Origin of the sequence: Stenotrophomonas sp. CFBP 13718, assembly GCF_014842145.1 — a bacterium.
Lineage (GTDB): Bacteria > Pseudomonadota > Gammaproteobacteria > Xanthomonadales > Xanthomonadaceae > Stenotrophomonas.
Map to the genome: position 1 here is coordinate 515,496 of NZ_JACYVC010000002.1, position 57,671 is coordinate 573,166.

Sequence of the window (57,671 nt, forward strand, 5' to 3'; positions counted from 1 at the left end):
CGCCATGCAGCTCGCCGCCACGCGGCGAGCCCGGCGGGTAAATGCTGCGGCTGGACGTTTTGAAGGAAGTGGCGGAGCCGGCCGATAAGCCGGGTTTTGTCGTGGACAGTCATTCCTCTAGGCGCCGCGTCACCACGGCGCTCAAGCAACCTACCCGGACCCGACGCGGGCCGCGCCATGAGGTCCCTATTTGGTCTTGCTCCAGGTGGGGTTTGCCGTACCGGTCTGTTGCCAGACTCGCGGTGCGCTCTTACCGCACCATTTCACCCTTACCGGCCTTCCGAAGAAGACGTAGGCGGTATCTTTCTGTTGCACTTTCCGTCGGCTCACGCCGCCCAGGCATTACCTGGCACCTTGCCCTATGGAGCCCGGACTTTCCTCGGCATCCGCAAGGGATGACGCGACTGTCTGGCCGACTCCGCCGCGCGCATTGTCCCACAGATGCGGCATGGGTAGCGCGGGCGTGGTCAGCGAGAGGTCAACGACGAGTTCAGCGGCGCTGCGAGCTCAAGGGTAGAATCCACCGGTGTACTTGGCCACGGCCGCCGACCTCCCTGCATGGACTCGATCATGAACAAGCCTGTCGTCCGGATCTCCGCCCTGTCACTGTCTTTGCTGCTGCTGGCCGGTTGCGCCACCACCAGCCTGACCAGTGCGCCGGAGTCGCCCGCCCAGAGCCAGGCACTGCTGCTGATCGAGCAAGGTCGCCCGCGTGATGCCGCCCTGCAACTGGAAAGCCTGGCCGGCACGCTGCGCGGCGCCGCGCGCAGCAATGCACTGGCGGACGCCGCGTTCGCCTGGCACGAGGCAGGCGATGCGACGCGCGCGCGCAGTCTGCTGGCACAGGTGCAGCCGCGCCAGCTGGCCGCGCCCAGCCGCCAGCGCTACCTGCTGGTGACCGCGGAACTGGCCTTGGCCGACAAACAACCGGCCGCCGCCCTCGCTGCGCTGTCCGAGCCCGGCACGGAGGTACTGCCCGCCTTGGCAGCGCGCTGGCAGTTGGCACGCGCCGCCGCGCTGCAGGCCAGCGGCGACAGCTTTGGTGCCGCACAGGAACGTGCACGTGCGAACGCCGGCTTGACCGGGCAGCCCCGCAGTGACAACCAGGCCGCCATTACCGCGCTGCTGGGCAGTCTGGATGACGCGACGCTGCGCTCACGTGCCGGCGCGCTGCCGGCCAATGAGCCGCTGTACAACTTCGCCGGTCGCGCCCTGCTGGCACGTGGCCTGCCGTTGCCACGCCCGTTCGATCGGGATGCGGCCGCGGTGCAGTTCGATACCAGCAAGCGGCCGCCAGCGATGAGCGATGGCTACCGGCCGCCGGTGAAACTGGCGGTGCTGCTGCCGTTGACCGGGCGCTTGGCCACTGCCGCACAACCCGTGCGTGATGGCCTGCTGACGGGTTACTACGGTGAGAGCCGACGCCGGCCGGAAATAGATTTCATCGACACCGCAGGCACGCCCGCCGGAGCGCTGTCCGCCTACGACAAGGCGGTGAGCAGCGGCGCTGATTTCATCGTCGGCCCGCTGGGGCGCGACGAAGTGGACGCCGTGTATGGCCGCGCGCAGTTGCCGGTGCCGGTGCTCGCGTTGAATCGCGGCAAGGGTGCACCGCCGGCCGGCAGCGCGGGTTTCTCGCTGGCACCGGAAGACGACGGCGTCATGGCCGCCGAGTACCTGCGCGGTCGCGAGCGCTCCAAAGTGATCGTCGTTCACAGCAGTGACGACACCGGTCGCCGCACCGCCGCCGCCTTCGCCGAGCGCTTCACCCAGCGCGGCGGCCAGGTACTGGCGACGGTCGCAGTGGCTGATACGGTGGGCGACATCAGCGCGCGCCTGCGTACGGCAGAACCGGCCGATGGCGTGCTGCTGGCGGTGCGTGCACCGCAGGCGCGGCAGCTGGCTCCGCAACTGGCACTGGCCGGTGTGGGCGGCGGCACGCGCGTGGGCACTTCGCAGCTGACCGTCGGCAGTGGCAAGCCGGAAGAGGATGTTGCCCTGGACGGCATCATCTATCCCAACGAAGCGTGGAACGTGCGCGGCGTGGCAGGACTGCCCAGCGCCAGCAGTGCCGGTCAGCTGCTGCCCAGCGCGCGCGGTGCTGCCGGGCGTCTGTTCGCCTTCGGCTTTGACGCCTGGAAGATCAGCGCCTACATGGAATCGCTGGCAGCCCAGGGCGGCCTGGCCGGCGCAACAGGCACGCTGTACCTGGACGGCGGTGGCAACATCCTGCGCGTTCCTGCCTGGTCCACGTTCAATGGCGGGCGGCCCATGCCGATCGCCAATGCCAACTGACAGAGCCCGTCGCGGGGCCGCGGTCGAGGCGGCCGCCGAACGCCTGCTGTGTGACGCGGGCCTGCAGGTGTTGGACCGCAATGTGAGCTACCGCGGCGGCGAGCTGGATCGCGTGATGGACCACGACGGCACGGTGGTGTTCGTCGAAGTCCGCTACCGGGCGCGCTCGGATTTCGGCGGCGCAGCGGGGTCGGTGGATGGCCGCAAGCAGCAGCGCTTGATCCTCGCCGCACAGCTTTACCTGCAGTCCCACCCGACGCTCTGCGAGCGACCGTGCCGCTTCGATGTCGTGCAGGCGAGCGGCGAACCACCGCGACTGCACTGGCTGCGCGATGCGTTCCGGCTGGACGGCTGAGCCCATCATTCCTTTGCCTCTGCTGGAATCGCGATGAACACCGAACTGCCCGCCCCCCTGGTTGCCGAACTGTCCCTGCTGCTCGGCGCCGACGGCTGGCGCACCGACACCGCCGCGCTGGATGCGAACGCGCAGGACAATTCCTGGCGTCGCCAGTTGCCCTTGGCGGTCGCGCTGCCGTCCACCCCAGAGCAGGTGCAGGCCATCGTCAGGGCCTGCCGCGCGCATCGGGTGGCAGTGGTGGCGCGCGGTGCGGGCACCGGCACAACCGGTGCCGCCGTCCCGCTGCAGGGCAGCATCGTGCTGTCGTTCGCGCGCATGGCGCAGATCCTGGCGGTGCGCCCTGGCGACCGCTGCGCCATCGTGCAGCCGGGCGTGCTCAACGGCGATCTGCAGCACGCACTGGCACCCCACGGACTGTTCTGGGCACCGGACCCGTCCAGCGCAGACATCTGCAGTATCGGCGGCAACCTGGCCTGCAACGCGGGCGGACCGCGCGCGGTGAAGTACGGCAGCAGCCGCGACAACGTGCTGGGCGTGGTCGCGGTGACCGGCACTGGCGATCTCATCCGCTGCGGCGGTGCCTACACCAAGGACGCCACGGGCTACGACCTGACGCATCTGCTGATCGGCAGCGAGGGCACGCTGGCCTTGATCGTGGAAGCCACGCTGAAACTCACGCCACTGCCGGTGGCGCAGGCCGGGTTGCGCGTGCTGTACCGCGATGCCGACGCGGCAGCGCAGGCGGTGTCACGGGTGATGGCACAACCGGTCACGCCCACGCGCCTGGAGTTCATGGACGCGCGCAGCCTGCAGTTGTTGCGCGGAAATGGCGCGGACGTGCCCGAGGCCGGTGCCATGCTGCTGATCGAGGCGGACGGCGACCACGACACCCTGCCCTATCTGCTGCAGGCCCTGGCCAGCGCAGCCGAAGGCGATGGCATGCTGTCGCTGGACGTTGCGATGGAAGGTGCCGCGCGCGAAAAGCTGTGGGCTGCACGCAAGGCGCTGTCACCTGCGTTGCGCAGCATCGCACCGGGCAAGATCAACGAGGACGTGGTGGTGCCCGTGTCACGCATCCCGGCCCTGGTCGCCGGCGTGCAGGCCTTGGCACGCGAGTTCGACCTGACCATCGTGACGTTCGGCCATGCGGGCAATGGCAACCTGCACGTCAACATCCTGTATCACCCGGACGACGCCGACGAAAACGCCCGTGCGCACGCGGCCCTGCCGCGTATCTTCGCCTTGACGCTGGCATTGGAAGGGACGCTGTCCGGCGAACACGGGATTGGCTTGGCGAAGCGTGACTTCATGGCGCAGGCCTTCACCGCGGAAACCTTAACCGCGATGCACGCGATCAAGGCCGCCTTGGATCCGGACGGCATTCTCAATCCGGGCAAGGTGCTGCCGCCGCCGTAGGAGAGGGGCACACCTCCAGTCCTACTACCGATAAGTGCGGTCGCGCGACCGGTTGCACCATTGAGATTCTCCACACCAGGCTGCCAGCAGCAGGGCAGCAGGGCAGCAGGGCAGCGTTGATGCTTACGTCCAAATCACGCGTCGCGGCGGTCTGCCCCGCCCGTGCAAGCTCGCCTGCTGCTTCGCGTACTGAACGACGGCGTCGACGGCGTCGACGGTGACTACACAATATTCGGCTGGAGTTCATTCCTCGGATACCCAGTTACCGCCCAAACATAATGTCCGCGCAATGTGTTGCATTCCGATGCCGCCCCGCTCAGTGCCAGCAGGACTTCGACCGAAACCTCCGCCACGCCCCCCCTTCGGAACATCCTCCGCGCAGCGCCCCGCTCGCTGCTACCCCGTCATTTGTACTCTGCCGTGATCGTGACTTCCGTGCTGACTGAACCTGCAGAAACGCCAGCCGCCACCGCAAGGTAGTAGCCACTGCGGATATCCAGCTTCGCGCTCGTTCCCGTTACCGTCACCGGAATCCTGTCGCCCCTCTTGAGGTACGTCGTCCCTGCGGTGCCGGACAGCAGCGACACGGCGAGGCCACTGGCAGGCCCGTGTACCGCGGTGTTCTTCCAGCGTTGCGCATCGCGATCCGCTTCCGTGCCGTCAAAGCTGAGCGTGGCCGTCGTCACCCCAACACAGTTGTTGAGCTGCAACGTACTGGCTTTGAGCGCGTTGTCGCCTTGCCGGAGCTGGTCCACACGGATGGGATCGAGCACGACCGCGCTCGCCACCAAGGTGCAGGTTCCGGGATCCACCCGGCCGGAAATCGTCAACGTAGCGCTGTCAGCCCGGCTGATTGGTGAAACGCCGAACAGAGCAGCGGCAAGCAGCATGCACGATGGAAATCGAGAGGTCAGGTTCACGAGAAAATCCTTACAGGAAGTGCGCACAGGGAGGGGATCATTGCGGAGCATCTACGCTGCGCAAGGGCAGCGGTAGGGGCGGAGATAATTCATCGGATGAAAGCGGGACGCACTGCGCAACGTGCCACCACAGGCCGTGGACGTCGGCTGCGTTCGGGATGCGATAGTCCAGGCGACAGCGTCGTGACCCCTGCGGATCGACAATCAACACACCCTTATCCAGTGCACCGCGAAGCTGAATCACGCCACCTTGACCCACCGCCCCCATTGCTTGCCCCTCTTCGTCCTCCAGCAGCGCAGCAAAGGGCAGCGGGTCACCGTGAACATCCGTTGCATCAATGAAGAGCGTGCGCTGAGCACGGGCGTCGAAGACCACGCGCACGATGCTGCCGGCAGTAGGCGCCACGCGCTGCGAGGTCTGCTGAAGTTCGATTTCGAGCGGCAGCCCGGCGGGATCCAGATCGATCTGGTTCCAGCGATAGGGGCTGACATGCGGCAACACGGCATACCCATTGCGAGCCACACGGATCGGATCCCCGCTTCCCACGTGCGCACCCACGGCACCGGCGGCCTGGATCAATGCGAACCCATCGCCAAGTGGCACGCCCGGGTTGATGCCCCCGGCATGAAATACAACGCTGCCTGCCGCGCCGAGGTTTAGACTGTCATACCCTGCGCCACCGCCGTAGCCGGCAGTCAGCGTGCCAAGGCCGCTGCGATAGGCCACGTTGCTGTTGTAGTTCGCAGCACGGCCGTGCGTACTCGCCGCGGACACGTTGTAGCTGACGTCATCGGCCTCACCCGACGTTCCGCTCAGGCCGAGCTGCAACCTGCCCTCCCGCTGCGCGGGGCTGAGCAGAGCGTGCAGCCGCGATGCACCTGCGTTACCGCCCAATGGCAGGCTGAAGGTCAGCGCGTAACGGGTGTCGTGCTGCGCCTGCATGCCATTCCGATAACGCGTCACCGATGCACCGTAGTTGGCACGACCAAGCGTGCTCTGGAGGCCAAACTGCACGTCATTCTGCCGCTGCGCACCATCGCGATACGACGCATGCCCCCCACTGATGTACAGCGAACTTCGCTCACCAAGGCGCTGGGACAGGTTCACCTGATAGCGCTGGCGTGGCTGCGGCGCTACGTCGTTTCCCCGGCTAGGCGCGTGCACGGCGTCGGCCAGCGCAAGGAATCCGCCGGTGCTGTAGTGATAGGCCGCCACCCCCACGTGGGTCCCTGTGCGCTCGACGTAGCGCTGATAGTTCACCCGCAGACTGTTTCCCGCGATGGCAGCAGTGTTCCGCCTGAACAGCTGCGACCGGGTCATGTCCAGGCCGAACGCGCCGAGCGGGGTGTTGACCGCTGCACCCACCACGGCCGCCCGGTAATACTCTGCCAACTGCAAGCCCCCGACCAAAGTCAGCGGATTGCCGATGCCCCGTGCATACGTGGCCTCGGTAAAGCGCCAGGCATCCAATGCGCGCCCCGTGCTGCGCAGCGTGCCTGCAGTAGCGCTGAAGCGCGTTGCACCTGCGCGCAAAGCCTGCGGAACGGCCGAGAAGCCCACAAGGAACTGCTGCTCGCGACCATCGGCCTCGATCACGCTGACCTCCAGGTCGCCACCGAAGCTGGTCGGATACAGGTCGTCGATAAGGAAAGGACCAGGCGAAACGGCGACCTCGTGAATGACCACGCCGTTCTGGCGGATCCGCACTACGGCGTTGCTGTCAGCGACGCCTCGCACCACAGGCGCATAGCCACGCAACGAATCCGGCAACATGCGCTCATCGGTAGCGACGCGCACGCCGGTAAAAGCTATGCCCGGGAAAAGATCACCACCCGTATAGGCCTGGCCAATTACCAACTGGCTGTTCCACGCCGGCAGATCGCGCTGCAGAGTGCTGCCGAGCACGTTGTATCGCATCGCGCGGTGATCCTGGCTGAGAGATGCGCGGTGGCGCAGCCGCCAAGCCCCCAGATTAAGCCCCGACCGTAGGCTGAGATAGCGCGCGCTGCCGCCGTTGCTCCGGTTTTCGTTGAAGGTGTAGTCGATGAAACCGGCGGAAATGCCCTGGTCACGCTGGGCCGCAGCTACTTCGCCACGCGCACCCGACGCCAAGGCCGCCTGTGGAATACCGATCTGCAACTGCAGCGCGGCACCGTCCACCTCCACGGTCGCCCCTGGAATCAACGTCGGAAGGGGCACACATGCAGCAGGGTAGGCAGCGAGCGTCTCGTGATACGCAACCTTCAAATGCAGTCGTTGCACCATCCCGACGGTGAGGCAGGCAGCGCCATCGCGGAAAGCGACCTCAGCCGATTCATGCCACTTGCCGTTGATCACGATATCCAGCGGGTACGATCCATCCTGGAATCGATCCTGATCGAGATAATGCTGCAGATCGAAAGACGTGCCGCCCGCGAGAAATCCATCGCTGAACTGAAGTGGGGAGGCGGTCTCCGCCTGTGCAGTCCATGTGCTCAGGGCTATGGTGATAGCGAGGGTGAGGGAGCCGACGGAGTTAATCGAAACGGTGGAATTGATAGGCATCGCAATAGGCGCAACGTGCACGACACGCGCTGCCTCCAGATCAGAAGAAGTGCGACGTTAGAGTTGAGGCTGCAGCGTTTCCATCCGAAAAACTGCAATCCTCTCGCCGCGCAAGAGTAATAGCGCTGCAAAACAAAATTACATTTCTCCGCATGGTGCTGGCGGCGAAAAGCGGAAACACTTTGCGTCCCGGGCATCGTTGCCCTTGGCCAAACTTTTGCTTCAGGAATTCACCTATGAAAGCCCCCACTCAGTTATTGCTCGCCACTGCCCTGTTCACTGCAGGCACCTCCGTCGCACTGGCGGAACGCTTGGAGATAACCGGCAAGCTGGAGACCTCCACCTGCAAGGTGCAAGCCAGTGGAGGCGCCATATCCGTTCAGATGGGCACGGTCGATCTGGCCTCAGTCAATGCTGATACGCGCGCTGGCCAGAAGAACTTCAGCATCAACTTGGACTGCACCGGTTCGGGGGCAGCGCAGACGGTCGCCGTGCGCTTCGGCGGGGCCGAGCATGGCAGCACCGGCAATCTGGCCCTCACGCCGACATCGGCCGCAAAGAACGTGGGCGTAGCGCTCTACGACGCCAATGGCGCCCATCAGAAACTGGGCGATGAGCCGACCACTAGCATCACCATTGCGGCCAATGCCAAGGGCAAGCTGGACTACAGCGCGTGGTATGCCTCGCCGGGCAAGAACGCAACCGCAGGCACGGCCGATGCCACCGGCAATTTCGTGGTGCTGTACAAGTAAGCCGGGGCTTCGCGGGTGCGGCGCCCGCGTCCGCCGCACCCTGCAGTCTGATCAACGGGAGTATGCAATGAACTTTCAGTCTCTACGCTGCAGCGTGCTGCTGTTGTCCGCTCTGGCGTCCCAGCCGGCGGCGGCGGCGGTGACCTTGCAGGGCACACGCATCGTGCACGATGCCGCCAGCACCCGCGATGTCACGCTACGCGCGCGCAATACCGGCGAGCAGGCCGCACTGACTCAAGTCTGGATCGACGACGGTGACAGCCACGCGCGCCCGGAAAATATCCGCACGCCGTTTCGGTTGACCCCGGCCGACCCGCGCCTGCTTCAGCCGCATCAGGGTCAGGCCTATCGCATCACGTATGCACCCCGCCCTTCAGATGCGGCGCTGCCCGCGGACCGTGAGTCGGTGTTTTACTTCAACCTGCTGGATATCCCCCCCAGGCCTGAGACGTCGGACACGGCGAATCTGCTGCAGTTCGCCATCCGCACACGCATCAAGCTGTTCCATCGTCCCGCCGGATTGGCAGGCAAGGCAGCCGACGCGGCGGCCGCCCTGAAGTGGACGGCCAGTGAGGGCCCGAGCCCCCAGCTCACGATCAATAATCCTTCTGCGTATCACGTCACGCTGGCGAGCGTGACCTTGGCGGACGGCCGCAAACTCGCCGCCGACATGGTGCCCCCCTTCGGAAAACTGCGTATCCCGCTCGACCGCGCTTTGCCCGTACCTGCCCCTGTCTCGATCGCATGGCTAGACGATTACGGTGCTCAACGCCAGCACACCACCTCCATCAACGCTTCAGATGCTGCGGCGGACACTCGTACCGCACGAAAAGGTCGCTGAGATGCGCATGGGCCCGCCGATCACCTTAATCACTGGCGCATTGTTGGCTTCGGCCAGCGCCGTAGTATCGGCGTGCACCGTAGTGAGCGCCAACGATACGTTCGATGCAGGCGAGGTCATCCTTGCCGACGAAACACGCCCGGACATCCTGCTTTTCCAAGGTGGCAACAGCTCAGACGAAAGTGGACTTCAGTTCAGCGACTGCCCATCGAACGTATGGCTCGATTTCGACAGCACCCCCAGCATGGCTGGGCTGACCTACGTGCGCGACGTGCCCTTGCGCGGCAGAATGTATCCCGCTTACGGCTGGGGTCCACGATCCCCGCTGATCGCCCTCGTTTTCTTCCAGCGCGCGCAGCTCGCGCCGGGTGGCGGTGTCGAGTATCCCTTCAATCCCACCACCTCGAACTCCTTCCGCGTATCGACCGGGATCGGAAAGCGGATGGGGGCGGTGCTCCGGTTCTTCATCTACTCGCGTGGCGGGCAGATGACGGATGTGGCGCCGGGATCACTGATGTCGTCCAGTCGATTGCCCGCTTACCCTGCTGACGGCAGCATGCTGCATGCGCTGTCCTTCAGTTTGAAGATCCCTGCACCGACCTGCACTTTGTCGAACACGTCGCTGGACCTCGCCCCGATCACTGCCACCGAACTGGCGCGCGTCGGGGATGCGGCGGGAGCGCGCGACCTCAGGATCGGAATGAACTGCCCCCGCGATGGCGCCACGGTCGAGCTGACGCTTCGCGATGCGCTGGACCCTGCTAATCGGGGCAGTACGCTGACGCCGGTTGCGGGCACGTCCAGCCAAGGCGCAGCCATCCAACTCATGCGCAGCGGCCTACCGGTCCGGTTCGGCGCCAGCTGGGTGCATGGCACGGCACACGCTGGGGACCAGACCATCGATCTTGCGGCCCGATACCTGCGAACAGGCACGGCGATCGAGCCCGGCACGCTTCAGGGTCAAGCGACACTGACGGCGACCTACCGCTGATATCGCTTCGCACAGAACGTGCAAAGGGCTGGGTCAGAGAAAATGCGCGTACCCTTGCCGCGCGTGTGAACCTGGGCAGTGAACGCCCGCGCCACTGGCAACGTGCCCTATGCGCGTGATATCGAGGGAAAGCCTGTACGCAATCTCAGCCAGCGCCGCGCGGCATGATGGGGACGCGGTAAAACACAGCTCGTAGTCGTCGCCACCGCTCAGCGCGCACTGCCGTGCGGCTTCACGCCCGATGACCCGCTCTGTAGACGCGGAGCAAGGCACCAATTCCGCATTGAGATGGACCGCCACTCCGCTGACTGCTGCAATATGGCCAAGATCGGCGAGCAGCCCGTCTGAGATGTCCACTGCCGCTGTGGCAATCCCGCGCAACGCCGTTCCCAGTGCCACACGCGGCGTCGGACGCAACAGGCGCTGGCGCAGGAACTCCATGTCTGCATCCGCAGCCGGATGGGTCACCTGCAGCGTCCCGCGCTGCCACAGCTGCAACGCACCTGCCGCGTCGCCCAGCGTGCCGCTGACCCAGACATCGTCGCCCGCCTGCGCGCCATCGCGGCGCAGTGCCTGGCCCTGTGGCACGTGACCGAACGCAGTGACCGAGAGCGAAAGTGGCCCGCGCGTGGTATCGCCGCCGATCAGCCGCCAATCGTGCGCGTCCGCCAGCGCGAAGAAGCCGTCGGCGAACGCATCGATCCACTCCGCTTCCGCGCTTGGCAGCGACAACGCCAATGTGCCCCATGCCGGTGTGGCGCCCATGGCGGCCAGATCGGAGAGATTGACCGCCAGCGTCTTCCAACCGATGTCGGCCGGCCGCGTTTCAGCGGGAAAGTGCACGCCACTGTTGAGCGTATCGGCGGTTACCGCCAGCCAGTGTCCCGCCAGCGGCTGCAGCAGCGCCGCATCGTCGCCGATGCCGAGCACGATGTCTTCGCGCCCCTTGCTGCGGGCGCGGATACGTTCAATCAGGGCGAATTCGGCGAGTGACATGGGGCTCCGAGGGTGCGGCCCCATGACCGGCTGGGCTGGCGAGCCGTGCTGAAGGATTGCCGCCGAGCGTGGCTCGGCGCTACCACATCGGTCAGTGACCGCTTTCGGTCTTGCGCCACTCGATCGCGGCGCGATCCAGTACACCGTTGACGAAGGTGTGGCCGTGTTCGGAACCGAAGCGCTTGGCCGACTCGATGGCTTCGTTGATCACCACGCGGTACGGAATGTCGGCGCGGAAACGCAGCTCGTACGCCGACAGGCGCAGCACCGCGCGTTCGATCGCATCCACTTCCTCGACACTACGATCCAGGAACAGGGACAACGCCTCATCCAGATCCCGACGGTTGTCCAGCACGCCATGCACCAGCGCCTCGAAGTAAGCCAGATCGGCCACCTCGCGCGCCTGTTCGTGGGCGAACTGGGCGACCAGCGACTGGCCATTGCCGCCGGAAATCTGCCACGCATAGATGGCCTGTACCGCACGGCGGCGCGCGCGCGAGCGCAGCACCGGATCCACGCCATCACGGCGTACGGGTCTGCCGGACGGCCTGCCCTGGGTGGTCTTGTTCATGGCAGTTGCTCCAGAAGATTGGTCATTTCCAATGCCGCCAACGCGGCTTCCTCGCCCTTGTTGCCGTGGCTGCCACCGGCACGCGCTTCGGCATCCTCGGCACGCTCCACCGCCAGCACGCCATTGAGCACCGGCACGCCGAAATCCAGCTGCACGCGCATCAGGCCTTCGGCACAACGGTCGGCCACGTGTTCGTAATGACGCGTGTCACCGCGGATCACGCAGCCCAGGGTCAGGATGGCCGCGTGCTGATGTGCAGCGGCCAGACGTGCGGCGACCAAGGGGATTTCCCAGGCGCCCGGAACGCGGATCACATCCACTTCGCTTTCTGCGACGCCGTTGCCGGCCAATGCCTGACGGGCACCGGTGACCAGCGCATCGGTGATGCGGGCATTCCAGCGGCTGGCCACGATGGCGAAGCGCGCCGATCCGGGAGAGCGAAGATCGCCTTCGAAATGGCTCATGGGGAGTTGGGGGACCTGAGTGGGGGGTAAGTTTACCGTGTACGGGCTGCCGCCGTGCGTGGCGGCAGCCGCGGGTTACCTCAACAGCCGACGGTTTCCACTACCTCCAGCCCATAACCCGCCAGACCGATCTGCCGGCGCGGCGTGCCCAGCACCCGCAGCTTGCCCAACCCGAGGTCGGACAGGATCTGCGCGCCAGCTCCGTTACGCCGCCACTGGCTTACATCTTTGTCCTTGCCCGGCGTGACCGGCTGCGGCTGCTGGCGCAGGCGATACAGCAGCGTCTCGCTGTCACGCGGGGCCGACAGCACCACCATCACCCCGCTGTCGGCGGCCGCGATCGCGCGCAGCGCGTCGGTGGCGGCGACACCGAAATCATCGCGTCGCCAGTGCAGCAGGTCGGCCAGTGGGTTTTCCACCTGCACCCGCACCAGCGTCGGCGTCTGCGCGTCGGGGGTGCCCCGTACGAGTGCGAAATGCAGGTCGTGGGCGATCCGGTCGCGGTACGTCACCAGCGTGAAGCCGCCGAACTCGGTCTCGATCTCACGCTCGTCAACGCGCTCCACCGTCTTCTCCGTCGCCAGGCGATAGGCGATCAGGTCGGCGATGGAGCCCATCTTCAAGCCATGTTCGCGGGCGAAGACTTCCAGTTCAGGGCGACGCGCCATGCTGCCATCGGGGTTGAGGATTTCCACCAGCACGCCGGCCGGCTCCAGCCCTGCCAGCATCGCCAGGTCCACGCCCGCTTCAGTATGACCGGCGCGGGTGAGCACGCCGCCGGGCTGGGCAATCAACGGGAAGATATGGCCCGGCTGATGCAGGTCCGATGCTTTGGCATCGGGCTTCACCGCCGTGCGGATGGTATGCGCACGGTCATAGGCGGAGATACCGGTGGTAACCCCCTCCGCCGCCTCGATGCTGACCGTGAAGTTGGTCTGGAACTGGGCGGTGTTCGCCTGCACCATCGGCGCCAGGCCCAGATCAGCGGCACGCTCGCGGGTGAGCGGCAGGCACACCAGGCCACGGCCATGGGTGACCATGAAATTGATGTCGCTCGGCTTGACCAGCTCGGCGGCCATGATCAGGTCGCCTTCGTTTTCGCGGTCTTCGTCATCCACGATGACCACCATGCGGCCCAGACGGATGTCTTCCAGGATCTCGGGAATGGGGGCGAAGTTCATTCGCGTGCTCCTTCACCCAGCAGACGCTCGACATAGCGCGCGACCAGGTCGATTTCCAGGTTGACCGCGCTGCCGACGGTGCTGGCGGCGAAGGCGGTGTGCGAAACGGTGTGCGGGATCAACGCGACCTCGAAGCCCTCGTCATCCACCTCGTTCACCGTCAGACTCACGCCGTCGACGCAGATCGATCCCTTCTTGGCGATATACCGCCGCAGCGCCTTCGGTGCGGCAAAGCGCCAACGCTGGGCGCGCGCGTCTTCATGGATGGACAGCACCTGCCCCAGCCCGTCAACGTGGCCGCTGACCAGATGCCCGCCGAGGCGATCGGTCGGACGCATCGCGCGCTCCAGATTGATGACCGCCCCTTCCGCCAGGCTGCCCAGCGTCGTCAGCCCAAGGGTTTCAGTCGACGCATCGGCCTGGAAGGTCTGCGCATCGAATGCGATGACCGTCAGGCATACCCCGTTGATGGCGATGCTCTCGCCCAGCTGCACGCTGTCGAAGGGCAGGCTGCCGACGTGGAAAGTGAAGCGGACATCGCCGCCGAGGGTTTCGCGCGCGGCCAGACGGCCGACGCCTTCAATGATTCCAGTAAACAAGAACGTTCTCCGCGGGTAGTGAGCGAAAAACGCCGCAAGGCAAACAGGTACGCACGGAGCATCACGCCCCGTGGCACCGTCTTCTTTCATCCGGACTATCACCGTCGGCTCCGGCATCGAACCGGATCTGCTGACCTCCTGCCCAAGGTGGACCGGAGCGCTCGCGGGCTCATGCCCGAAGGCACCTACCGCCGGTGGGGAATCGCACCCCGCCCTGAAGACGTTTGTATACCGGCGAACCGGCGCAGGCATTCTAACAGGCCTGCCTGAAGGCTCGCTTTTTGTAAAAGATTCATTAAAATGCCGCCGAGCGCGACAACGACGTCGCCCCGGGTAGCTGTACCGGCTGCCTGCAATGGAACGCTGACTCAAGGATTCACACGCATGCGCAAGATGCTGCTGGCCGCCTCCCTGCTCGCCCTGTCGCCGTTGTCGGCCCTCGCCGCCGATGGCCTGAGCTACACCTACGCCGAAGCCGGCTGGACCCAGTTCAAGGTCAACGACGACCTGCTGGACGATCCCAAGGTGGACGGTGGCTACGTCCGCGGCTCCTTCGCCATTGCACCGCAGGTCTATCTGTTCGGTGCCTGGTCGCAGGTGTCCAAGTCCTACGGCTTCACCGGCGGCAGCATCAAGCTGGAGCTGGACCAGCCGGAACTGGGCATCGGCTACAACATGGGCATGAGCGACCGCGTCGACTTCACCGCGGACATCGCCTGGGTCCGCCAGAACGCCAAGGTGACGCTGAAGCAGACCGGCTTCGCCACCGTCAGCGACAAGGACCACACCAATGCAGCCCGCGGCATGTTCGGCGTGCGCGGCAAGCCGTCGGCACGCACCGAAGCGTGGCTGAAGGGTGGCTACATGGATGGCAGCGACATGGACGGCACCTGGGTCGGCAACGTCGGTGGCCAGATCAACCTCACCCCGATGTGGGGCGTGGTGGGTGAAGTGCAGGTCATCGAAGACGTGACCCAGTACTCGGCCGGTATCCGCGCCAGCTTCTGATCCGCGCGATCATCAGGCGTTTCTGACGGCTTCCTTCGGGAAGCCGTTTTTGTTTCTGCCGCGCGCGCAGAACCTGCGTTGCGGGTGCCGTGGTGCCAAAGGGCGATCAGCCCGCAGGGCGCAACCGCAGCCGCAGATCGGTCCCCACCTGGCATTGATCGATCAGCTGCAGGCGGTGCTGCTGTTGCATGGCGTGCACGCCAAGGCCTGCAAACAACGGCAGGCCATGCTCGCCGAGCAGGGTCGGCGCCTGGTAAAGCAGCAATTCGTCCACCCAGCCGCCTGCCATCAAAGCACCTGACAGGGTCGCGCCGGCTTCCGTAAGCAGTTCGTTGATGCCACGCGCGCCGAGCAGCGCCAGCACCGCCGCCAGGTTCAGGCGGCCGCCGACGCACGGCACGCTGGCAAACTGCGCATCGGCCGCATCGGTTGCACTGATGCCGGGATCATGCAGGTACAGCGTCGGCGCCGGGCCTTCGCGCACGCGCGCGCATTCCAGCGAGCGGAGTTGGGCATCCAGCACCACGCGCAACGGCGGCAGCACCTCCGTGTCGGCCAGACGCACCGTCAGCTGCGGGTCGTCGGCGAGCACCGTGGAGGCACCGGTCAGGATCGCGCCAGCCCGAGCACGCCAATGCTGCACGTCTTCACGTGCGGCAGCGCCGGTTATCCATTTGGACGTGCCGTCCGCCATCGCCGTGCGACCATCCAGGCTGGCCGCGAGTTTGACCCGCACCCACGGCCGACCGCGTTCCACACGCGACAGGAAGCCACGGTTCAATTCACGTGACTGCGCGGCCATCAGCCCCTCGCTGACCTCGATGCCCGCCGCACGCAGCAGATCGAATCCACCGCCATCGACCTGCGGGAAGGGGTCACGCATGGCCGCCACGACATGCGTGATGCCCGCTTCGATCAGCGCGAGCGCACACGGGGGCGTACGACCGTAGTGGGCGCACGGCTCCAAGGTGACGTAAGCCGTGGCGCCGCGTGCCTGTTCGCCCGCTTCGCGCAGGGCGAATACCTCGGCATGTGGTCCGCCAGCGCGCTGGTGCCAGCCCTGCCCGACCACCCGCTCGCCATGGGCGATCACGCAGCCCACCATCGGGTTGGGCCGTGCGGTGTAGGCCGCGCGCTCCGCCAACCGCAAGGCAGTCGCCATGTGCAGATGATCGAGGGCAGAGAAACCGGTCATGCAGCGCCGGTCCCGCTCAGCTCTTCTTTTTCTTGGTCAGGGCGATCACATCGCCCAGCAACTGCAACTGCTCGGTGCTGGCGGGCAGTTCACGCTCCAGCTTTTCGATTTCCTCGCGGAAATCCGCCACATCGCCGAAGCTGCGATACACCGACGCGAAACGGACATAGCCGACATGGTCCAGCTTGCGCAGCTCGTTCATCACGAACTCGCCGACGCGGATGGAGGGCACTTCACGCTCGCCGCAGATCCGCAGCTGGTGCACGACCGCACGTACCGCTGATTCGATCTTTTCTTCCGGCACCGGTCGCTTCTGCAGCGCGCGGTCAAAGCCGGCGCGGACCTTGCGCGCCTCGAATGCCTCGCGGCTGCCGTCACCCTTGATGATGGTCGGCAGCTTGAGCTCGATGGTTTCCAGGGTGCTGAAGCGCTCGTTGCAGGCCTCGCACTCACGCCGGCGGCGGATCGTCGCACCGTCTTCAGAGACGCGCGAATCAATCACCCGGGTATCGGCATGTTGGCAGAACGGACAATGCATGGAGCGCCTTGCGTAGTGGAAACGTCATGCCGTGGTCATGGCAGCGTCGCCACGGTACTGGAGATGGCCATGCGCGGCAAACCGCAAGGCCCTGCAACGCCGGGAAGGGCGCGGCAGGGCATGCTGTCACCGATGCACGGGCTCAGCCGTAGACCGGGTACCTGCGGCACTGCGCACTCACCGCATCGCGCACCCGCGCGATCACCGCATCGTCGGCCGGTGCGTCGAGCACGTCGGCGATCCAGTTGGCCAGGTCGACGCAATCCTGTTCGACGTATCCGCGGGTGGTCACCGCCGGCGTACCCAGGCGCAGGCCCGAGGTCACGAACGGTGAACGCGGATCGTTCGGCACCGAGTTCTTGTTCACCGTGATATGCGCCTTGCCCAGCGCCGCCTCGGCGTCCTTGCCGGACACCTCTTTGCCGATCATGTCCACCAGCATCAGGTGGTTCCGGGTACCGCCGGACACGATCTTGTAGCCACGGGCGATCAGCGTATCGGCCATCGCCTGGGCGTTCTTCACCACCTGCTGCTGATAGGTGGTGAACGAGGGCTCAAGCGCTTCCTTGAACGCGACGGCCTTGGCCGCGATCACGTGCATCAGCGGGCCACCCTGAATGCCCGGGAAGACAATCGACTGCAGCTTCTTGACCAGTTCCTCGCTGGCACCCTTGGCGATGATGATGCCGCCACGCGGCCCACGCAGCGTCTTGTGGGTGGTGGAGGTGACCACATGCGCGTGCGCCAGTGGGCTGGGATAGACGCCCGCAGCGACCAGACCGGCGACATGGGCCATGTCCACGAAGAGGTAGGCGCCCACCTTGTCGGCGATGGCGCGGAAACGCGCCCAGTCCACGATCTGCGAATAGGCCGAGAACCCGGCGACCACCATCTTCGGCTTGTGTTCGACGGCCAGTCGCTCGACTTCGTCGTAATCGATCAGGCCCTGATCGTTCACACCGTACTGCACCGCATTGAACAGCTTGCCGGAGGCATTCACCTTGGCACCGTGGGTCAGGTGACCGCCGTGGGCCAGGCTCATGCCCAGGATGGTGTCGCCCGGCTGCAGCAGCGCGAAGTAGACCGCCTGGTTGGCCTGCGAGCCGCTGTGCGGCTGCACGTTGGCGTAATCCGCGCCGTACAGCTGCTTCAGGCGGTCGATGGCCAGCTGTTCGGCGACGTCCACATACTCGCAGCCACCGTAGTAGCGCTTGCCCGGATACCCTTCGGCGTACTTGTTGGTCAGCTGGCTGCCTTGGGCTTCCATCACCAGAGGGCTGGCGTAGTTCTCGCTGGCGATCAGCTCGACGTGATCTTCCTGGCGCTGGGCCTCGTCGGCGATGGCCTTGGCCAACTCGGGATCGTAGCTTTCGATTCGGGCATCGCGCGGGAACATCGGTTTCTCCGGGGGCAGGCAGGAAAGGAACGGCAAGACCGCAATTGTAGTCCGTGCGCTGCGGGTCTCAAAACGGACCACGGATGCGCACGACGCCGTTCCTGATCCAGGGTCATCGCGGAATGCGCGTCTCGAGCGTGGCGAGGCGTTGGAGCCGCAGCGCGAGCCTGCTCGTGCCCGCCCACTCATCGCATGGCGCTGTACGCAGAACGGCGCCCCCAAGAGGCGCCGTTCTGCAGGCTGCAGCCCTCAGCCCGTCAGGCCATCAGCTCAGCGGTTGTTGATCACGAAGTCCGCCAGGATCCCCGTTGCGATGGCGACCAGCAGCAGGTTGCCGCGGTCATCGCGCACCCAGTGGTGTCCACGCGGCGGGCGACGTACGTGGTAGCTGTTGTAGTCATTCACCACGTAGATCGGGCCACGGTAGTAATCCCGATACCGGTGGCCGACCTGCCAACCGTAACCCGGACCGTGCCCATAAGCGGGGCGGTACGCAGGGCCGTAAGCGGGGCGGTATGCCGGGCGATACACCACGCGCGGCGGGGGCGCCGGACGGTAGTAACCCGCGTGACGTCGATCATCCCGCCACTCACGGCGATCATGGCGGTCATGGCGACGATCATCGCGCCAGTCCCGGCGCGTTTCACGGCGGTCGTTGCGGTGGTCACGGCGGTCATCGCGACGATCGTCCCGCCATTCACGGCGATCGCGATCATGGCCGCGGTGGCGGTCATTGTCGGCGAAGGCGGGCGCGACAGCGCCCAAGGCCAGCAGGGAGGCCACGGCACCGGCCACAAGTCGATTGATGCGCATGCGTGGGCTCCTAGCTGTTGGGTGATGTTTCCCATAATGCGCATCGCATATGAACCGTTTCCCGCTGGAAACGGTTCCCCTTCATCGCGACCCATGCCTGTTCAGCTATGGGCCAGAGACGTCACTACGGCAGCGCTTTCCAGCGCCCCATCAACTGCACCGGATTGCCTTCTCCGGCGACCGTGATGGAGTACAGGCCGGGCGCAAGCCCATCCAGATTGCATTGCCGCCACGCATCGCCCTTGTCATCGCAGATCAACGGCGGGAACCCGGTGCCCACGGGCCCATACACTTTGAGCGCTACTTCCGCATCGCCTCCCCAAGTGAACACCTGCATATTCGATGGCTTGGCCAGTCGCACGCGGCGCGCCGCCTCGTACGTCGTTCCACCGGCGAGCTGAGCAAACACACCCGTCGCCTGCCCCTGCTTCAGGTCCGCTGCCGGTCCGGGCAGGGTCAGGTTGATCCGCATGTCCTGCGCTCCTCCCAGCAGCCGAAGCTGCAGCACGCGCGCACCGGCCGAGCCCGACAGGTCGACGTAGCCGCCAACGGTGTCCAGGCCGTCAAGTTCGAACCTGCGCAGCACTACGCCGTCGACCCATGCAAATTCGATGCCCCCGGACAGCTTCATACCCGCATCAGCGGACGATATTCCAAAGCCGATCCCTTTATCGGTGGACGCCACCGCGACGTTGAATACACGCTGCGTTCCGGCGGGTACGGTGAGATCGCTCACCGACAGCGGCGACGGCAGCAAGGGCGCAACATCGGCGGCCATGGCCGATGAGGGCACGGCAGGAGCAAGCAGAAGGCACAGCAGGGCAGGCAACAATGAGCGGTTCATCAACGCGTCTCCGATTGAGTGGTGCGTGACCATCGTGGTCCGCCCGCCCATCCCGGACCATCCGCCCGCGCCGCGCGCACCTGTGGGGGAAACGCGCCGCAGCCCGTCTGTGACCCGCACCTGTCCCGCCTTGGGGCCCCGCACGGCCGCCATGGCAGTGAAACCGGCGATCAGCGATAATGACCAGTCAAATATTCCGTTTTCCGCCGGCCCTGCCTCTCGGCCCGGTGGATCGACCCTTTGGGAGACTCCATGTCCTCGCAATACATCTACACCATGAACCGCGTGTCCAAGGTGGTCCCGCCCAAGCGGCAGATCATCAAGGACATCTCGCTGTCGTTCTTCCCGGGCGCGAAGATCGGCCTGCTGGGTCTGAACGGTTCCGGCAAGTCCACCGTGCTGAAGATCATGGCCGGCGTGGACACCGATTTCGAGGGCGAAGCGCGTCCGCAGGCCGGCATCAAGGTCGGCTACCTGGCGCAGGAACCCGAGCTGGATCCGACCAAGACCGTGCGTGAAGCGGTTGAAGAAGGCGTCGGCGAAGTACTGCAGGCCCAGGCCCAGCTCGATGCGGTCTACCTGGCTTATGCCGAGGAAGGCGCTGATTTCGACAAACTGGCCAAGGAACAGGAGCGCCTGGAGGCGATCCTGGCCGCCGGTGACGCGCATACTCTGGAAAACCAGCTGGACGTGGCGGCCGATGCCCTGCGCCTGCCACCGTGGGAAGCCATAGTGGGCAAGCTCTCCGGTGGTGAGAAGCGCCGCGTTGCGTTGTGCCGCCTGCTGCTGCAGAAGCCGGACATGTTGCTGCTCGATGAGCCGACCAACCATCTCGACGCCGAGTCGGTGGAATGGCTGGAGCAGTTCCTGGCGCGCTACACCGGCACCGTCGTGGCGGTCACCCATGACCGCTACTTCCTCGACAACGCCGCCGAGTGGATCCTGGAACTGGATCGTGGCCGCGGTATTCCGTGGAAGGGCAACTACACCGACTGGCTGACCCAGAAGGATGAGCGCCTGAAGCAGGAAGACAACCAGGAAAAGTCCCGCCAGAAAGCCATCCAGAAGGAGCTGGAGTGGTCGCGCCAGAATGCCAAGGGTGGCCGCACCAAGGGCAAGGCCCGTCTGGCCCGCCTGGAAGAGCTGCAGTCGGTTGATTACCAGAAGCGCAACGAGACCAACGAGCTGTTCATCCCGCCGGGTGAGCGCCTGGGCAATGCGGTGATGGAGTTCAAGAACGTCTCCAAGAAGTTCGGCGACCGCCTGCTGTTCGACAACCTGAACTTCCTGGTGCCCGGTGGCGCCATCGTCGGCATCATCGGCCCCAACGGCGCCGGCAAGTCGACCCTGTTCAAGATGATCACCGGCCAGGAAAAGCCCGACACCGGCGAGATCGTGGTCGGCCCGACGGTGCAGCTGTCCTACGTGGACCAGAGCCGCGATGCGCTGGAAGGCAACCACAACGTCTTCCAGGAAATCGCCGGCGGATTGGACATCCTGAACATCAATGGCGTGGAGATCCAGTCGCGCGCCTACATCGGCCGCTTCAACTTCAAGGGCCAGGATCAGCAGAAGCTGGTCGGTTCGCTGTCCGGTGGTGAGCGTGGCCGCCTGCACATGGCCAAGACCCTGCTGCAGGGTGGCAATGTGCTGCTGCTCGATGAACCGTCCAACGATCTGGATATCGAAACCCTGCGTTCGCTGGAAGATGCGCTGCTGGAGTTCCCGGGCAATACCTTCGTCATTTCGCATGACCGCTGGTTCCTGGATCGCATCGCGACCCACATCCTGGCGTTCGAAGGTGATTCACACGTGGAGTTCTTCCAGGGCAACTACCGCGAGTACGAAGCCGACAAGCGCCGCCGCATGGGCGACGATGCCGCACCCAAGCGCCTGCGTTTCAAGGCGCTGAAGTAAGAAGCCCCGAGGACGGCCGCCCAGTGCGGCCGTCCTCTTTTTTGTACTGTCGACGTGTCGTTTCCGTCCCGATCCTGCGAGATCCACCATGCGCCTGCTTGAGCGCCTGTTCCAACTGCAGCAGCACGGCACCACCGTGCGCACCGAACTGCTGGCTGGCCTGACGACCTTCCTGACGATGTCCTACATCGTCTTCGTCAATCCGGACATCCTCTCCACCACGGGCATGGATGCGGGCGCGGTGTTCGTCGCCACCTGCCTGGCCGCAGCACTCGGCTCCCTGGTGATGGCACTGGCCGCGAACTTCCCCGTCGGCATGGCGCCGGGCATGGGCCTGAACGCCTTCTTCGCCTTCACCGTGGTCGGTGCCTCCGGCCTGCCCTGGCAGCAGGCACTCGCGGCGGTATTCATTTCCGGGCTCGTGTTCCTGGTGCTGTCACTTACCGGCGTGCGCGCGTGGCTGGTATCGGGCATTCCTTCATCGCTTCGTTCGGCCATCGTGGCCGGCATCGGGTTGTTCCTGGCCATCATCGCGCTGCAGAAATCCGGCGTGATCATCGGCAATGAAGACACGCTGGTCGCACTGGGCCCGCTCAACACGGCACCACCGCTGCTGGCGCTGGCCGGTTTCCTGTTGATCGCCATCCTGGAAGCGCGCCGGGTGCGTGGCGCGATCCTGATCGGCATCCTTGCGGTCACGGCAGCGGGTTGGCTGCTGGGCAACGTGCAGTACCACGGCCTGATGTCGCTGCCACCGAGCCTGGCCCCGACCTTCCTGCAACTGGACCTGCCCGGCCTGCTGCACCACGACGGCGGCGCGCCGCTGGCGGTGCTGCTGCAGGTGGTGCTGGTGTTCGTGCTGGTGGAAGTCTTCGATGCCACCGGCACGCTGTACGGCGTCGTCGGGCGCGCGGGCCTGCTGAAACTGCCAGGCGCGCAGAAGCGGTTCGGGCGGGCCTTGTTCGCCGACAGCACGGCGATTGTCGCGGGCTCGCTGTTGGGCACCAGCAGCACCACCGCCTTTGCCGAGAGCGCATCCGGCGTGCAGGCCGGCGGCCGCACCGGGCTGACCGCGCTGGTGGTGGCGGCGCTGTTCCTGGCGGCACTACTGTTCTCGCCGCTGGCGGCGATGGTGCCCGGGTATGCCACCGCGCCGGCCCTGCTGTTCGTGGCCGGCTTGATGCTGCGCGAACTGGTGGAGGTGGACTGGAGTGACCTGACCGAATCGGTCCCGGCCGCGCTGTGTGCGCTGGCGATGCCGTTCACTTACTCCATCGCCAATGGCTTGGCCTTTGGCTTCATCGCCTACGCCGCCCTGAAGGCCGGCACCGGACGCTGGCGCGAAGTGCACGCCGCCGTGTGGTTGGTCGCCGGACTGTTCGTGCTGCGCTACGCGCTGGAATGAAACACGTCACCGCCGGGAGCAGGTAGCGCCGAGCCGTGCTCGGCGAGCGCAGCGGCCGCTCTGGTTCAGCGCGCTGCTGACAGCGCCGCTTCGCTCGCCGAGCGTGGCTCGGCGCTACCGGGACGGTTCGCGCTGGAATGAAACGCACCTCAACCGGGAGCAGGTAGCGCCGAGCCGTGCTCGGCGAGCGCAGCAGCCGCTCTGGTTCAGCACACTGCTGACAGCGCCGCTTCGCTAGCCGAGCGTGGCTCGGCGCTACCGGGACGGTTCGCGCTGGAATGAAACGCACCTCAGCCGGGAGCAGGTAGCGCCGAGCCGTGCTCGGCGAGCGCAGCGGCCGCTCTGGCTCTGCGCGCTGATGACAAACGCCGCTTCGCTCGCCGAGCGTGGCTCGGCGCTACCGGAGCCCTGGGATCCGGGGCGCGGGTCAGACGCCCGGCGGCAATTCGAATACCTGGCGCAGGTAGGCCAGGTAGCCCGGGTCATCGCACATGCTCTTGCCCGGCGAGTCACTCAACTTGGCCACCGGCTGCCCGTTGCAGCGGACCATCTTGATGACGATGTTGAGTGGTGTGGGACCGAGATCGTTGGTCAGGTGCGTTCCCACACCGAAGGCGACCTGGCAACGACCACGGAAGTAGTCGAACAGGCGCATGACCTTCTCGATATCCAGGCCATCGCTGAACACCAGGACCTTGCTGCGCGGATCCACGCGACGGTGCTGGAAATGGGCCAGCATGCGGTCGCCCCAGTCGAACGGGTCGCCGGAATCGTGGCGCACCCCGTCGAACAGCTTGCAGAAATACATGTCGAAATCGCGCAGGAAGGCATCCAGTCCGACCACGTCGGACAGCGCGATGCCCAGGTCGCCGCGATACTCGCGTGCCCACGATTCCAGCGCAGCCACCTGCGAATCGCGCAGGCGCGGACCGATGGCCTGGAACGCCTGCAGGTACTCATGCGCCATCGTGCCGTGCGGTGTCATGCCATACACACGGGCGAAATGCACATTGCTGGTGCCAACGAGCTGCGGGCCAAGCGCATCGCGCAGCAACGGCAACAACCGTGCATGCCAGTCACGTGAGTAGCGGCGGCGGCTGCCGTAATCGGCGATGCGGCACTGTTCGAACCCCGGTGTATCGCGCAGCAACGCGGCCTTGGCCTGCAGGCGGCGTTCGCCTTCGACGAAATCCGCGGTCGTGGTGTTGCGGAACCACACCTCGTTGATGATCGCCAGCAGCGGCACCTCGAACATGATGGTGTGCAGCCAAGGGCCGGTGATGTCCAGCTCGATCTCACCCGGCACGCTGTCCGAGGCACGCAGGGTGATGTACTTGCGATCCAGGTGGAACAGGCCAAGGAAATCAGCGAAATCAGGCTTCACGAAGCGCAGGCCGCGCATGTAGTCCAGCTCGGCGCTGGTGAAGCGCAACGTGCAGAGGTGGTCGATCTCTTCACTGATCTGATCGAGGAACTGCGCCAGGTCGATGCCCGGCGTACGGCACTTGAACCGGTACTGCACGATGGCGCCGGGATGCTGGTGCAGCACCGCCTGCATCATGGTGAATTTGTACAGGTCGGTGTCGAGCAGGGAGTGGATGATCATGCCGCCATTATGCGCCGCGTGCGGGCTTGTTGCCGGGCCTGCGGCGCGGCGGCCGCGGAGGCAACGTCAAGCGCAACGGCAAGGGCTGCAGGGCTGATGCGTTGGTGGGGCGGGATGGGTTGGCGGGGGACGGCAAAAACTGCGTCCATGCGGGCCTCGTTTCGTGCCATCCATGGCACTCAACGCCCCCGCCAACCCACCCCGCCCCACCTTCGACAGGTCCATGGGGGCCATGGAACCTTTGCCGACCTGTGATCGGCGGATGTTGGCGCGAGGGGGGTGATGCTTTCCGCCGACCATGGGTCGGCGCTACCGCTTTTCTCTTTTTTTATACGTGGCTGGCGGCCACGGAAGCTGTCAGAGGGCCGGGCGGTGGGGCTGGGCGGGGGCGTTGAGTGCCATGGATGGCACGAAACGAGGCCCGCATGGATGCGGTTTTTGCCGTCCCCCGCCCAGCCCTACCGCCCGGCCCAAGCGCAGCTCAAGCGTGAAAGCCAGCCACGAGGGGCTACGCCGCTCGCAGCAACCTCGGTACCTGCAGCACCGCATGCGCCCAGATCGCCCCCCACACGGCCACCCGCACCGGCACGCTGCGCTGGTGCGCTTCAAAGCGCTTGAAGTAGCGCCACAACCCGCGATGTTTGTGCCACTCCACGAAGAAGGGACGCGAGCGGCTGGAGACGCCCCGCACATGCACAACCTGCAGGTCGTTGGCGATGGCCACGACCCCGCCCGCATCGCGCACGCGGCGGCACAGGTCCAGGTCTTCGGCATGCAGGCGGTAGCCGGCATCCCAGCCACCGATCCGGTCGAACAAGGCGCGTGGCATCAGCATCACAGCACCGGACAGGGCCGGCACCGGTTGCATCGCCAGCGACGCGTCGCGCGCGATGGCCAGCTTCGAGCCACGCCCGGGGGACCGCAGCATCATCAGGAAATCAGGGTCGCGACGACGCACGGCTTCATCCGGTTGACCCTGCTCGTCCACCTGCTCCACGCCAAGCAGGCAGTCACCCAGCGCGCTGCCGCGCTCACACAGCCGAGCCAGCGTATCCGGCTCGACCAGCACGTCCGGGTTGATGAAGGCCAGCCACGGGCTGCACGAATCGGCCACCCCTTGGTTGTTGGCTGCCGCAAAGCCGGGGTTGTCCGGGTTGGCGATGAAGCGCACACGGGCGTCGACGCTGGCGTGGCGCTGCAGGATCTCGACGGTATCGTCCTGCGACGCGTTGTCGATCACACGGATCTCGGCGATGCCGTGCGCGTCGCGCAGGCGCTGCACGCAGGCATCGATGGTGCTGCTGCTCTGGTAAGTGACGACGACGGCAACAATGGCCTGGTTCAAGCGGCTGACTCCGGCGGGGACGATGCGGCACCGAACAGATCGCCCTGCGCCTCGGGCATTATCGCGCGCTGGTAGCGGGCCTGCAGGTCATCACGTGCATCACGCAGCGGATCGTGCATCAGGAAGTCCGCCAGCCGTGGCGTCCACGCCGGCCACCGGCTCGATAACGCATCCAGATCACCGGGGTGGTTGCTGCCCTCGCTGCCGCGTGCGACGAACGCGGTCTCGCACAGCACATTGCGCCAGCCCAGGCCGGCCATGCGCAGGCCCAGATCGATCAGCGCCGCACTCCAGCCACCGTAGCTGTCGGTATCCAGTCCGCCGGCACGCTGGCGTGCGCTGCCGCGCACCAGCACTGCGTGGGTCACCGCCGAGGGCAGCTCCGGATGCTGCGGCGGCATCGCCGCGCAGGCCACCGACAACGCCGCCGGGAAGGCCGGCAGCGGATTGATCTCGCCCAGCCGTGGCCAGGCCACCGTGCCGCCCGCGTTGCACCAGGGCGTTGCAGTCGCGATCGCAGCATCACGGGCGAAGCAGGCCTGCAACTGGTCCAACCACCCTGGCACCGGGACACTGTCCGGTGCCAGTACCGCAACATCCATGCCCGCGCACGCGCGCAGCATTTCATCCAAGTGGGCGACTTCGCCCAAGGGCCGTGCGCGCCGGGTGTACTCGGCCTGCAATGGGGTATGCGCCAACCAATGCGCGATGACTGCCTGCGCACGCGGTCCGGCCTGCGCGTCGTCGGCCAGCCAGATCGCAGTGCCCGCAGTGGTGCCCGCGTCCAGCGCGGCCAGGCAATGGTCCAGCGCCGCATCGTCCACGCCCAACGGCAACAACACGATCGCCCCCATCCCGCCTCCGCTGGTGGATGCACGGCGGGCGGTTGCCCTGGCCGTGTGCCGCCAGCGTAGCAAGCAACACGGTCGCATGGCGACTGTCGATGACGCAGAGTGCTACTTGCCGCGCGGCGCGCTGATCGGCTCCATCGCACGGAAGCGACGGCTGTACTCATCAGTGAGAATGCGCGCTTCCTGACCATTGCGGACAATGGTGGGGGTGAGCAGCACGATCACTTCCGAGCGGCGGCTGTTGCGGGTTTTCTGTCCGAACAGGGCGCCCACGACCGGGATCCGGCTGAGGCCGGGAATGCCGTTGTGGCCGTCGGTCCCGCTGTCGGTGATCAGGCCGGCCAGCATGATGGTGTCACCGCTCTGGATGGCCGCTTCGGTGGCCATCTTGCGGGTGGATATGCGCGGGTTGCAGCTGCGCTCCTGCGGGTTGCAGTTGGCGGGGATATCAGCAGCGCTGCTGACTTCCTGCACGATGTCCATGAACACGGTGCCGTCGCGGGTGATACGCGGGCGCACCTTCAGAATCACGCCGGTGTCGATGTACTGCACCTGGCCGACGGTACTGGCGCCGATCCCGGTATTGACCGTGGTGGTCACGATCGGGATACGGTCACCGACATTGAGCGTGGCCTGGGCATTGTTGCGCACGAAGATGGAGGGCGTCTGCAGCAGGCGCAGGTCGGTCACCTTGTCCAGCGCGCTGACCACCGCGGCGGCATTGCGGCCAAGGAAGGTCCAGCCCAGTCCGCTGCTGCCGGTGATGGCACCGGCATAGCTTCCCCATATGTCGCGCCCTGCGGCATTGGGCAGCGTCGCCCCGCCCACGGCCCCGGTGAAGCTGGCGCCCTGCACGGCATTTTCGAAGTACCAGTTGACACCGTAACTCAGTTCACCGGTCAGGCTGACTTCGGCCACCTGCGCTTCGATGTGGACCTGCATGGGCATCACGTCCAGCTTTTCGATCACCTCGCGGATGGAGCGCCATGCCTGCGGCGTGGCGCGCACCAGCAACGTGTTGGTTTCTTCCACCGCCGACACGCCGACACGGTCGGCGCCGATTTCCAGGGTCACGCTGGCGTTGCCGGCCTGTCGCTGCGGCAGGTTCATGCCGCCATTGCCGGTGCCCCCGCTACTGCCCGTCCCGCTGCTGTCGCTGCCGAGCGAGGGGGTGTCCGTCCCGCCATCCTGGCCACCACCGCCGCCATCGATGCGCGAACTGCTGGCGCCCGGTGCCAGCGATGCACCGCTGTCGCCGCCACGGCTGCCGCTGCTGCCGAAGGTTTCCGCCAGGCGCTCGGCCAGGTCACGTGCCTTGATGTAGCGCAACTCATGCGAAAACAGCCGGGGCGCGCCGCCCGCGGTATCGATGCGGTCCAGCCACTCCTGGATCTGGTCGAGGTAGCGCACCTGCGGGGTGATCACCAACACCGCGTTGGCATTCTCCAGCGGCAGGAAACGCAGCATGCCGGCGCTGGGCGTCTTGCTGTCCTCGCCGAAAATCTTTTCCAGATCCGCAGCAACCTGCTCGGCCTTGCCGGACGTGATCGGGAACACGCCCACCGACATGCCAGCCAACCAGTCGACATCGAATATCTGCACCGTGTGCAGGTAGTTCTCCAGCTCGGCGCGCGTTCCGCCCAGCGTGATGACGTTGCGTCCACTGTCGACATTCACGATGGCATTCGGCCGCGCGTAAGGCTCAAGCACCTTCTTCATTTCCGCAGCCGAGATGAACTGCAGCGGCACCACCCGCACCTCGAACCCACGGGCGCTGGCGGCGGGCGCGGTGCTCGGCGCCACGGTTCCGGCGAGCGCCTGGTCGGCGGCAACGATGTTGTAGCGTCCGCCGCTGTAGACCATGCGCGCGTTGTTCCACCCCAGCACCATCTCCAGCAGGTTCAGTGCCTGCGCGCCGGATACCGGCTTGGGCGTTGCCAGGGTCACCGTGCCCTGCACGCCCGGCGCGATGACGTAGTTCTGCCCCAGCAGGTCGCCGAGGATCGCCTTGACCACGGCGTGCAGCGATTCACCCTCGAAGTTGAAGGTGGCATCGCCGCTGCTGGCCTGTGCCAACGCCGGCGACGCCGACGACGCGGCACTGCGGTTGATCATCGTGCCGGTGCCCCGCCGGATGACGGCCTTCGGCGCACCCTGCACGTCATCGCCATCGGCGTCAGCGGCAGGTACGGCCACACCGGTATCGAACCGGGCATTGCGCTGCACGTCCGGGATCGGCGCTGTCGTGCAGCCGACCAGCAGGGCCAGGGCGAAAGAGCAGGAAAGGAAACGCAGGTTCATGCTTGCACTCTATCGGTTGGCAGCGCCGCCGGCAGGCGACGTTGACTGGCGTTGTTGTTGCTGTTGCTGCAGTTGCTCACGTCGGGCGCGGATGCGCTCGCGGATCGCCCGCATCTGTTCTTCACTTGGCCCTTGGCTGGCAGCGTCTGCAGGTGCCGGAGCCGTTGCGGGCGATGCAGCGGGCGATGCCGCAGGTGCGGCGGGCGAACTGCGTGACGGCTGTGGCGGTGGTGGTGGCACGGCTTGTCGCGCCGTGCCCGTCGTGCCTGCCGCGGCGGTGTCGCGCAGCACCGTGGGGGGCTCGCCTCCCTGACCGTCGAACACCGCAAGTTCCAGCACCTGCGCGCCGTCGGGACCGAGGACGGTGGCCCGCCGCGGCTCCAGTGCGAGCAGTTGCCAGCCTTCCACCGCGTCGCTGTTCAGGCGCAGGCGCAGCGAGCGACCCTGCTCGCCCGACAGCGTCGCCATGCCGAAATTTCCGCTGAGCAGCACGCCGGTCAAACGCAGCGCACCGCCGCTGGCAGCCGCTTCCGGGCCGCCGAGGCGGAACGGGTGCGGGCGGCGATCTTCAGCGAAGACCGGCCGCTCGACGACAGCGGTGAAGCTGGCAGATGTAACCAGAGGCTCGGCCCGTTGCGCAGGCAGGTTCGGCAACACCGGTACCGGTACGCTGGTGGCGTCTGCAGCGTCGATGCCGCCGCCGACGCCCAGGCGTGTGGCCAGCCACGCGGCGCCGGCCAGCACTGCGATGCCGAGCAGGATCGACGTGCGCAGGTTGAAACGATCAATCCGCATCCGGCGCCTCCACGACATCCACGACGTCATCAACGGGCGGGCTGGCATCGGGGCTGTCTGCATCTGCAGGCACGGGCTCGACATCGGACGCGGGCGCCGCGTTGGCTGACAGACCACTGTCGGCAGGCATCGCAACACCCGTTGGCGGCGTGGCCTGCAGGGTGTCCAGGCCCCCCGGCTGCAGGTAGCCGACCAGTTCGAAGGACACATCCAGTCCGGTTCCCGACTCCACCGGCGACTGCTGGAAACGCTGGGCCAGCATGTTGAGGTTTTCCACGAACAGGCGCGGCGTGCCGGTTTCCAACGATTGCAGCACGGTGGCCATTTCGTCCACGCCGCAGCGCAGCCGGACCTGCATGGCCACGCGCGTGTACGTGGCGTCGCCGCGGCTGTCCGGCATCGGGGTGCGGTTGCTGACCACGCAGGCGCGGTTTCCCGGGCTGGCGGATGCGACGACCTCCTGCACCCGCGCCGAAAGCGCGGCCGCGGCCCCTTCAGCCGTCGCTTCGGTCAGGAAGCCGGGGCGCTGGCGCAGGGCGTCCTGCACCTGCTGCAGCCGTTGGGCCACCTGGGGACGCTGGTCCAGCTGGACCTGCACGCGCTGTTGGCGTTCCTGCAATGCCACGATCTCCTGGTCCATCGCACGCCAAGGCACAGTAAACAGGGGATGCACGAGCAACAGGTAGACCAGCGCCAGCACCGCCAGCAGCAGTCCAAGCGCCAGCCAGCGGTCACGGCGTGTCGGTGCGGACGGCATGGGCCGGCTCCTTTTTTGCTGCCGGCAGCGGCGTTGCCAGCGGGCGCAGTTCCGCGGTGAGGGTGAAACGATCACGCCCGCCTGCCGTGCCATCGGCCTGCAGCACGCCGGTCAGGTTCACCCGTTGCCACAACGGCGATCCCTGCAGCAGGGGCACCAGCTGGTTGGCTTCGCGGCTCAGCCCGATCAGCTGCACCTGCTGGTTTTCCACGCCGATCTTTTCCAGGTAGGTGCCATCGGGCAGCAAGCTGCTCAATTCATTCCACAGCGCCAGCATGGTCGGTCGCTTGACGTGCTCACTGTCCAGGAACGCGGCGCCGTCGACCAGGGTCTGCAGGCGGGCTCGCTCGTTGGCCACGCCACGCGCATTGCGCGCGCTGCGCTCCACGTCGGTGCGCAGCTCGTCCACGGCCCGTTCGCGGTTGTGCAGCAGTTGGTTGCCCGCCAGCGTCAGCATCACCGCAGCGGCCGCGGCCAACAGCAACTCAAGCCGCAGCTGCGGGTTGCGGATGCGCTGGCGCTGCCCGGGCGGCAGCAGGTTCACGTGCAACGGATCGCCCGCGGCGTCGACCACGTCGATGCCACTGACCGCGTCTGCCCAGTTTCCGACGGCCTGCTGCCACTGCTCCAGACGCTGCCGTGGCAGTACCACCAGCTCGGCCTGGAGGTGGTCCCCGCTCGGCGGGCCCAGCACCCTCACGTCGTAGGTGACCTGATCGACAGCGAATGGCGTCTGCCGGTCGATCTCGTACCCCATCACATCGCGCAGCCGACCGGTCGCCGCAGCGGGAACCCGCAGGGTCCGCCGCAGCACCTGACCCGCATCGAGCACCCAGTAACGGGGCAAGCGTTGCAGCCGCGGCTCCAGCGCCGCAGCCAGGGCGGTGGGTTGGCACGGCCAGGGCAGTGTGCCGACCAGCGTGGTTTCGCCTCCGATGTCGCGCTCCATGCGCAGGGTGTCGCCGCACTGGCGCAGCAGCAGGCGGGCCGGCGCCCAGCCCAGCGCCCATTGCCAGCGTGCCGGAAGCCAGGCCAGCAGCGCATCCCGCCACCAGCGCAGGAATGCGCTGGCACGCGGCATCAGCTGCGCCCCCACCTGCCTGAATCCATGCTGCCATGCGGTCATTGCGAGGCCATTCCCTGTTCCCATCCAAGCACTGTATAAGCCCGGCCCATCGCCGTGCTCGGGGTGTTGCGCACTACCGCGCGGCTGACGGCGGCACGGCCGCGCTCATCCACCACGCTGCACTCGATACTATAGGTGCCACTGCCGCTGGCAACAGCAGGCGCCGACATCGTGTCGTTGCTGGCTGCCCACTCCTGCTCGCGCTGTGCCTGCACCAGCGCGGCATCCATGCCCAGCGCCGTCAGCACGGGGCCCTGCGCGAAGCGCGCATCCGGCCGTGCCAGACGGCTGTGCAGGGTCAGCATCGGGCGCATGCGTGCATACAGCGACGGGGTCATGCCCAGCACCCGCTGCAGCTCACCCAAGGTCTCGAAACGTGCGTTGCGCGGGCCGTACGGCAGGCCTGCGGCGACATAGTCGGGACCCTCTGCGCCGCCCCCGACCGGACTCAGGTCGTCGGCGTCGCGCCAATCCACGATCGCGCCGGCCAGGCGCGTGGCAGCGGCAGGTTCGACCTGCAGGGCCTGCAGGAAGCCCTGCAACAAGGGGATGTCGGCCAGGTTGAGGTTGATCTTGCCGCTCTCGTCTTCAATGCGGATATCGACCTGCGCACCGTCGAAGCGCCAGCGATAGAGGCGACCATCCGGCTGCCACGCAGGCCGCTGCGGGTCCGCACGCAGCCGCGACATGGCGTAGGCCACACCGGCACGGCCGATTTCCTGTGCGCGCCCACTGTCATCCTGCACGCGCTGCTGCAGGTGTTCAATCCTGGCCGACATGGCAAACGCGCCGACCAGCGCAGTCAGCAGCGCGATCAGCCACAGCACCAGCACCAGCGCAGCACCGCGTGGGGCCCTCATCGCGCACCCGCCTGCGCCGCATTCTCCAGCACCACCTGCAGATCCGGCCACGCCGGTCCCCGCAGGGGCTGCACCTGGATCGACACCAGCAGCGGCGGGCGACGTGTATCCGGCCATTCCGTCATCCAGTCACCCATCTGTCCACTGGCCGCATCGATGCCGCGGTAGCGCAGGGTGACCCGCCGCAGCTCATCCACCAGCACCTCCGGCGCACGCGGCGGACGCTCGGGGATCTGCACGCCGCCCTGCACCATCACCAGGCCGAGCTGCAGGCGCACGCCCTGGCCGCTGCGTACTGTCTGCAGATCGTGCACATAGGATCCGCCCCGTCCCAGATACGCAGGCACATCGGCGACAAAGCGCAACCGCTGGGCTTGGCCGATGAAGAACTGCGGCTCACGTGCTGGGTCGAGCGGCTCGATCGGGCTGCGTAGTGCTTGGGTAAGCTGGCGCCGCAGCAGCCCCTGCACCGCGCGCATGCGCTCGTTGTCGGCCGCGATGGCCTCACCCCGCTGGCTGATGGTCATCGCCGAACGCACGGTGACAAAGGCGAGCGCCAGCCCGGCAGCGAGCAGCGCAGTGGCCAGCAGCACTTCGATCAGGGTGAATCCGCGCGCCCGGGTGCTCACGGCGTCGCCTCCAGCGCGGGCGGCACCAGGCGCAGGCTGCGCCAGGCCAACTGTCCTGCTCGCGGCTGGTCCCAGCGCACCTGCAGGTCCAGTTCGAGCAGCCGTGGCGCCGCAGGTCCGGCCGCGACGACGCTGCCGGATGCGCGCGGTTCCAGGAACGGGCGCACCTGCAGGGTCCACCGGTAACGGCCCTGTTCCCATTGGCCCTGCTGCTGTCCTTCCTGCAACGGCGCTTCAACGCCCGCGACAGCCAGCAGCGACTGTGCGTGCAGCACCGCGCGCGAGCGCACGTCGGCCTGGCCGACCTGGCGTGCGGCACCGGACAGCGTGCCCAGCAGCAGGGTCAGCGCCATGGCCAGCAACGCGAAGGCCACCAGCACTTCCAGCAGGGTGAAACCGCGTACCGCGCGCTTACCGGCAAGAGCGCTGCGCGACTTCATCGGGCCCGCTCCGGCCCGGAGGTGACTTCACCAGTCAGCCAGCCCACGTTGATCCGCCAGCGTGCGTCGCCCCGACGCAATACGATACGGCCGCCGCTGCCGCCCCCATCTGGATGGAACTCGATGACCCCCTGCCCTGCGGCAGGTTGCAGCTGCGCTGCGCCCTCGAAGTCGACCTGCACCTGCTCGGGCCATGTGCCACTGCGACCGGCCGCCGCTTCCCAACGCCGTTGACGGGGCTCGATCAGGAAGCGCTGCACGCTGCCACGGGCAATCGCTTCGGCACGCGTGGCGCGCAGTTGGTTGGCGATTTCTTTGCCGGCACTGCGCAGCTGCATGCCGGCCATGCCACGCGAGAACATGCCCGCAGTAACCAGCCCGACCATCGCGATCAGGGCGATCACCAGCAGCATCTCCAGCAGCGACATGCCCTGTGCCTGCGCACCGGTGCTACTGCGGCAAGAACGGCGCGGCATGGCCACGCCGGAGCGGACGGCCCCTGTCTTCAATGTCACTGCTCGTAGCGGATGTCCGCATCGAAGCTGCTGCCGCCGGGCTTGCCATCCTTGCCCAGGCTGATCAGGTCGTAATCCTGGCTTTCACCGGGTGCGCGGTAATCCAGCGGGCGGCCCCACGGATCGTCCAGATCCGATGCCTTCGCATAGGGTCCCATCCAGCCATTCACACCGGCCGGCTGAGTGACCAGTTCGTCCAACTTGGCCGGCAGGCGGTTGGTATCCAGACGGTAGTTGTCGATCTTGCTGGCGACGGTCTGCACCTGCGCCTTGGCGATGTTGGCCTTGCCACGATCGGCACCGCCGAGCACACGGCTGGCGACCAGGGTGAGCACCGCGCCGATCAGCACGATGACGATGATGATCTCCAGCAGGCTCATGCCCGACTGGTTGCGCGGCGAAGAAAAGCGGGGAGTGGCACGTCGTTTCATCAGCAGGTTCCTTGTTGCGGGAGTGCACGTCATTGCAGTGGGACGGATTCAGCCAATCGCGTTGGTGAGGTCATACATCGGCACCAGCACGGCCATGATGACAAGCCCCACCACCGAGGCCAGTAAGAGGGTGATCGCCGGCACCATCGCCGACAGCAGGCGGTCGATGCTGCGTGCGGTTTCCTGTTCGAAGGTGTCGGCCGTCTTCAGCAGCATGGCATCCAGCGCGCCGGATTCCTCACCGACCTGGATCATCTGCAGGGCCAAACGGGGAAAGCGCTTGCCGCGTGCCAGTGCCGCAGACAGGCCGTTGCCACTTTTCACTTCGTCGCTGGCGATGTCGATGTCGGCAGCCAGCGCGCGGTTGCCCAGCACGTTGCGCGCGATGCCCAGTGCGGCCAGCAGCGGCACCCCGTTGCGCAGCAAGGTGCCCAGCGTGCGCGCCAGCCGGGCGGTTTCGAGCTTGCCCAGCAGTGCGCCGATACCCTTGCGTCGCAGCAGCCAGCCATCCAGTGCGAGGCGGAACGCCGGCTGCCGTGCCTTGCGCTCCAGCAGCCAGGCGATCGCGGCGGGAATGACGATGATCCAGATCCAGCCATCACGCACCACCAGGCCCACCTGCAGCACCAGTTGGGTGAACCATGGCAGCTCCACGTCCAGGCTTTCATACATCTGCGCGAACTGCGGCACCACGTAGCCCAGCAGGAAGAGCAGCGCACCGCCCACCACCACCAGCAGGATGGCGGGATAGATCAGCGCGTTGACGACCCTGCCCTGCAGCGCGCGGCTGCGTTCCAGGTAGTCGGCCAGGCGCTGCAGCGTGTCGTGCAGGCTGCCACCGGCCTCACCGGCGCGCACCATGTTGATGTACAGCCGCGAGAACAACCCGTGCTGGCGTTCCAGTGCGCTGGACAGCGACGCACCGCCCCGCACGGTGTCGCGGATTTCGCTGATGACCCGACGTGAGCGCTCGTCTTCGGGCAGGCTGAGCAGGATGGTCAGCGCGCGGTCGAGCGGTTGGCCCGCGCCCAGCAGCGTCGACAATTGCTGGGTGAACTGCAGCAGCGCAGCGCCCTGCATCGGCCGGCTCTTGAACAGGGAGCGCAACTGGCCACCGTCCATGCCGCCTTCACTGGCCAAGCGGGTTTCCATCGGCAGGTGGCCCTGCTCCTGCAGGCGCACGACCAGCTCGGCCTGGCTGACCGCCTCCATCTGGCCGTCCACCATGTCGCCCTGTGCATCCAGCGCCTTGTAGCGGTACAGCGGCATGCTCAGCTTTCCTCGGTGGTACGCAGGACTTCTTCCAGCGTCGTCTGCCCGGCCAGCGCCTTCAGCAGGCCGTCTTCGTACATCGTGCGCATGCCGCCATCGCGTGCGATGCGCTCGATCTCACCCATGCCTTCGCGACGCATCACTGCGCGGCGCAGCTCGTCGTTCATCACCAGGAACTCGACGATGGTGGTGCGCCCGAGGTAACCGGTGGGCGCGATCGCCGAGGGTCGCGGGCGGAACAGGTGGATCGTGCCGTGCGGCTGTAGACGGCGCAGGTCGAAGCGCTCGATCTCTTCAGGCGATGCCTCATACCGCTCGGCATGGGTCGGCTCCAGGCGGCGCACCAGGCGCTGGGCCAGGATCCCGTTGATGGTGGAGGTCAGCAGATAATCCTCCACGCCCATGTCGAGCAGTCGGGTGATGCCGCCTGCGGCATTGTTGGTATGCAGCGTGGACAGCACCAGGTGGCCGGTCAGCGCGGACTGGATCGCGATGCGCGCGGTTTCCAGGTCGCGCATCTCGCCGATCATGATGATGTCCGGATCCTGGCGCACGATGCTGCGCAGCGCATTGGCGAAGTCCAGGCCGATCTGCGGCTTGGCCTGGATCTGGTTGATGCCTTCGATCTGATACTCCACCGGGTCTTCGACGGTGATGATTTTCACGTCGGCGGTGTTGAGCTGGCTCAGCGCGGTGTACAGCGTGGTGGTCTTGCCCGAGCCGGTGGGGCCGGTCACCAGCAGGATGCCGTGCGGTTGCTCCAGCACCTTGCGGAACGCCGGCAGGAACTCCTCGGTGAAGCCCAGCCGTTGGAAATCGAACACGACGGTTTCACGATCCAGCAGACGCATGACCACGCTTTCGCCATGCGCGGTCGGCACGGTGCTGACGCGCAGGTCCAGCTCTTTGCCCTGCACTCGCAGCATGATGCGGCCATCCTGCGGCAGGCGACGTTCGGCGATGTTGAGCCGCGCCATGATCTTGATGCGGCTGATCACCGCAGCGGTCAGGTTGGACGGAGGGCTCTCGCCTTCGATCAGCACGCCATCCACGCGATAGCGCACCTTCAGCCGCGTCTCGAACGGCTCGACGTGGATATCCGAGGCACGCAGTTCCACCGCACGCTGGATCACCAGGTTCACCAGACGGATCACCGGTGCTTCAGAGGCAAGGTCACGCAGGTGCTCGATGTCGTCGACCGCGGCACCCTCGCCATCGGCGGTTTCCACGATCGCCCCCATGGCGCTGCGACCCTGCCCATACCAGCGCTCGATCTGGTCGTCGATCTCGGCACGCTGGCCGATACGCGGATGCACCGGCACGCCCATCGCCAGCGAGATCGCCTGGCACGGATAGGGATCGTGGGCGTCGGCCTGCCACAGCAGCAGGCCGCTTTCGTCCAGCGAAATCGGGCAGACGTGGAACTGCTTCAGGAAGCGCAGCGTCACCGGCAGGGCATCGGCCAGCGAGGGCGGCGGCGCGTCCGGCATCTGCCGTGCATCCAGCAGTTCGATCCCCAGCACGTCGGCGGTGGTCTGCGCCTGGTCCCGTTCGGACACCAGGCCCAGGCGGACCAGCAGCGACAGCAGGCTGCCGCCCGATTCGGCATGCAGGGTGCGCGCGCGGGCGAGATCGGCTTCCTTCAACCGACCGCGCGCGATCAGCGCATCGATCAACGGCGCTTCAGCAGTATTCACGTTGGCAGGGTCGACAACCGCGTTCACAGAAAGCCTCACGTGCAATCGCCCAGACTGTAGCAGCATGCCGTCGGCTGCTACCGTTCAGATCGGAAAAAAGCACGACTGCATCAATAAAAAGGCCCGCCAGGTTCACTGGCGGGCCGGGTACGTCAGAGACGCAACTTACTGCGTGGCAAGCAGGGTCACGCCGGAGAACGCTGCGTCACCCACCACCTTCACGTAGTACGTGCCGGCGACCGGCGCCGTGATGCGTACGGTTTCCGCATTGCCGGTGCGCGAGGACTTGGCGGTCCACGCCACGGTGGAGGTACCGTTGTCCGCGCCCACGTGCAGCGAGATGTTGCCAGTGCCGCCGTAGGTGACGAAGCTGACCGGCTTGCCGGCTGTCGCCACGAAGCTGTACAGCTTCTCGCTGCCGCTGGCACCGCTGATGCCGGCCACGGCGACCTTGTTGGTCAGCGGGGTGGCAGGCGGTGCGCAGTTCTCGGTGCACGGCTCCTTCAGCGCCTCATCCAGCGCGGCCTTGGCATCGACGATGCCGGTGCCGATCGGCGTGCCGGCCGGGATGGTCACCGGGAACGCACGCGCGGTCTGCTTGAGCAGCGTTTCCATCTCTGCCGGGGTCAACGGGTCACGGTCGGCGTCGGCCAGTGCGCCCTGCACCAGCGCCGCCACACCGGCGACATGCGGCGAGGCCATCGAGGTGCCGGCCATGCCCATGTAGGTGAGCGTACCGGAGGTGGGCGTGGTGGCACCGTTGTAACCGGCCTGCCACACATAGCCACCCGGATTGCCATCGACACCGCCGCCGCCGCCCGGTCCGGACAGATCGACGACCGGACCGAAGTTGGAGTAGGACGCAATGCCACCGGTGATCCGGTTGGCGCCGACGGCGATCACGTTGTTGCAGCTGGCCGGGCGGAAGTTGGCCGCGTTGGACGCCGAGTTGCCCGCTGCGACCACCACGATGGTGCCGCGCGACACTGCGCCGTTGATCGCGTCCTGGTATACCGCGTCGCAGGCCGAACCGCCGCCCAAGCTCATGTTGATGATGTCGGCCGGGGTGGAGTTGGCCGGCACGCCGGTGACCGTGCCACCGGACGCCCAGGTGATCGCATCGGCGATGTCGGACAGGTAGCCGCCACACTTGCCGAGCACGCGCACCGGCAGCACGCTGGCCTTGTGGGCCACGCCGGCCATGCCGACGCCGTTGTTGGTGGCTTCGGCGATGGTGCCCGCGACGTGCGTACCGTGCCACGAGCTGTCTTCGGCCAGCGAGCCGGCATAGCACTCGTTGTCGTTCTCGACCCAGTCACCCATGTCCAGTGCACCCGGTACGCGCTCATCGGTTGGACGGCGCGAGGTCTCCGCATCGCTGATGAAGTCGTAGCCCGGCAGCAGCGCACCGCTGACGAAGTCGGGATGCTGCGGCAGGATGCCGGTGTCGAGCACCGCTACCACCACGCCTTCGCCTGCGGCGATATCCCACGCCGCCGGTGCGTTGACACCGCCGGTGGCGCTGCTCAGGTGCCACTGGTACTGCGCGTAGAGCGGATCGTTCGGCACCAGGGACGGCGTTGCATCTGCCTGCACCACGGCGCGGGCGCGTGCCGGCGTACCGGCATCGATGGCGTACATGCGTGCATCGGGCACGGCGTACTGCACGGCCGGGTCGGCGCGCAGTTCAGCCAGCACCTTGTCCAGGTCGGCAGTGCCAAGGCGGGTCTTCAGGCGGATCAGGTCCGCGCCGACGCCGAGCCTGCGCACGACCTGTGGGCTGAACGCAGCAGCGCGCGCGGTGGCGGTCGCCTTGTTGCCGGACAGCGTGGCACGCGACAGCGCACCGTTGACGACGCCGACCTTGGCTGCGCTGCTGCCCGCAGCGACGCTGCCGGCCTTGTACTTCACGATGATGCCGTTCACGGCCTGCTGCTGCGCGGCGGGGGAATGCAGGGGCGCGCTGACCTTGAGGTCGGCGGCCTGTGCCATGCCCGCACCCGCCGTCAGGGACAGCACAGCAGCGGCGAGAACGTTGGTGCGGAGGTTGTGCTTCTTGATCACGTCGAAATCCTCTTCTGGGTCGTTGGTGGTACCAAACCTGCGGCCTTACTTCCTTGCGACTACCCCGGGCGGGCCACGCCCGGGTTGCCGTGACCCGCCCCCTCAGGCTTCACTGGCGGGCGGCGACCGGCGGCCGCCGCCGTTTCTGTTGCCGCGTCCTTACCAGCCGAAGCCGGCACCGACGCCTACGGAACTGTCATCACTGCTGAACGCGCCGCCGAACGTCACCGTGGCGCGATCACTGACCGCACGCTGGTAGCCCAGCGACAGGGCCGATTCGCCGCCCTGGAAGCCGACGCCGACGCCGACGCGGTTCTGGGTGCGCACGCCGGCGGCACTGGTTGCCATGTTCAACATCGCGGCGCTCATCGCCCCCTGCTGGTCGATGCGGCGGTCCATGTTGCGCAGCTTGCCGTCCACTTCGCCCTTGAACACATCGACGCTGTCGGCGACCGTTTTGAAGCGGGTGTCGGTGTAGCTGTTGGCCGAGGCTACGCCGCTGTCCAGCTGGCCTTTGTTGACCGCGTCGGTCGCCTGCGTGCCGGCCGCCACGTTGGTGACCTGGCGCTCACCGCCGACGCTGCCGACGGACACCGAGTTCGCACGATCCGCGACCGAGCCCTGGCCCAGCGCGACCGAGTTGTCGGCCGATGCCGTCGCACCCAGGCCGATCGCGGTCGCCCCGGCGCCGCTGGCAACGGCTCCCTGGCCGACAACGGCCTGCGCACTGACGTCAGCCGTCGGTGCGGCCACCGGACGCGAACCACCCGCCGCCGTTGCCGGTCCGGTTCCACCGGCTGCCGGTGCAGGCGACGCACTGATCGGCGCCCCCGATGCCAGGCTCTGGCCCATCGAAGAAACCCGCGAATCCAGCGCAGTCAACGCGTCACCCACGTTGTTGTAGGTGTTGCCCTGGATGACGTAGTTCGGCGCGACGAACACACCCTGCAGGCCCACGCTTGCGCCGCCGCCGAGCATGCTGGCCGCGTTGCTGAGCGACTGGAACAGCTGGCCCCCGTTGACGGCTTGGCGGCTGTCACCGCTGATGCTGCCCGCGGCGACGTTGTCCACCACCGTGCCCTGCTCACCGTTGAAGGTGATCTTGCCGTGCTGCGAATCGTCGTAGGCCAGCGTATTGGCCTGGGTGGTCTGGATACCGCCGATGCGGCTGTCGATATCGTCGACCTTGGTTTCCACCGCGCCGACGCGCTGGTTGGTGCGGTTGAGCTGCGAACCGGTGACGGCATCGCTGCTGTCGGCGGTCAGTCGACCTTCGGTCACGTTGACGATGCGGCGGGTGGCCGGAGAACTGGTCCCGTTACCGCCACCGACCGACACCACGTTGGCTTCCAGCGCTTGGGATCCCGCACCCAAGGCGACACTGCGCGCACCGCTGGCGAGTGCGTCACCACCGAGAGCCAGCGAAGCCGAGCCGGAAGCGACTGCCGAGTTGCCGATCGCGGTGGCGTTGAACGCCGTGGCCTGCGATAGACCACCGATGGCCGTGCTGAAGTCACCGCTGGCATCGGCACGGAAGCCCAGTGCGGCCGCAACGCTGCCACTGGCCGAGCTTTCCGAACCCACGGCGGTCGCCGCATCGCCTGCCGCCGTACTGACGTAGCCCACGGCCACCGATTGCACACCGGAGGCGGCCGAGGACGCGCCGGTCGCCGTGCTGCCGTCGGCACTGGCCACGCTGCCCGCACCGAAGGCGGCACTGACTTCTCCTGACGCCACGCTCCCCGCGCCGTTGGCGGTCGCGTACTCCGCCGACGCCAGCGCGTTGCCGCCGCTGGCGCTGGCATTGGCGCCCACCGCCTGCGCATTGAAGCCGCTGGCCGTTGCGTTTTCGCCGTTTGCCAGTGCGTTGAAGCCGACCGCCGTTGCATTGTTGCCGGCCGCCGTGGCGCCGCTGCCCAGGGCAACGGTACCGTCACCCAATGCATTGGCGGCTTCACCTGCCGCCAGTGCGTTGTCACCTGTCACCAGGGCACCGGCGTCGCTGTCTTCGCTGCCGCTGACGGCGAAGTACTTGCTGCCGGTCCCACTGGCGTCGGCGACGGCCTGCAGCTGCGCCAGATTCACCGCATCGGTGGCTTCACTGCCTGCCGCCACGTTGGTGATCTGCCGCGTCGCGCCGCTGGAACCGACCGACACGCTGTCGTCGCGGTCGGCGATGGAGTCCGCACCCAGCGCCACGCTGTTCAGGCCTCGCGATTCCGCTGCATTGCCCAGCGCCGTGCTGTTGACGCCCGGCGACCAGGCACCACCGCCGACGGCGGTGGAGTAGTTGCCGGATGCCTCGGTGGCGAACAATCCACCCAATGCGCCACCGACGGCCACGCTGTTGGTACCGCTGGCGATGCTGGCCTGGCCGGCGGCCGTGCTGTAGGCACCGCTGGCCACCGAATCGCCACCCAGGGCGACCGAGTTGGAACCGGACGCGTTGGCGAAGCTGCCCAGTGCCGTGGCGTTGAACGCCGTGGCCTGCGCGTAGCCGCCCACCGCCGTGGTGTAACCCGCCGTGGCTTCTGCTGCGAAGCCGAAGCTGGCGGCCGTGGTGCCGATGGCCACCGCTTCGGAGCCCACCGCCGTCGCACCGCTGCCATCAGCGGTGGTGAAGTAACCCACCGCAACCGCTTCTTCGCCGCTGGCTTCAGAGAGCACGCCAGCGGCTGTGCTGCCGTCGCCGCTGGCGACGCTGGCGGCACCGTAGGCGGCGCTCTGTTCACCCGAGGCCAGGCTTTCAGCGCCGCTTGCAGTGGCGTACTCGGCCGATGCGACCGCGTTGGCACCGCTGGCGCTGGCGTTGGCCGCAAGGGCCTGCGCATTGAAGCCGCTGGCGAGCGCGTTCTCACCTTCTGCCAGCGCATTGAAGCCGACGGCTGCCGCGTTGGACCCGTTGGAGGTCGCACCGCTGCCCAACGCGATGGCGCCATCGCCGATCGCGTTGCTGGCCTCACCGGCGGCAAGTGCGTTGTCGCCGCTTACCAGTGCGCCGGCATCGCTGTCGTCGCTGCCGCTGGCCTGGAAGTACTTGCTCGTGGTTTCACCCACCGAGGCCACGGCGTTGAGCTGGTCCAGATTCACCGCATCCGTGCCCTGCGTACCGGCGGCCACGTTGGTCACCTGTCGCTCGTTGCCGGCACTGCCCACCGATACGGTGTTGTCACGGCTGGCCACCGAGTCGGCACCCAACGCGACCGAGTTGATCGCCGATGCGCTGGAGAAGTAGCCGATCGCCGTGCTCTGGTCACCGGTGGCAAAGGCCAAGGTGCCCGCCGCCGTGGAATTGTCACCACTGGCCTGCGCACCTGCACCTACAGCCGTGGCGGCTTCGCCGCTGGCTTCGGTGGAGATGAACAAGCCCAAGCCGGGCAGCAGATCGACCGGGCCACCGATCGCGGTGCTGCTGGTGCCGGTCGCGACCGTCTGCGTGCCGATAGCGGTGGAGTAATCGCCGATGGCGTTGGATACCGCACCGAAGGCCGCGGACTGTGCGCCGGAGGCATAAGCCCCCAAGCCGTAGGACGCCGCACCGAAGCCGCTGGCGACGGCGCTGGCACCGACGGCGGTGCCACCGAGCCCGGCGCTGGTGGCGCCGGTATCAACCGGTACACCGCCGTTGGTGATCAACGGATTGCCGTCTTCATCGACCGCCACGCCGCCGACCGCGACGCTGCCCGGACCGGTGGCCTGTGCGTTGTTGCCGAAGGCGGCACTGTTCTGCCCGGCTGCCAGCGCGTTGAAGCCGACCGCTGTCGCGTTCTGGCCTGCAGCGGTTGCGCCGCTGCCGAGTGCCGACGCACCGTCTGCCAGTGCGTTGGACGCCTCGCCGATGGCCGTTGCGTTGGCACCGGACGCCAGTGCGCCGGCGTCGCTGTCTGCGCTGCCGGTGGCCTGGAAGTACTTGCTGGTGGCCTCGCCTGCGGCCGCGACCGCATCCAGCTGGTCCAGGTTCACCGCGTCGGTGCCTTCGGTACCTGCCGCTACGTTGGTGAGCTGGCGTTCGTTGCCGGCGCTGCCGATGGCGACGCTGCGATCACGCGCTGCCACCGAACCGGCACCCAGCGCGACACTGTTGTCACCGGCCGCACTGCTGCCCGCCCCCAGGGCGATGGCGCTTTCGCCCAAAGCCTCGGAATTGGTGCCGATGGAAATGCTGTTGACGGTGTTGCCCAGAGCCTGGAAACCCATCGCGATGCTGTAATCGCCATAACCGAAGGCCCCGCGACCCACCGCGGTGGAGCTGAGGCCATCGGCCCAGCTGTTGTAGCCGATGGACGTGGAGCCACTGCCGCTGGCCCACGACGCCAGACCGAAGGCCGATGCATTGGTGGCCGTCGCCCATGCGCTGGAACCGAACGCGGTGGCGCCGTTTGCGGTGGCGAAGCTGTAGCCGCCTACGGCCGTGGTTTCGTCGCTGCTGGCCCAGGCACTGTCACCCAGCGCCACGCTGTAGCTGCCGACCGCACGCGCCTTGTTGCCGCCCGCAAAACTGTTGTCACCGGTCGCCTGCGCGCCCGAGCCGAACGCATTGCTGACCAGCCCGGTGGCCTGTGCCGCGTTGCCTACCGCCGTCGATCCCGCGCTGGCACTGGTGCCGGTCAGCACGGCGGTGCCGTCCGGGTTGGTGAGCGGCGAGTTGTACTGGTCATACGCTTGGCCGAGGCCACCGATGGCCACGGCCCCTTCCCCGCCGGCACTGGTATTGCGCCCCAGCGCAACGCTGTCGTTGCCGACTGCGGACGCACCTGCGCCCTGCGCTACCGCGCCGTCACCGATCGCATTGCTGGCGGATCCGACCGCAACAGCGCCTTCGCCTTCGGCCCACGCACCGGTGTCGGTGCCGGTTTCCGGCTGCGCCTGGAAATACTTGCTGGTGTTTTCCGCACCCGCCGCGACGGTGTTCAGCTGGTCCAGGTTCACCGCATCGGTGCCTTCGGTGCCGGCCGCCACGTTGGTGATCTGGCGCTGCGCATCGGCACTGCCAACCGACACGCTGTCGTCGCGGTCGGCGATCGAATCCGCACCCAGCGCCACGCTGTTGGCGCCCTGCGAGGTGGCTGCATTGCCCAGCGCGGTGCTGTTCACCCCGGGCGACCATGCACCACCGCCGACGGCGGTGGAATAGTTGCCTGATGCTTCAGTGGCCAGGATGCCGAACAGCGCGCCACCTACCGCGACGCTGTTGGTGCCGCTGGCGATGCTGGCCTGGCCGGTCGCCGTGCTGTAGCCACCGCTGGCCACCGAGTCCGCGCCCAGCGCCACCGAGTTGTCACCGGTGGAGGCACTGTTGGTACCCACCGCCGTCGAGTAGTCACCGGTGGCGTTGGCCACCGCGCCGAAGGCGGACGCCTGCGCGCCGCTGGCATACGCGCCCAGGCCGAACGAGGACGCCGCAAAACCGCTCGCATCGGCGCTGGCACCGACCGCGGTACCACCCACGCTGGCGCTGGTGGCGCCGGTATCAACTGGGACGCCACCGTTAGTGATCAAGGGGTTGCCCTCTTCGTCCACCGCCGCCCCGCCCACTGCCACGCTGCCGGGGCCACTGGCCTGGGCGTTGTTGCCGAAGGCGGCACTGTTCTGGCCGCTGGCCAGTGCATTGAAGCCGACGGCAGTGGCGTTGCTGGCGACCGCCGTAGCGCCGCTGCCAAGGGCCGTGCTGCCATCGGCCAGCGCGTTGGACGCCTCACCGATGGCCGTTGCATTGGCGCCGGCGGCAAGTGCACCGGCGTCGCTGTCCGCGCTGCCGGTGGCCTGGAAGTACTTCGCCGTGGTGTCAGCCACGCTGGCAACCGCGTCCAGCTGGTCCAGGTTCACCGCATCGGTGCCCTCGGTACCTGCCGCGACATCGGTGATCTGGCGCTCGTTGCCGACGCTGCCGACGGCGACCGAGTTGGCCCGCACGGCTTCGGAATTGGCGCCCAGGGCCACGCTGTTGGCGCCCCGTGCGGTGCTGTAGAAACCGACGGCGGTGCTGTCTTCACCACTGGCCCAGCTCTGCGCGCCAAGCGCGCTGGCGCGGTCCCCCGGTGCATACGCGAAATAACCCACTGCAGTAGCCTGCTCGCCGGACGCTTCCGTCAGCGTGCCGCTGGCCAGGCTGAGATCACCGCTGGCGATGGCGCCGGCGCCGACGGCCGTGGCCGATTCGCCGCTGGCCTGGGTCTGCACGAAGATTCCCAGGCCCGGAATCAGGTCGGCAGGTCCGCCGATGGCGGTGCTGCTGGTGCCGGTGGCGACCGACTGGGTGCCGATGGCCGTGGAGTAATCCCCGATGGCATTGGACACCGCACCGAAGGCGGACGACTGTGCGCCGCCGGCATACGCCCCGAGACCATACGACGAGGCAGCGAATCCACTGGCTTCGGCGCTGGCACCGACGGCCGTGCCACCTACGCTGGCACTGGTCGCGCCGGTATCCACCGGCACCCCGCCATTGGTGATCAGCGGGTTGCCGTCTTCATCCACGGCCACACCGCCTACTGCCACGCTGCCCGGGCCACTGGCCTGCGCGTTGTTGCCGAAGGCCGCGCTGTTCTGGCCACTGGCCAGTGCATTGAAGCCGACAGCGGTTGCATTGCTGGCTACCGCTGTAGCGCCACTGCCGAGCGCCGTACTGCCATCGGCCAACGCGTTGGATGCCTCACCGATGGCGGTCGCATTGGCGCCTGCGGCCAACGCACCGGCATCGCTGTCCGCGCTGCCGGTGGCCTGGAAATATTTGGCCGTGGTGTCGGCGACCGCAGCCACCTCGTCCAGCTGGTCCAGGTTCACCGCATCGGTGCCTTCGGTACCGGCCGCCACGTTGGTGACCTGGCGTTCCAGCCCGGCCGAGCCAACGGACACGCTGTCCACGCGGTCGGCATACGAGCCTGCGCCCAGCGCCACGCTGCCCGCGCTTTCGGCCACTGCACCGGCGCCCAGCGCCGTGCTTCCGCTACCCACGGAAAACGAGCCACTGCCGACGGCAGTGGAATAACGGCCTGCTGCTTCGGTCGCGTACTGACCGTCCAGGGTACCGCCGACGGCTACTGAGCCTTCGGCAGTGGCCAAGGCGGCATCACCCAGCGCCACGGCGTTGTTGCCGGAGGCCACGCTGCCGGCGCCCGCGGCCGTAGCCGACGCACCCGATGCGGTGGCAGTGCCGGTGCCGCTGGCCTGGAAATAGTTCGCGGTGTTTTCGGCGATGTCAGCGACCGCGTCGAGCTGGGCGACATTCACCGCATCGGTATCTGTCTCTCCGGCCTTGACGTTGGTGATCTGGCGCTCGCTGCCGACGCTGCCGACCGACACGCTGTCTGCCCGGATCGCGGTCGAATCCGCGCCCAGCGCCACGCTGTTGCTGGCCGATGCGACGCTACCCGCGCCGAGTGCGGTGCTGCTGGTGGATGTGGCCTGCGCGCCCCCACCGAAAGCGGAGGAGAGTGATTTGCTGGCGACGGTGTCGGCGCCGATGGCCACGGCGTAGAGGCCGTTGGCTGCGCTGTTGTCACCCACGGCCACCGCATTCGGACCGGAAACAACAGCGCTGCCGGTCACCACGCATTGCGCCAGCGTTCCGTCCTCCAGCCTGCACTCTTCGGTACCGCCTACAGCCAGTGACTGGGCATGGGCTTGCGGTGTGAGCGCGCCCCATCCCAAGGCCATGGCCAGTGATGCCCCAACCAGGACCGGTCCAGTGCCTCGGCGGCGCTTGTCGATGACGTTGCCGGGCTGATCGGACGAGGCCAGTTCAGAGGCCACGACCAGCTGTCCGAGTGCTTTGTTCCAGACCTTGCGATAAATCCGATTCATCTGAGTACGACTCCTGGTTGGACTGGTTTTCGGGCAAAGCAACGCCAGCGCCGGGTGCAAAGACCCAACGTCCCCTGAGGGCGCTTGATTCGCGTGATTTACTGCAGTTGCCGGGCCGCTGGCAGTAGAACGTGGTGCGCTGCCTACGGACCGACGGAAGAGGTTGACTGAATGTTTCCAGAACGAGATAGAGGTTTAACGTGAACGTTTCCTGACGTCAATAGCTTGACGCAGAAAAAGAAAATGACGTGATGCCCGTCTCGAATACGGCCATTCATGAGTCGATTGCGTCAGGCTGTAACGACCATGTAACGCACGTGGTCGACGCGTATTCACCCACACATCGGCGGGCATCGTCTTCGATTTGAGTCGGGCAAGAAAAAACCCGCCGGTTGCCCGGCGGGTTCTCAATACGGGAGCGGATTGGCGCTACGCATCACTGAACTGCGTTCATCCGCACCATGCGCGTGCGTTGCGGAACATCCGCATCCACGGCGAGTCCCCCTGCCACTCGGGCGGAGCCCAGCTCAGGTTGAGTGCGCGCGCGGTGCGCTCCGGGTGCGGCATCATGATCGTGACCCGGCCGTCGGTGGTCGTCAGCCCGGTCATGCCGTCCGGCGAGCCGTTGGGATTGAGCGGATACTGGCTGGCCACCTTGCCATCGCCGTCGATGAACCGCAGCGCCACCCGCGCCGCCGCCTGATCCACGGCATTGTCGAACACCGCGCGTCCTTCGCCATGCGCCACCGCCACCGGCAGGCGTGAACCGGCCATGTCGCGCAGCAGGATGGACGGCGACTCCACGACCTCCAGCAGCGACGTCCGTGCCTCGAACTGCTCGCTGGCATTGCGACGGAACTGCGGCCAGTGCTCGGCACCGGGGATGATCGCCTTCAGCTGGCTGATCATCTGGCAGCCATTGCACACACCCAGCGAGAAGCTGTCCTCGCGCGCGAAGAAGGCGGCGAACGCATCGCGCAGCGCATCACGCTCCAGGATCGAGGTCGCCCAGCCACGACCCGCACCCAGTACGTCGCCATAACTGAAGCCACCGCATGCCACCAGCCCGCGGAAGTCCTGCAGCGCGACCCGACCCTCGATCAGGTCGCTCATGTGCACATCGAACGCGCGGAAACCGGCCCGTTCGAACGCGTTCGCCATTTCAATCTGGCCGTTGACGCCCTGCTCGCGCAGGATCGCCACGGTCGGCCGGGCACCGGTCTGCACGTACGGGGCACCGATATCTTCGTTGAGGTCGAACGACAGTTTCGGCTTCAGGCCGGGGGCGCTGAAGGCCCGCGCCACCTGATGTTCCTGATCGGCGTTTTCCGGGTTGTCGCGCAGCTTCTGCATGGCATGGGTCACCGACCACCAGGCATCGAACAGCGCTTCCCAGCGCCACTCGACCAGGCTTTCACCGTGCAGGGTCACCCGCACCACCGGTGCCGTGGTCGGGCGGGCGATGCGCTGCGCGCATTCGGTCAGCGCATGGCGCTCGACCAGGTCAGCGAAGGCGGCGCGGTCCTCGCGTGCCACCTGCACCACCGCGCCCAGCTCTTCGTTGAACAGGCTGCGGAACGGATCATCGCCCCAGGCATCGAGCAGGATGTCCAGCCCCAGGCGCGAAGCGAACGCCATCTCGCACAAAGCGGCAAATGCGCCGCCATCGCTGCGATCGTGGTACGCCAGCAGCACGCCGGCCTGGCGTGCATCGCGGATCAGTTCGAAGAACGCGCGCAGGCGCTGCGGGTCATCCAGATCCGGCGCGGTGCCACCGAAGGCAGGCAGGCCACTGTGGTCGGCATGCACCTGGGCCAGGATCGAACCGCCCATGCGCTGCTTACCGGCCCCCAGGCCGATCAACCACAGCTCGCTGTCCACGTCGCGCTGCAGCAGCGGAGTGAGCTGCTGGCGCACGTCGGCCACCGGGGCAAACGCGGTGATCACCAGCGACACCGGCGATACGCTCTTGTGTGCCTGGCCGGCATCGTGCCACTGCGCCTGCATCGACAGCGAATCCTTGCCCACCGGGATGCTGATATCCAGCTGCGGGCACAGTTCCATGCCCACGGCCTTGACCGCGTCGTACAGCAGGGCGTCTTCACCGGCGTGGCCGGCAGCCGCCATCCAGTTCGCCGACAGCTTCACTTCGTCCAGCGCATCCACCGGCGCAGCGCACAGGTTGGTGATCGCCTCGCCGACCGCCATGCGCGCCGAAGCGGCCGCATCAAGCAGGGCCAGCGGCGTGCGCTCGCCCAGCGACATCGCCTCGCCGACCACACCGTCGAAATCGCCCAGGGTGATGGCCACGTCCGCAACCGGCACCTGCCATGGGCCGATCATCTGCTCGCGCGCGGTGAGGCCACCGACGCTGCGGTCACCGATGGTGATCAGGAAGTTCTTCGAGGCGACGGTCGGGTGGGCCAGTACGCGAAGGCCGGCTGCGTGCAGGTCCAACCCGCCGGTCTTCAGCGCGGGCCAGCGCGGTGCAGGCGGGTGGCTCGCGTCACGGTGCATCTTCGGCGGCTTGCCGAACAGCACGTCCATCGGCAGGTCGATCGGGGAATCGGCCGGAATGCGGCCCGGCACGGCGCCGTACGCCACCACCAGGTGTTCTTCCGTCGTCGCAATGCCCACCGCAGCGAACGGGCAGCGCTCACGCGCACACAGCGCGGCGAACGCATCCAGACGTTCCGGTGCGACACCCAGCACGTAACGCTCCTGCGACTCGTTGCACCACAACTGCATCGGCGACAGCGACGGGTCATCGGTCGGCACTTTGCCGAGGTCGATCACCCCGCCCACGCCGGAATCGTGCAGCAGCTCCGGAATCGCGTTGGACAGGCCGCCCGCACCGACGTCGTGGAAGAACTTGATCGGGTTGTCGAGCCCCATGCCGACGCAGCGGTCGATCACTTCCTGGCAACGGCGCTCCATCTCCGGGTTCTCGCGCTGCACGCTGGCGAAATCCAGGTCTTCCGCGCTTTCGCCCGATGCCACCGACGAAGCGGCACCGCCGCCCAGGCCGATCAGCATCGCCGGGCCGCCGAGGACGATCACCACGTCACCTGCCTGCAGCGGCAACTTGTCCACCTGTACGCGGTCGATCGCACCGAGCCCACCGGCCAGCATGATCGGCTTGTCATAAGCGCGGGTCAGCGCGCCGCCTTCGGGAAGCTCGAAGCTGCGGAAGTAGCCCAGCAGGTTCGGACGGCCGAATTCGTTGTTGAAGGCCGCACCGCCCAGTGGGCCGTCCAGCATGATGTCCAGTGCCGGCGACATGCGCGGATTCAGCGCGCGCGGCGCTTCCCAGGGCTGCGGCAGCGTCGGGATGCGCAGGTGCGAGACCGAGAAACCGGTGAGGCCTGCCTTGGGCTTGCCACCGCGTCCCGTCGCCCCCTCGTCGCGGATCTCGCCGCCGGCACCGGTTGCCGCACCGGGGAACGGCGCGATGGCGGTGGGATGGTTGTGGGTTTCCACCTTGATCTGGAACGCACTCGGCAGCACCGCTTCGCTGCGGTACTCGCCCGTGGACGGGTCCGGGCGATAGCGTGCCGCCGGGTGCCCTTCGATCACCGCCGCATTGTCGCTGTAGGCGCTGAGCGTGTGCTGCGGGGTCTGCTGGTGAGTGTTCTTGATCATCTTGAACAACGACCGGTCCTGGTCCTGCCCATCGATGGTCCAGCTGGCATTGAAGATCTTGTGCCGACAATGCTCGGAGTTCGCCTGCGCGAACATCATCAGTTCCACGTCCGAGGGCTTGCGTCCCAGCTGGGCGAAGCGCTCCCGCAGATAGTCGATTTCGTCCTGCGCCATCGCCAGGCCGAGGCGCTGGTTGGCACCGTCCAGATCCTCCAGCGGGATCCGCTCCAGCTCGCCACGCGGCAGCGCGTTGAACAACGCCTGCCCCTGCTCGACGGTCTCAAGCACCGACTGGGTCATGGGATCGTGCAGCGCCTTTACCAGCGCCTGCTGGACCTGCGGGTCGGCAGGCCAGCCCAGCAGGTCCAGGCGCAGGCCACGTTCGACCCGGCTGACCGGCTGGCCCGCACCGCGCACCAGTTCGGTCGCCTTGCTCGACCACGGCGACAGCGTGCCCAGGCGCGGCACCACGAAGCGCTGCGTCGCACCGGCGGCCAAGGGCTCAGCGTGGTCGCCAGCCTCCAGGATCCGCCGCAGGGTGGCGGCATCGGCCTGCTGCTGGCCTTCGGGCTGCACGAAATACACATGCCAGGCACCGCTGATGCGCAGATCGGCGGCAATGGACTGCAGGCGGGATTCGAGACGTTCGCGGCGGAACGCCGACAGGGCAGGCGCGCCCTCGAGGACCATCATGTCCGGGGAACCGTGGTTGGAAACGGGCCCGATAGTGTACCGGAAGCGGGCCGCCGGCCCGGACTCGCAAGGTATGCGCGAAAACTGGCGGTCGCCCGTCGCAGACCCGGCGACCCTGCGGCCTGTCTCCTGTCCCAGGCCGTCTCCATGCCACCCAACCACGTCAGTGCGCCTGCCCTCTCACTGGCCAACCTCGCCTCCGTCGTCGTTGCCGCCCAGCAGAAACGCCTCGTCCCCCAGCTCACGTCACCGCTGCTGCCCGCCCGTGTCGTCAACGGCGCTCGTCCCTTCCCCGCCGAAGCGCTGGCCCGTCCCCACGGCACCCTGACGGGCACGCTGACCGTGCTGCCCCCGCTGCGGATGGGTCTGGCGCAGATGGCCGCTGCGCAGGCGCCAGCTCCCTCGAAGGCGGCCCCGCACAACGCGGCTGCCTGCCAGCAGGTATGGGAACGCATCCGGGCGGTACGTGCCGACTGGATGCTGCGCGACACAGGCCAGCATCCCGCGCAGCAGGGGCTGAACGCGAAGGACAACGGTGCAGCGCGTCAAAGCAGCACCGAGGCGCTGGAGGCGGCGGACAGGGTGCGCGCCGTGCGCAAGCTCTGGCACGGGCGCGAGGCGGAGCAACTGACGGCGGCCTCGCCGCCCAGCCAGCAACGGCCAACGGTGTCGATGCCGCAACCGTCGGCGGTATTGCTGCAGACGATGGCCCTCCATCGCAGCAGGTCGCCCGATCCCGCACGCCTGGAGGATCTTCTGCGCGGCCTCATCCCCAAGCCGTCCGAGATGATTCCCCATCCCCCGCATAAGTATCCGACGTTGCCGCAACGCAGTGAGTTCCATCTGTTCGGTATCAAGCGCGCACTGGATCGCCTGCGCGGATAGGACGGCTGCGCCATTTATGGCGGCCGCCGTCAGACGCAGCAGGCACGCTGCCCCCCCTCATCCTTCCCGTGAGACATCTCGATGCTGATCCATCCCTCCCCGTCCTTCACCGCACGCGCCGTTTCACTCGCCGCGCAGACCGTGCAGCGGTCGACCCACCTGACGCCTTCCCAGGTACGAAATGCCGCCACCGGCAGATCGGGCTACCAACCGCTTACGCAGGCCGTGATGAACCGCCTGTCCGGCGCGGCAGACCGCGTGCCGAAACCCGTTTTTACCGTGGCACCCCGTGCCGCGACCCGTGCGCTGGCAGGTGCATCGATGCGCCCGCCCGCCAGCGTGAGCGCAGCGCGCTGCGCCTTCACCGGACTGGCGCTGCGCAACGGACAATTCAGCGCTGCTGCCGCACGGGCATCGTTGTGCAACTTCTCCCGCACCGTGCGCACGACCGCCGCACCGCCGCCGGCCGCCAACTTCAGTCGCAGCGTGGTTGCGGTTGCGGCTGCGACTGCCGCGGCCGTTGCCGCACCCGTCCCGCCCAAGCAGGATGCCGCCTCGGCCACAGCACCGCTGCCATCACCTTCACCGCCCACGGCGCGCGAAGGCGAGGCAGCCTTGGAGCGCATCAAGTTGATACGCCAGCAGTGGCAGAGCGGTTTCCATGACGTCCCCTGCGTATCCAGAGCGGTCAGCCGCACGCTCTGATCGGGCGCTCGACGCCTGCCCGGCCCGCGTCTACCCCAACCCGGCCGCAGAAGGCGGAACTGCATCTGTACGCGATCAAGCGCGCTTTTGACGGTCTGCGCGGTCGCAGCGGAGCGCCCACGCTGGCACCCCACCCTCGCCCTCCTTCACTGCTGGAACCCTGATGCCTGCCACTGCCGCCTCTCTTTCCCCAATAGTGCACGCCACACGAGCCGCCAGCGCACGGGTTACCTGGGTCGATCCGCCGGGCCGATCGCAGACCTTGCCGCTCAAGCGCGTCGGCAACGCAGAGTCGCCTGCTACCGACCTGCATCGGGTTGCCTTGGCGGGCTTGACCGGTGGCGATCCGGAAGTCCTGAGCAACGCGGTAGCGCACCGTCACGCGCACGGTCCCCTCCCAACGCTACCGCAGATGTTGCCGCCGACGGTGCCGGTGACGGAACAAGCACGCTTCCAGCGTCTGCTGGACCAGTTAAACCTCACGCTGACAGACATGTCCAGGGGAGCATTGAGATCATTGCGGGCTCAAGTATGGACCGGCATGGTCCAGGGGCAGGTGCTCAGCGAGAGCGACCAGTCCTGCCTGGCAGCAGGCCTGACGCTGCATCTCTTCCAGCAGTCGGGCGTGTGGAACGAGGGCATCGGGGATCTGCTGCCGTTGATCGTCAATGTGCCGGACTTGCTCGCTGGGCGCGCGCTGCGCATCGTGGATTCGGACCACGATGGCATCCATCTGTACCGCCCGGGCGAGGAGGAGCGGTGCCACCGCAACGGCAGCGCCGAAGAATTGCCCGAGCCGGCCGAAGATGAAATCATTCTGCTGCGGCATGAACGTCACTTCAGCCTGATCCGGCGTGACCGGGAACAGGCTATCGAGCAGGTGGCCGATGATGGCGACTGCTTCTTCAGCTGCCTATCTCGAGCACTGGGCGAAACGGAGGAAGCAGGAGCGAACAGCCGGATGCGCGCGGCCCTGGCCGACCACATCTGGAACACGCCCGAGCTGCGGCAGGTTGCAGGTGCACAGGAGGGCAGGTTGCCGGATACAGCGCCACCGCGCGTTCCGCATGTCCCAACCATCCCGCCACCGCCCCGTGAAGCATCCTCTGCGTCTACCGAGTCCGCCGTGTCTGCGAACGTGCTGCCGGTGGATCCCTCCCCGGAATTCACCGCCGTGTGCGCTTCCCTCGCGCTGGACGCCTATCGCGACGCCATGGACCGGCTGGTCAGCGAGGGCGTCCACCGGCCTGCCGTCCTTGAGGAGCTGCATCACCATCATAGCGCCCAGGTCCTATCCCCCCTGCGCAGCACGCTAGGCGATTCAAGGCCTGCGCAGGCTGAGAAAGTGCGGCAGGACATCGACACCGCGTTCGCTGGCTATCAGGCGACGAACACGAAGGCCCTGAAGGCGCGGCAACAGAAACTCAGCGAACTACACAACAAGGCCATTACGACCTACATGGAACAGATTGAAGCGGCACTGGCCGCGATGAAGGACGAAGAAAACCTGGCTGCCGCACAGGCGCGGATACGCACTGTGGTCGAGAAAGAATTCCGCTCGGCGATCCTGCAGACCGTCCGCGCCGACGAACCGATTGGGGGGCACTTGGCGGCAATCCGCGCCGAGATCGAAGACTACTGGACCGACAGCGTCATTCCCCGGGCGGTGAAATCCGAGCGCGCACCCGAGGCAGGGCGCGCCATTCCCCGCGCCTGAGACACAGCCAGGCGCTGCTATGTGACCGGTTCATCACCGGTCACATAGCTGACGCAAATAGCGCACTGGCTCACAGTTTATTGCTGCGATCGATGACAACGTTGTCTCCACCGCGCGCCAACTGACTGTGTCGCGGTGCGTCCGCCCCTCCGCTGCCTGTCCGGTGGCGTCCGGACCTGCGTTACGCGCGGCGCCATCGGGGCCCGCGCGACACCCTGATTCGATCGGAGACCCATCATGCATGACCCGATTGCACGCAGTGCCGCTCGTCCCGCCCGCCCGTTCCATCACCGTCCTGCCTGGCTGCTGGCGTTGGCCATCGGCGGCAGCCTGCCTGCCTTGGCACAGGCCGCCAACTGCACCGGCGTCGGCCAATGGGACCAGGCGAAGATCTACCGCACCGGTGACACCCTGCAGAAGAACGGCGTGCTGTACCAGGCCAGACAGGACATCTGGAACGCACCGCCCGATCATCCGGCTGGCGCGCCGTACTACACCAACCTGGGCACCTGTACCGGCAGTGGCAGCAACCAGCCCCCGGTGGTCACCCTGACCTCGCCGTCCAACGGCGCCCTCTTCAGCGCTGGCAGCACGGTGTCGGTCACGGCCAATGCCAGCGATGCCGACGGCAGCATCAGCAAGGTCGAGTTCTTCCGCGGCGGCACCTCGCTGGGTATCGACACCAGCGCGCCCTACAGCGCCAGTTGGACCAACGCCAGCGCCGGCAGCCACACCCTGCGCGCGGTGGCCACCGACAACGGCAACGCCACGGCCAGCACCGCCACGATCACCATCACCGTCAACGCCGCCAGTGGTGACACCACCGCACCCAGCGTGCCGGGCGGGCTGTCGGTAGGCACCCGCACCGCCAACAGCGTGGCCCTGAGCTGGACCGCCGCCAGCGACAACAGCGGCGGCAGTGGCTTGGCGGGCTACGACGTGTATCGCAATGGCGCCCTGGTGGGCTCGCCCTCCAGCCCATCCTATGTCGACGGAGGACTGCTGCCTTCCACCGCCTACAGCTACCGCGTGCGGGCGCGTGACAACGCCGGCAATGCGTCGGCCCAGGGCAGTACCGTCAGCGCCACCACCCTTGCCGGCAGCGGCGGCGGTGCAGGCAAGCGGGTCATCGGCTACTTCACCCAGTGGGGTATCTATGGCCGCAATTATCGGGTCAAGAACATCGACGCCAGTGGATCGGCCGCCGGCCTGACCCATATCAACTATGCGTTCGGCAATGTGCGCAACAACCGCTGCGAAGTGGGCGTCACCCAGCCGTCCGATGCCAACACGGGTGCCGGGGGTGACGCCTTCGCCGATTACAGCAAGGCCTTCGCGGCCGGTGAGAGTGTCAGTGGCAGCGCCGACACGTGGGACCAGCCGCTGCGCGGCAACTGGAACCAGCTCAAGCAGCTCAAAGCCAAGCATCCCGGTCTGAAAGCGCTGATCTCGCTGGGCGGCTGGACCTGGTCACGCGGCTTCTCCAGCGCCGCGCGCCCGGAAAACCGCCAAGCCTTCGTGGCCTCGTGCATCGATGCCTACATCCGCGGCAACCTGCCCGTTACCGACGGGGCGGGCGGTGCCGGCGCCGCGTTGGGCGTGTTCGACGGCATCGACATCGACTGGGAATACCCCGTGGCCTGTGGCATCGCCTGCGGCGCGCCGGAGGACAACGCCAACTTCACCGCACTGCTGGCCGAATTCCGCCGCCAGCTGGATGCGGTGCGTCCTGGCCTGCTGTTGACGGTGGCGGTCGGCGCCGGTATCGACAAGATCCGCGTGACGAACCCGGCGGCGTACCACCCGTACCTGGACTACATCAACGTGATGACCTACGACTTCCACGGCGCGTGGGATCCGCGGACCAACCATCACTCCGCGCTGTTCAATGCCGCTGCTGATCCGTCCACCGGCGACCAGCTGCAGTACAACAGCAATGACGCTATCGAAGCGTTCCTGGCCCGCGGTGTGCCCGCCTCCAAGCTCAACCTGGGCATCGGCTTCTATGGTCGCGGCTGGAACGGCGTAGTGGGCGGTAACAACGGCATGTACCAGACCGCATCCGGGGCAGCGGCGGGCACCTACGAGGCCGGCATCGAAGACTGGAAGGTGCTCAAGAACCTCGGCTGGCCGACCTACACCGACACCGCGGCAGGCGCCACCTGGGCATACAACGGCAGCACCTTGTGGAGCTATGACACCCCTGCCAACGTGACCCGCAAGATGACCTACGTCAAAGCCCAGGGACTGGGCGGCGCATTCTTCTGGGAGTTCAGCGGCGACGATGCACAGGGCACCTTGTCGCGCAGCATCAGTGATGGTCTGAAGTAAGGAGCATCAAACGCTCCCCGGCCAATGCCGGGGAGCGTTCCCGACAGTCGCGTCCGGTCGGGTCGCTTCGGGTTGCTTCGGGGGTAGAGCCGACTTCAGTCGGCTGCCTTATGTACCGCGCGCCGCAAACATTCCGCCGAGCACGGCTCGGCGCTACCACC

Annotated in this window: 42 protein-coding genes, 1 other RNA gene and 1 riboswitch; of the genes, 13 read left to right on the forward strand and 30 right to left on the reverse strand. The window is 66.9% G+C overall.

The annotated features are described in order from the left end of the window. Nucleotides 1-69: 69 nt before the first annotated feature. An RNA gene (gene rnpB, locus IFT58_RS05750) (RNase P RNA component class A) lies at nt 70-420 on the reverse strand. Between the two features lie 150 nt (nt 421-570). On the opposite strand from rnpB, the gene IFT58_RS05755 reads away from it, so the two are divergent. From IFT58_RS05755 to IFT58_RS05765, 3 genes are read left to right on the forward strand one after another with little or no spacing between them, the layout of a single operon-like run. Next, nucleotides 571-2,295, forward strand: a complete 1,725-nt coding sequence (locus tag IFT58_RS05755; RefSeq protein WP_192094141.1) for a penicillin-binding protein activator — start codon at nt 571-573, stop codon at nt 2,293-2,295. After that, the gene (locus tag IFT58_RS05760) at nt 2,285-2,650 is read left to right on the forward strand and encodes a YraN family protein (RefSeq protein ID WP_192094142.1); all 366 of its coding nucleotides are present in this window, start codon (nt 2,285-2,287) and stop codon (nt 2,648-2,650) included. The genes IFT58_RS05755 and IFT58_RS05760 overlap by 11 nt, the downstream gene beginning before the upstream one ends. Nucleotides 2,651-2,683: 33 nt before the next feature. Beyond that, nucleotides 2,684-4,069: an FAD-linked oxidase C-terminal domain-containing protein gene (locus tag IFT58_RS05765; RefSeq protein WP_192094143.1), complete on the forward strand. Its 1,386-nt coding sequence runs from the start codon at nt 2,684-2,686 to the stop codon at nt 4,067-4,069. Between the two features lie 404 nt (nt 4,070-4,473). Here the strand turns inward: IFT58_RS05765 and IFT58_RS05770 are convergent, their stop codons facing one another. Both IFT58_RS05770 and IFT58_RS05775 read right to left on the reverse strand, forming a co-directional pair. Beyond that, nucleotides 4,474-4,989, reverse strand: coding sequence for a fimbrial protein (locus IFT58_RS05770; protein ID WP_342029535.1), 516 nt, complete (start codon nt 4,987-4,989; stop codon nt 4,474-4,476). Between the two features lie 37 nt (nt 4,990-5,026). Beyond that, the gene (locus tag IFT58_RS05775; protein WP_192094144.1) at nt 5,027-7,534 is read right to left on the reverse strand and encodes a fimbria/pilus outer membrane usher protein; all 2,508 of its coding nucleotides are present in this window, start codon (nt 7,532-7,534) and stop codon (nt 5,027-5,029) included. 236 nt (nt 7,535-7,770) lie between these two features. Between IFT58_RS05775 and IFT58_RS05780 the strand changes: the two genes are divergently transcribed. The 3 genes from IFT58_RS05780 to IFT58_RS05790 all read left to right on the forward strand — a co-directional run bounded on the left by IFT58_RS05780 (nt 7,771) and on the right by IFT58_RS05790 (nt 10,118). Continuing rightward, nucleotides 7,771-8,286, forward strand: coding sequence for a fimbrial protein (locus tag IFT58_RS05780; protein WP_192094145.1), 516 nt, complete (start codon nt 7,771-7,773; stop codon nt 8,284-8,286). A gap of 67 nt (nt 8,287-8,353) precedes the next feature. Beyond that, on the forward strand, nt 8,354-9,127 hold the full coding sequence (locus IFT58_RS05785) for a molecular chaperone (RefSeq protein ID WP_192094146.1): 774 nt from the start codon (nt 8,354-8,356) through the stop codon (nt 9,125-9,127). Between the two features lie 7 nt (nt 9,128-9,134). Next, nucleotides 9,135-10,118, forward strand: a complete 984-nt coding sequence (locus tag IFT58_RS05790) for a fimbrial protein (protein WP_192094147.1) — start codon at nt 9,135-9,137, stop codon at nt 10,116-10,118. A 33-nt stretch (nt 10,119-10,151) separates the two neighbouring features. On the opposite strand, the gene thiL is transcribed toward IFT58_RS05790, so the two are convergent. The 5 genes from thiL to IFT58_RS05815 form a co-directional block, all read right to left on the reverse strand. Next, a complete protein-coding gene (gene thiL / locus IFT58_RS05795; protein WP_192094148.1) occupies nt 10,152-11,114 on the reverse strand; it encodes a thiamine-phosphate kinase in 963 nt (320 codons plus the stop codon). 91 nt (nt 11,115-11,205) lie between these two features. Further along, nucleotides 11,206-11,685, reverse strand: a complete 480-nt coding sequence (gene nusB, locus IFT58_RS05800; protein ID WP_188326059.1) for a transcription antitermination factor NusB — start codon at nt 11,683-11,685, stop codon at nt 11,206-11,208. Continuing rightward, nucleotides 11,682-12,149: a 6,7-dimethyl-8-ribityllumazine synthase gene (gene ribH / locus IFT58_RS05805; RefSeq protein WP_192081176.1), complete on the reverse strand. Its 468-nt coding sequence runs from the start codon at nt 12,147-12,149 to the stop codon at nt 11,682-11,684. The genes nusB and ribH overlap by 4 nt, the downstream gene beginning before the upstream one ends. 80 nt (nt 12,150-12,229) lie before the next feature. Continuing rightward, nucleotides 12,230-13,330, reverse strand: a complete 1,101-nt coding sequence (gene ribB / locus IFT58_RS05810) for a 3,4-dihydroxy-2-butanone-4-phosphate synthase (RefSeq protein WP_188326057.1) — start codon at nt 13,328-13,330, stop codon at nt 12,230-12,232. Next, entirely contained in the window at nt 13,327-13,929 is a 603-nt protein-coding gene (locus tag IFT58_RS05815) for a riboflavin synthase (RefSeq protein WP_192094149.1), read from the reverse strand. Before IFT58_RS05815 ends, ribB begins: the two co-directional genes overlap by 4 nt. A gap of 74 nt (nt 13,930-14,003) precedes the next feature. Beyond that, a riboswitch (FMN riboswitch) is annotated at nt 14,004-14,155 on the reverse strand. A gap of 158 nt (nt 14,156-14,313) precedes the next feature. On the opposite strand from IFT58_RS05815, the gene IFT58_RS05820 reads away from it, so the two are divergent. After that, nucleotides 14,314-14,937 carry a hypothetical protein gene (locus IFT58_RS05820; RefSeq protein ID WP_192081174.1) on the forward strand — a complete coding sequence of 208 codons (624 nt, stop codon included), beginning with the start codon at nt 14,314-14,316 and terminating at the stop codon, nt 14,935-14,937. A gap of 106 nt (nt 14,938-15,043) precedes the next feature. Here IFT58_RS05820 and ribD read toward each other — a convergent pair whose 3' ends face one another. From ribD to IFT58_RS05845, 5 genes are all read right to left on the reverse strand, one after another. Further along, nucleotides 15,044-16,132 (reverse strand): bifunctional diaminohydroxyphosphoribosylaminopyrimidine deaminase/5-amino-6-(5-phosphoribosylamino)uracil reductase RibD, encoded by a 1,089-nt coding sequence (ribD, locus tag IFT58_RS05825; protein ID WP_192094150.1) that lies wholly within the window; start codon nt 16,130-16,132, stop codon nt 15,044-15,046. Between the two features lie 16 nt (nt 16,133-16,148). Beyond that, a complete protein-coding gene (gene nrdR, locus IFT58_RS05830; protein ID WP_188326053.1) occupies nt 16,149-16,670 on the reverse strand; it encodes a transcriptional regulator NrdR in 522 nt (173 codons plus the stop codon). 142 nt (nt 16,671-16,812) lie between these two features. Next, nucleotides 16,813-18,066 carry a serine hydroxymethyltransferase gene (gene glyA, locus IFT58_RS05835; RefSeq protein ID WP_192094184.1) on the reverse strand — a complete coding sequence of 418 codons (1,254 nt, stop codon included), beginning with the start codon at nt 18,064-18,066 and terminating at the stop codon, nt 16,813-16,815. 270 nt (nt 18,067-18,336) lie between these two features. Then, a complete protein-coding gene (locus tag IFT58_RS05840; protein WP_192094151.1) occupies nt 18,337-18,879 on the reverse strand; it encodes an RcnB family protein in 543 nt (180 codons plus the stop codon). A gap of 124 nt (nt 18,880-19,003) precedes the next feature. Further along, nucleotides 19,004-19,723 carry a hypothetical protein gene (locus IFT58_RS05845; RefSeq protein WP_192094152.1) on the reverse strand — a complete coding sequence of 240 codons (720 nt, stop codon included), beginning with the start codon at nt 19,721-19,723 and terminating at the stop codon, nt 19,004-19,006. A gap of 252 nt (nt 19,724-19,975) precedes the next feature. On the opposite strand from IFT58_RS05845, the gene ettA reads away from it, so the two are divergent. After that, the gene (gene ettA / locus IFT58_RS05850) at nt 19,976-21,640 is read left to right on the forward strand and encodes an energy-dependent translational throttle protein EttA (protein ID WP_188326049.1); all 1,665 of its coding nucleotides are present in this window, start codon (nt 19,976-19,978) and stop codon (nt 21,638-21,640) included. Nucleotides 21,641-21,728: 88 nt separating this feature from the next. Continuing rightward, on the forward strand, nt 21,729-23,045 hold the full coding sequence (locus IFT58_RS05855) for an NCS2 family permease (protein ID WP_188326048.1): 1,317 nt from the start codon (nt 21,729-21,731) through the stop codon (nt 23,043-23,045). Nucleotides 23,046-23,472: 427 nt separating this feature from the next. Here the strand turns inward: IFT58_RS05855 and pncB are convergent, their stop codons facing one another. The 17 genes from pncB to purL all read right to left on the reverse strand — a co-directional run bounded on the left by pncB (nt 23,473) and on the right by purL (nt 51,872). Further along, complete coding sequence (gene pncB / locus IFT58_RS05860; RefSeq protein WP_188326047.1) at nt 23,473-24,651, reverse strand: nicotinate phosphoribosyltransferase; 1,179 nt, start codon at nt 24,649-24,651, stop codon at nt 23,473-23,475. 508 nt (nt 24,652-25,159) lie between these two features. Continuing rightward, entirely contained in the window at nt 25,160-25,996 is an 837-nt protein-coding gene (locus tag IFT58_RS05865; RefSeq protein ID WP_192081168.1) for a glycosyltransferase family 2 protein, read from the reverse strand. Further along, complete coding sequence (locus IFT58_RS05870; protein WP_192094153.1) at nt 25,993-26,850, reverse strand: glycosyltransferase; 858 nt, start codon at nt 26,848-26,850, stop codon at nt 25,993-25,995. Before IFT58_RS05870 ends, IFT58_RS05865 begins: the two co-directional genes overlap by 4 nt. A 102-nt stretch (nt 26,851-26,952) precedes the next feature. Next, the gene (gspD, locus tag IFT58_RS05875) at nt 26,953-29,148 is read right to left on the reverse strand and encodes a type II secretion system secretin GspD (RefSeq protein ID WP_192094154.1); all 2,196 of its coding nucleotides are present in this window, start codon (nt 29,146-29,148) and stop codon (nt 26,953-26,955) included. 9 nt (nt 29,149-29,157) lie between these two features. After that, nucleotides 29,158-29,943 carry a general secretion pathway protein GspN gene (locus tag IFT58_RS05880; RefSeq protein WP_192094155.1) on the reverse strand — a complete coding sequence of 262 codons (786 nt, stop codon included), beginning with the start codon at nt 29,941-29,943 and terminating at the stop codon, nt 29,158-29,160. Further along, on the reverse strand, nt 29,933-30,700 hold the full coding sequence (gene gspM, locus IFT58_RS05885; RefSeq protein WP_192094156.1) for a type II secretion system protein GspM: 768 nt from the start codon (nt 30,698-30,700) through the stop codon (nt 29,933-29,935). The genes IFT58_RS05880 and gspM overlap by 11 nt, the downstream gene beginning before the upstream one ends. Next, nucleotides 30,675-31,826 carry a PilN domain-containing protein gene (locus IFT58_RS05890; RefSeq protein WP_192094157.1) on the reverse strand — a complete coding sequence of 384 codons (1,152 nt, stop codon included), beginning with the start codon at nt 31,824-31,826 and terminating at the stop codon, nt 30,675-30,677. The genes gspM and IFT58_RS05890 overlap by 26 nt, the downstream gene beginning before the upstream one ends. Further along, nucleotides 31,823-32,686, reverse strand: coding sequence for a type II secretion system protein GspK (locus IFT58_RS05895; RefSeq protein WP_192094158.1), 864 nt, complete (start codon nt 32,684-32,686; stop codon nt 31,823-31,825). Before IFT58_RS05895 ends, IFT58_RS05890 begins: the two co-directional genes overlap by 4 nt. After that, nucleotides 32,683-33,315 carry a prepilin-type N-terminal cleavage/methylation domain-containing protein gene (locus IFT58_RS05900; protein WP_192094159.1) on the reverse strand — a complete coding sequence of 211 codons (633 nt, stop codon included), beginning with the start codon at nt 33,313-33,315 and terminating at the stop codon, nt 32,683-32,685. The genes IFT58_RS05895 and IFT58_RS05900 overlap by 4 nt, the downstream gene beginning before the upstream one ends. Continuing rightward, entirely contained in the window at nt 33,312-33,755 is a 444-nt protein-coding gene (locus tag IFT58_RS05905) for a prepilin-type N-terminal cleavage/methylation domain-containing protein (protein WP_192094160.1), read from the reverse strand. The genes IFT58_RS05900 and IFT58_RS05905 overlap by 4 nt, the downstream gene beginning before the upstream one ends. Next, a complete protein-coding gene (locus IFT58_RS05910; protein WP_192094161.1) occupies nt 33,752-34,231 on the reverse strand; it encodes a GspH/FimT family pseudopilin in 480 nt (159 codons plus the stop codon). The genes IFT58_RS05905 and IFT58_RS05910 overlap by 4 nt, the downstream gene beginning before the upstream one ends. Nucleotides 34,232-34,266: 35 nt before the next feature. After that, a complete protein-coding gene (gspG, locus tag IFT58_RS05915) occupies nt 34,267-34,701 on the reverse strand; it encodes a type II secretion system major pseudopilin GspG (RefSeq protein WP_188326036.1) in 435 nt (144 codons plus the stop codon). A gap of 48 nt (nt 34,702-34,749) precedes the next feature. Beyond that, on the reverse strand, nt 34,750-35,970 hold the full coding sequence (locus IFT58_RS05920) for a type II secretion system F family protein (RefSeq protein WP_192081159.1): 1,221 nt from the start codon (nt 35,968-35,970) through the stop codon (nt 34,750-34,752). A 2-nt stretch (nt 35,971-35,972) separates the two neighbouring features. Further along, nucleotides 35,973-37,697 (reverse strand): type II secretion system ATPase GspE, encoded by a 1,725-nt coding sequence (gspE, locus tag IFT58_RS05925; protein WP_192094162.1) that lies wholly within the window; start codon nt 37,695-37,697, stop codon nt 35,973-35,975. Between the two features lie 138 nt (nt 37,698-37,835). Next, nucleotides 37,836-39,734, reverse strand: a complete 1,899-nt coding sequence (locus tag IFT58_RS05930) for a S8 family serine peptidase (protein WP_192094163.1) — start codon at nt 39,732-39,734, stop codon at nt 37,836-37,838. Between the two features lie 159 nt (nt 39,735-39,893). Then, nucleotides 39,894-47,537 (reverse strand): ESPR-type extended signal peptide-containing protein, encoded by a 7,644-nt coding sequence (locus tag IFT58_RS05935; protein ID WP_192094164.1) that lies wholly within the window; start codon nt 47,535-47,537, stop codon nt 39,894-39,896. A 450-nt stretch (nt 47,538-47,987) separates the two neighbouring features. Next, nucleotides 47,988-51,872 (reverse strand): phosphoribosylformylglycinamidine synthase, encoded by a 3,885-nt coding sequence (gene purL / locus IFT58_RS05940; protein WP_192094165.1) that lies wholly within the window; start codon nt 51,870-51,872, stop codon nt 47,988-47,990. A gap of 147 nt (nt 51,873-52,019) precedes the next feature. Here purL and IFT58_RS05945 point away from each other — a divergent pair, with 147 nt between their 5' ends. The 4 genes from IFT58_RS05945 (at nt 52,020) to IFT58_RS18755 (ending at nt 57,510) form a co-directional block, all read left to right on the forward strand. Then, a complete protein-coding gene (locus IFT58_RS05945) occupies nt 52,020-52,757 on the forward strand; it encodes a hypothetical protein (RefSeq protein WP_192094166.1) in 738 nt (245 codons plus the stop codon). 81 nt (nt 52,758-52,838) lie between these two features. Next, nucleotides 52,839-53,462 (forward strand): hypothetical protein, encoded by a 624-nt coding sequence (locus IFT58_RS05950; protein ID WP_192094167.1) that lies wholly within the window; start codon nt 52,839-52,841, stop codon nt 53,460-53,462. A 412-nt stretch (nt 53,463-53,874) separates the two neighbouring features. Next, entirely contained in the window at nt 53,875-55,179 is a 1,305-nt protein-coding gene (locus tag IFT58_RS05955; RefSeq protein WP_192094168.1) for an OTU domain-containing protein, read from the forward strand. A gap of 237 nt (nt 55,180-55,416) precedes the next feature. After that, the gene (locus IFT58_RS18755) at nt 55,417-57,510 is read left to right on the forward strand and encodes a glycosyl hydrolase family 18 protein (RefSeq protein WP_249405597.1); all 2,094 of its coding nucleotides are present in this window, start codon (nt 55,417-55,419) and stop codon (nt 57,508-57,510) included. Nucleotides 57,511-57,671 lie beyond the last annotated feature (161 nt).

Excerpts from the sequence above, each read along its gene's own strand:
- IFT58_RS05765 (WP_192094143.1), top strand. The coding sequence starts at position 2,684 with ATGAACACCGAACTGCCCGCCCCCCTGGTTGCCGAACTGTCCCTGCTG.
- IFT58_RS05820 (WP_192081174.1), top strand. The coding sequence starts at position 14,314 with ATGCGCAAGATGCTGCTGGCCGCCTCCCTGCTCGCCCTGTCGCCGTTG.
- IFT58_RS05905 (WP_192094160.1), bottom strand. The coding sequence starts at position 33,755 with ATGAAGTCGCGCAGCGCTCTTGCCGGTAAGCGCGCGGTACGCGGTTTC.
- IFT58_RS05760 (WP_192094142.1), top strand. The coding sequence starts at position 2,285 with ATGCCAACTGACAGAGCCCGTCGCGGGGCCGCGGTCGAGGCGGCCGCC.
- ribB (WP_188326057.1), bottom strand. The coding sequence starts at position 13,330 with ATGAACTTCGCCCCCATTCCCGAGATCCTGGAAGACATCCGTCTGGGC.
- gspG (WP_188326036.1), bottom strand. The coding sequence starts at position 34,701 with ATGAAACGACGTGCCACTCCCCGCTTTTCTTCGCCGCGCAACCAGTCG.
- gspD (WP_192094154.1), bottom strand. The coding sequence starts at position 29,148 with ATGAACCTGCGTTTCCTTTCCTGCTCTTTCGCCCTGGCCCTGCTGGTC.
- IFT58_RS05880 (WP_192094155.1), bottom strand. The coding sequence starts at position 29,943 with ATGCGGATTGATCGTTTCAACCTGCGCACGTCGATCCTGCTCGGCATC.
- IFT58_RS05775 (WP_192094144.1), bottom strand. The coding sequence starts at position 7,534 with ATGCCTATCAATTCCACCGTTTCGATTAACTCCGTCGGCTCCCTCACC.
- thiL (WP_192094148.1), bottom strand. The coding sequence starts at position 11,114 with ATGTCACTCGCCGAATTCGCCCTGATTGAACGTATCCGCGCCCGCAGC.
- ribH (WP_192081176.1), bottom strand. The coding sequence starts at position 12,149 with ATGAGCCATTTCGAAGGCGATCTTCGCTCTCCCGGATCGGCGCGCTTC.
- IFT58_RS05895 (WP_192094158.1), bottom strand. The coding sequence starts at position 32,686 with ATGAGGGCCCCACGCGGTGCTGCGCTGGTGCTGGTGCTGTGGCTGATC.
- IFT58_RS05840 (WP_192094151.1), bottom strand. The coding sequence starts at position 18,879 with ATGCGCATCAATCGACTTGTGGCCGGTGCCGTGGCCTCCCTGCTGGCC.
- IFT58_RS05950 (WP_192094167.1), top strand. The coding sequence starts at position 52,839 with ATGCTGATCCATCCCTCCCCGTCCTTCACCGCACGCGCCGTTTCACTC.
- IFT58_RS05890 (WP_192094157.1), bottom strand. The coding sequence starts at position 31,826 with ATGACCGCATGGCAGCATGGATTCAGGCAGGTGGGGGCGCAGCTGATG.
- IFT58_RS05845 (WP_192094152.1), bottom strand. The coding sequence starts at position 19,723 with ATGAACCGCTCATTGTTGCCTGCCCTGCTGTGCCTTCTGCTTGCTCCT.
- ribD (WP_192094150.1), bottom strand. The coding sequence starts at position 16,132 with ATGACCGGTTTCTCTGCCCTCGATCATCTGCACATGGCGACTGCCTTG.
- IFT58_RS05955 (WP_192094168.1), top strand. The coding sequence starts at position 53,875 with ATGTTGCCGCCGACGGTGCCGGTGACGGAACAAGCACGCTTCCAGCGT.
- purL (WP_192094165.1), bottom strand. The coding sequence starts at position 51,872 with ATGATGGTCCTCGAGGGCGCGCCTGCCCTGTCGGCGTTCCGCCGCGAA.
- nusB (WP_188326059.1), bottom strand. The coding sequence starts at position 11,685 with ATGAACAAGACCACCCAGGGCAGGCCGTCCGGCAGACCCGTACGCCGT.
- IFT58_RS05935 (WP_192094164.1), bottom strand. The coding sequence starts at position 47,537 with ATGAATCGGATTTATCGCAAGGTCTGGAACAAAGCACTCGGACAGCTG.
- nrdR (WP_188326053.1), bottom strand. The coding sequence starts at position 16,670 with ATGCATTGTCCGTTCTGCCAACATGCCGATACCCGGGTGATTGATTCG.
- IFT58_RS05855 (WP_188326048.1), top strand. The coding sequence starts at position 21,729 with ATGCGCCTGCTTGAGCGCCTGTTCCAACTGCAGCAGCACGGCACCACC.
- glyA (WP_192094184.1), bottom strand. The coding sequence starts at position 18,066 with ATGTTCCCGCGCGATGCCCGAATCGAAAGCTACGATCCCGAGTTGGCC.
- IFT58_RS05945 (WP_192094166.1), top strand. The coding sequence starts at position 52,020 with ATGCCACCCAACCACGTCAGTGCGCCTGCCCTCTCACTGGCCAACCTC.
- gspM (WP_192094156.1), bottom strand. The coding sequence starts at position 30,700 with ATGCCGTCCGCACCGACACGCCGTGACCGCTGGCTGGCGCTTGGACTG.
- IFT58_RS05790 (WP_192094147.1), top strand. The coding sequence starts at position 9,135 with ATGGGCCCGCCGATCACCTTAATCACTGGCGCATTGTTGGCTTCGGCC.
- IFT58_RS18755 (WP_249405597.1), top strand. The coding sequence starts at position 55,417 with ATGCATGACCCGATTGCACGCAGTGCCGCTCGTCCCGCCCGCCCGTTC.
- IFT58_RS05755 (WP_192094141.1), top strand. The coding sequence starts at position 571 with ATGAACAAGCCTGTCGTCCGGATCTCCGCCCTGTCACTGTCTTTGCTG.
- pncB (WP_188326047.1), bottom strand. The coding sequence starts at position 24,651 with ATGATCATCCACTCCCTGCTCGACACCGACCTGTACAAATTCACCATG.
- IFT58_RS05870 (WP_192094153.1), bottom strand. The coding sequence starts at position 26,850 with ATGGGGGCGATCGTGTTGTTGCCGTTGGGCGTGGACGATGCGGCGCTG.
- ettA (WP_188326049.1), top strand. The coding sequence starts at position 19,976 with ATGTCCTCGCAATACATCTACACCATGAACCGCGTGTCCAAGGTGGTC.
- IFT58_RS05910 (WP_192094161.1), bottom strand. The coding sequence starts at position 34,231 with ATGCCGCGCCGTTCTTGCCGCAGTAGCACCGGTGCGCAGGCACAGGGC.
- IFT58_RS05780 (WP_192094145.1), top strand. The coding sequence starts at position 7,771 with ATGAAAGCCCCCACTCAGTTATTGCTCGCCACTGCCCTGTTCACTGCA.
- IFT58_RS05785 (WP_192094146.1), top strand. The coding sequence starts at position 8,354 with ATGAACTTTCAGTCTCTACGCTGCAGCGTGCTGCTGTTGTCCGCTCTG.
- IFT58_RS05920 (WP_192081159.1), bottom strand. The coding sequence starts at position 35,970 with ATGCCGCTGTACCGCTACAAGGCGCTGGATGCACAGGGCGACATGGTG.